At 74.9% G+C, this 55,145-nt stretch carries 52 protein-coding genes and 2 pseudogenes (1 of these 54 cut by a window edge); 31 read left to right on the top strand and 23 right to left on the bottom strand.

What is annotated here, in order from left to right:
- The 6 genes from AB0I21_RS41610 to AB0I21_RS41585 all read left to right on the top strand — a co-directional run.
- Positions 1-1,471: the 3' portion of an urease subunit alpha gene (locus AB0I21_RS41610; RefSeq protein ID WP_360569187.1), read on the top strand. Its footprint begins 233 nt before the window's first position; the window shows 1,471 of its 1,704 coding nt (coding positions 234-1,704); its start codon lies off the left edge, out of view; it ends in the stop codon at positions 1,469-1,471.
- A 5-nt stretch (positions 1,472-1,476) separates the two neighbouring features.
- Positions 1,477-2,157 carry an urease accessory UreF family protein gene (locus AB0I21_RS41605; protein WP_360569186.1) on the top strand — a complete coding sequence of 227 codons (681 nt, stop codon included), beginning with the start codon at positions 1,477-1,479 and terminating at the stop codon, positions 2,155-2,157.
- On the top strand, positions 2,147-2,914 hold the full coding sequence (gene ureG, locus AB0I21_RS41600; protein ID WP_360569185.1) for an urease accessory protein UreG: 768 nt from the start codon (positions 2,147-2,149) through the stop codon (positions 2,912-2,914). Before AB0I21_RS41605 ends, ureG begins: the two co-directional genes overlap by 11 nt.
- Positions 2,914-3,684 (top strand): urease accessory protein UreD, encoded by a 771-nt coding sequence (locus tag AB0I21_RS41595; RefSeq protein ID WP_360569184.1) that lies wholly within the window; start codon positions 2,914-2,916, stop codon positions 3,682-3,684. The genes ureG and AB0I21_RS41595 overlap by 1 nt, the downstream gene beginning before the upstream one ends.
- 91 nt (positions 3,685-3,775) lie before the next feature.
- Positions 3,776-4,312, top strand: coding sequence for an STAS domain-containing protein (locus tag AB0I21_RS41590; protein ID WP_360569183.1), 537 nt, complete (start codon positions 3,776-3,778; stop codon positions 4,310-4,312).
- 106 nt (positions 4,313-4,418) lie between these two features.
- Positions 4,419-5,678 (top strand): PP2C family protein-serine/threonine phosphatase, encoded by a 1,260-nt coding sequence (locus AB0I21_RS41585; RefSeq protein ID WP_360569182.1) that lies wholly within the window; start codon positions 4,419-4,421, stop codon positions 5,676-5,678.
- Positions 5,679-5,706: 28 nt separating this feature from the next.
- Here AB0I21_RS41585 and AB0I21_RS41580 read toward each other — a convergent pair whose 3' ends face one another.
- On the bottom strand, positions 5,707-7,260 hold the full coding sequence (locus tag AB0I21_RS41580) for a glycosyltransferase family 39 protein (RefSeq protein ID WP_360569181.1): 1,554 nt from the start codon (positions 7,258-7,260) through the stop codon (positions 5,707-5,709).
- Between the two features lie 301 nt (positions 7,261-7,561).
- Here AB0I21_RS41580 and AB0I21_RS41575 point away from each other — a divergent pair, with 301 nt between their 5' ends.
- A complete protein-coding gene (locus tag AB0I21_RS41575; RefSeq protein WP_360569180.1) occupies positions 7,562-8,503 on the top strand; it encodes a universal stress protein in 942 nt (313 codons plus the stop codon).
- A gap of 40 nt (positions 8,504-8,543) precedes the next feature.
- Positions 8,544-8,909 (top strand): annotated as a pseudogene (locus AB0I21_RS41570) (CoA-binding protein); the annotation flags it as partial.
- A 651-nt stretch (positions 8,910-9,560) separates the two neighbouring features.
- Here the strand turns inward: AB0I21_RS41570 and gap are convergent.
- Positions 9,561-10,610, bottom strand: a complete 1,050-nt coding sequence (gene gap / locus AB0I21_RS41565) for a type I glyceraldehyde-3-phosphate dehydrogenase (RefSeq protein WP_360569179.1) — start codon at positions 10,608-10,610, stop codon at positions 9,561-9,563.
- Between the two features lie 212 nt (positions 10,611-10,822).
- On the opposite strand from gap, the gene AB0I21_RS41560 reads away from it, so the two are divergent.
- On the top strand, positions 10,823-11,578 hold the full coding sequence (locus tag AB0I21_RS41560) for a hypothetical protein (protein WP_360569178.1): 756 nt from the start codon (positions 10,823-10,825) through the stop codon (positions 11,576-11,578).
- 107 nt (positions 11,579-11,685) lie between these two features.
- Here AB0I21_RS41560 and AB0I21_RS41555 read toward each other — a convergent pair whose 3' ends face one another.
- Positions 11,686-13,350, bottom strand: coding sequence for a GAF domain-containing protein (locus AB0I21_RS41555; RefSeq protein ID WP_360569197.1), 1,665 nt, complete (start codon positions 13,348-13,350; stop codon positions 11,686-11,688).
- A gap of 35 nt (positions 13,351-13,385) precedes the next feature.
- A complete protein-coding gene (locus tag AB0I21_RS41550) occupies positions 13,386-14,021 on the bottom strand; it encodes a response regulator transcription factor (RefSeq protein ID WP_360569177.1) in 636 nt (211 codons plus the stop codon).
- A 237-nt stretch (positions 14,022-14,258) separates the two neighbouring features.
- Here AB0I21_RS41550 and AB0I21_RS41545 point away from each other — a divergent pair, with 237 nt between their 5' ends.
- A complete protein-coding gene (locus AB0I21_RS41545) occupies positions 14,259-15,212 on the top strand; it encodes a nitroreductase family protein (RefSeq protein WP_360569176.1) in 954 nt (317 codons plus the stop codon).
- A 284-nt stretch (positions 15,213-15,496) separates the two neighbouring features.
- Here AB0I21_RS41545 and AB0I21_RS41540 read toward each other — a convergent pair whose 3' ends face one another.
- From AB0I21_RS41540 to AB0I21_RS41525, 4 genes are read right to left on the bottom strand one after another with little or no spacing between them, the layout of a single operon-like run.
- Complete coding sequence (locus tag AB0I21_RS41540) at positions 15,497-17,062, bottom strand: hypothetical protein (protein ID WP_360569175.1); 1,566 nt, start codon at positions 17,060-17,062, stop codon at positions 15,497-15,499.
- Positions 17,059-18,285 carry a glycosyltransferase family 2 protein gene (locus AB0I21_RS41535; RefSeq protein WP_360569174.1) on the bottom strand — a complete coding sequence of 409 codons (1,227 nt, stop codon included), beginning with the start codon at positions 18,283-18,285 and terminating at the stop codon, positions 17,059-17,061. Before AB0I21_RS41535 ends, AB0I21_RS41540 begins: the two co-directional genes overlap by 4 nt.
- Before the next feature lie 10 nt (positions 18,286-18,295).
- Positions 18,296-19,165, bottom strand: a complete 870-nt coding sequence (locus tag AB0I21_RS41530; RefSeq protein ID WP_360569173.1) for an NAD(P)-dependent oxidoreductase — start codon at positions 19,163-19,165, stop codon at positions 18,296-18,298.
- Positions 19,162-20,736, bottom strand: coding sequence for a GMC oxidoreductase (locus AB0I21_RS41525; protein WP_360569172.1), 1,575 nt, complete (start codon positions 20,734-20,736; stop codon positions 19,162-19,164). Before AB0I21_RS41525 ends, AB0I21_RS41530 begins: the two co-directional genes overlap by 4 nt.
- A 374-nt stretch (positions 20,737-21,110) precedes the next feature.
- On the opposite strand from AB0I21_RS41525, the gene AB0I21_RS41520 reads away from it, so the two are divergent.
- Complete coding sequence (locus AB0I21_RS41520; RefSeq protein WP_360569196.1) at positions 21,111-22,325, top strand: MFS transporter; 1,215 nt, start codon at positions 21,111-21,113, stop codon at positions 22,323-22,325.
- Between the two features lie 151 nt (positions 22,326-22,476).
- Complete coding sequence (locus tag AB0I21_RS41515; protein WP_360569171.1) at positions 22,477-23,679, top strand: molybdopterin molybdotransferase MoeA; 1,203 nt, start codon at positions 22,477-22,479, stop codon at positions 23,677-23,679.
- A gap of 36 nt (positions 23,680-23,715) precedes the next feature.
- On the opposite strand, the gene AB0I21_RS41510 is transcribed toward AB0I21_RS41515, so the two are convergent.
- Together AB0I21_RS41510 and AB0I21_RS41505 are read right to left on the bottom strand one after the other, a co-directional pair.
- Positions 23,716-23,850, bottom strand: coding sequence for a Rieske 2Fe-2S domain-containing protein (locus AB0I21_RS41510; RefSeq protein WP_360569195.1), 135 nt, complete (start codon positions 23,848-23,850; stop codon positions 23,716-23,718).
- Positions 23,851-23,864: 14 nt separating this feature from the next.
- Positions 23,865-24,269: pseudogene (locus AB0I21_RS41505) on the bottom strand (MBL fold metallo-hydrolase); the annotation flags it as partial.
- 262 nt (positions 24,270-24,531) lie between these two features.
- On the opposite strand from AB0I21_RS41505, the gene AB0I21_RS41500 reads away from it, so the two are divergent.
- A complete protein-coding gene (locus AB0I21_RS41500) occupies positions 24,532-25,296 on the top strand; it encodes a site-2 protease family protein (RefSeq protein WP_360569170.1) in 765 nt (254 codons plus the stop codon).
- Positions 25,297-25,328: 32 nt separating this feature from the next.
- Here the strand turns inward: AB0I21_RS41500 and AB0I21_RS41495 are convergent, their stop codons facing one another.
- Positions 25,329-25,964, bottom strand: coding sequence for a response regulator transcription factor (locus tag AB0I21_RS41495; protein WP_360569169.1), 636 nt, complete (start codon positions 25,962-25,964; stop codon positions 25,329-25,331).
- 268 nt (positions 25,965-26,232) lie between these two features.
- Between AB0I21_RS41495 and AB0I21_RS41490 the strand changes: the two genes are divergently transcribed.
- Positions 26,233-26,862: a hypothetical protein gene (locus tag AB0I21_RS41490; protein ID WP_354904243.1), complete on the top strand. Its 630-nt coding sequence runs from the start codon at positions 26,233-26,235 to the stop codon at positions 26,860-26,862.
- A gap of 123 nt (positions 26,863-26,985) precedes the next feature.
- Here the strand turns inward: AB0I21_RS41490 and AB0I21_RS41485 are convergent, their stop codons facing one another.
- From AB0I21_RS41485 to AB0I21_RS41460, 6 genes are all read right to left on the bottom strand, one after another.
- Positions 26,986-27,255 (bottom strand): DUF1876 domain-containing protein, encoded by a 270-nt coding sequence (locus tag AB0I21_RS41485; protein WP_360569168.1) that lies wholly within the window; start codon positions 27,253-27,255, stop codon positions 26,986-26,988.
- Between the two features lie 316 nt (positions 27,256-27,571).
- Positions 27,572-28,042, bottom strand: coding sequence for a cyclic nucleotide-binding domain-containing protein (locus AB0I21_RS41480; RefSeq protein ID WP_360569167.1), 471 nt, complete (start codon positions 28,040-28,042; stop codon positions 27,572-27,574).
- 572 nt (positions 28,043-28,614) lie between these two features.
- The gene (locus tag AB0I21_RS41475; RefSeq protein ID WP_360569166.1) at positions 28,615-29,469 is read right to left on the bottom strand and encodes a universal stress protein; all 855 of its coding nucleotides are present in this window, start codon (positions 29,467-29,469) and stop codon (positions 28,615-28,617) included.
- Positions 29,470-29,585: 116 nt separating this feature from the next.
- The gene (locus tag AB0I21_RS41470) at positions 29,586-30,419 is read right to left on the bottom strand and encodes a universal stress protein (RefSeq protein ID WP_360569165.1); all 834 of its coding nucleotides are present in this window, start codon (positions 30,417-30,419) and stop codon (positions 29,586-29,588) included.
- Positions 30,420-30,590: 171 nt separating this feature from the next.
- Positions 30,591-31,487, bottom strand: a complete 897-nt coding sequence (locus AB0I21_RS41465) for a universal stress protein (RefSeq protein ID WP_360569164.1) — start codon at positions 31,485-31,487, stop codon at positions 30,591-30,593.
- 35 nt (positions 31,488-31,522) lie between these two features.
- Positions 31,523-32,425, bottom strand: coding sequence for a universal stress protein (locus AB0I21_RS41460; RefSeq protein ID WP_360569163.1), 903 nt, complete (start codon positions 32,423-32,425; stop codon positions 31,523-31,525).
- Positions 32,426-32,590: 165 nt separating this feature from the next.
- Between AB0I21_RS41460 and AB0I21_RS41455 the strand changes: the two genes are divergently transcribed.
- Positions 32,591-33,595: a zinc-dependent alcohol dehydrogenase family protein gene (locus tag AB0I21_RS41455; protein WP_360569194.1), complete on the top strand. Its 1,005-nt coding sequence runs from the start codon at positions 32,591-32,593 to the stop codon at positions 33,593-33,595.
- A gap of 31 nt (positions 33,596-33,626) precedes the next feature.
- Here the strand turns inward: AB0I21_RS41455 and AB0I21_RS41450 are convergent, their stop codons facing one another.
- Complete coding sequence (locus AB0I21_RS41450) at positions 33,627-34,505, bottom strand: universal stress protein (protein WP_360569162.1); 879 nt, start codon at positions 34,503-34,505, stop codon at positions 33,627-33,629.
- Between the two features lie 154 nt (positions 34,506-34,659).
- Here AB0I21_RS41450 and AB0I21_RS41445 point away from each other — a divergent pair, with 154 nt between their 5' ends.
- Positions 34,660-35,253, top strand: coding sequence for a DUF1918 domain-containing protein (locus AB0I21_RS41445; RefSeq protein WP_360569161.1), 594 nt, complete (start codon positions 34,660-34,662; stop codon positions 35,251-35,253).
- A gap of 45 nt (positions 35,254-35,298) precedes the next feature.
- Here the strand turns inward: AB0I21_RS41445 and AB0I21_RS41440 are convergent, their stop codons facing one another.
- The gene (locus AB0I21_RS41440; protein WP_360569160.1) at positions 35,299-35,595 is read right to left on the bottom strand and encodes a PLDc N-terminal domain-containing protein; all 297 of its coding nucleotides are present in this window, start codon (positions 35,593-35,595) and stop codon (positions 35,299-35,301) included.
- 64 nt (positions 35,596-35,659) lie between these two features.
- Complete coding sequence (locus AB0I21_RS41435; protein ID WP_360569159.1) at positions 35,660-36,640, bottom strand: nitroreductase; 981 nt, start codon at positions 36,638-36,640, stop codon at positions 35,660-35,662.
- A gap of 567 nt (positions 36,641-37,207) precedes the next feature.
- On the opposite strand from AB0I21_RS41435, the gene AB0I21_RS41430 reads away from it, so the two are divergent.
- The 3 genes from AB0I21_RS41430 to AB0I21_RS41420 all read left to right on the top strand — a co-directional run bounded on the left by AB0I21_RS41430 (position 37,208) and on the right by AB0I21_RS41420 (position 39,824).
- Positions 37,208-38,137 (top strand): universal stress protein, encoded by a 930-nt coding sequence (locus tag AB0I21_RS41430; protein ID WP_360569158.1) that lies wholly within the window; start codon positions 37,208-37,210, stop codon positions 38,135-38,137.
- A gap of 127 nt (positions 38,138-38,264) precedes the next feature.
- On the top strand, positions 38,265-38,735 hold the full coding sequence (locus AB0I21_RS41425) for a CoA-binding protein (RefSeq protein ID WP_360569157.1): 471 nt from the start codon (positions 38,265-38,267) through the stop codon (positions 38,733-38,735).
- Between the two features lie 51 nt (positions 38,736-38,786).
- A complete protein-coding gene (locus AB0I21_RS41420) occupies positions 38,787-39,824 on the top strand; it encodes a nitroreductase family protein (RefSeq protein WP_360569156.1) in 1,038 nt (345 codons plus the stop codon).
- 40 nt (positions 39,825-39,864) lie between these two features.
- On the opposite strand, the gene AB0I21_RS41415 is transcribed toward AB0I21_RS41420, so the two are convergent.
- On the bottom strand, positions 39,865-40,440 hold the full coding sequence (locus tag AB0I21_RS41415; RefSeq protein ID WP_360569155.1) for a CBS domain-containing protein: 576 nt from the start codon (positions 40,438-40,440) through the stop codon (positions 39,865-39,867).
- Between the two features lie 66 nt (positions 40,441-40,506).
- Positions 40,507-41,508: a nitroreductase gene (locus AB0I21_RS41410; protein ID WP_360569154.1), complete on the bottom strand. Its 1,002-nt coding sequence runs from the start codon at positions 41,506-41,508 to the stop codon at positions 40,507-40,509.
- 295 nt (positions 41,509-41,803) lie between these two features.
- Between AB0I21_RS41410 and AB0I21_RS41405 the strand changes: the two genes are divergently transcribed.
- From AB0I21_RS41405 to AB0I21_RS41370, 8 genes are all read left to right on the top strand, one after another.
- Positions 41,804-42,121 (top strand): HPF/RaiA family ribosome-associated protein, encoded by a 318-nt coding sequence (locus tag AB0I21_RS41405; protein WP_360569153.1) that lies wholly within the window; start codon positions 41,804-41,806, stop codon positions 42,119-42,121.
- 97 nt (positions 42,122-42,218) lie between these two features.
- On the top strand, positions 42,219-42,995 hold the full coding sequence (locus tag AB0I21_RS41400; RefSeq protein WP_360569152.1) for a sigma 54 modulation/S30EA ribosomal C-terminal domain-containing protein: 777 nt from the start codon (positions 42,219-42,221) through the stop codon (positions 42,993-42,995).
- A gap of 165 nt (positions 42,996-43,160) precedes the next feature.
- A complete protein-coding gene (locus AB0I21_RS41395; protein WP_360569151.1) occupies positions 43,161-43,418 on the top strand; it encodes a hypothetical protein in 258 nt (85 codons plus the stop codon).
- A gap of 146 nt (positions 43,419-43,564) precedes the next feature.
- Positions 43,565-44,401: a rod shape-determining protein gene (locus tag AB0I21_RS41390; RefSeq protein ID WP_360569150.1), complete on the top strand. Its 837-nt coding sequence runs from the start codon at positions 43,565-43,567 to the stop codon at positions 44,399-44,401.
- Between the two features lie 53 nt (positions 44,402-44,454).
- Positions 44,455-44,760 carry a TraR/DksA family transcriptional regulator gene (locus AB0I21_RS41385; protein ID WP_360569149.1) on the top strand — a complete coding sequence of 102 codons (306 nt, stop codon included), beginning with the start codon at positions 44,455-44,457 and terminating at the stop codon, positions 44,758-44,760.
- 73 nt (positions 44,761-44,833) lie between these two features.
- Positions 44,834-45,241, top strand: a complete 408-nt coding sequence (locus AB0I21_RS41380; protein WP_360569148.1) for a hypothetical protein — start codon at positions 44,834-44,836, stop codon at positions 45,239-45,241.
- A gap of 8 nt (positions 45,242-45,249) precedes the next feature.
- A complete protein-coding gene (locus tag AB0I21_RS41375; protein WP_360569147.1) occupies positions 45,250-46,512 on the top strand; it encodes a helix-turn-helix domain-containing protein in 1,263 nt (420 codons plus the stop codon).
- Between the two features lie 88 nt (positions 46,513-46,600).
- Complete coding sequence (locus AB0I21_RS41370) at positions 46,601-47,995, top strand: cytochrome ubiquinol oxidase subunit I (RefSeq protein ID WP_360569146.1); 1,395 nt, start codon at positions 46,601-46,603, stop codon at positions 47,993-47,995.
- On the opposite strand, the gene AB0I21_RS41365 is transcribed toward AB0I21_RS41370, so the two are convergent.
- Complete coding sequence (locus AB0I21_RS41365) at positions 47,992-49,512, bottom strand: hypothetical protein (RefSeq protein ID WP_360569145.1); 1,521 nt, start codon at positions 49,510-49,512, stop codon at positions 47,992-47,994. The genes AB0I21_RS41370 and AB0I21_RS41365 overlap by 4 nt on opposite strands.
- A gap of 665 nt (positions 49,513-50,177) precedes the next feature.
- Between AB0I21_RS41365 and cydB the strand changes: the two genes are divergently transcribed.
- Genes cydB through cydC form a run of 4 tightly spaced genes read left to right on the top strand, consistent with a single transcriptional unit; the run spans position 50,178 to position 55,001 of the window.
- Positions 50,178-51,182: a cytochrome d ubiquinol oxidase subunit II gene (cydB, locus tag AB0I21_RS41360; RefSeq protein WP_360569144.1), complete on the top strand. Its 1,005-nt coding sequence runs from the start codon at positions 50,178-50,180 to the stop codon at positions 51,180-51,182.
- A complete protein-coding gene (gene cydD, locus AB0I21_RS41355) occupies positions 51,179-52,816 on the top strand; it encodes a thiol reductant ABC exporter subunit CydD (RefSeq protein WP_360569143.1) in 1,638 nt (545 codons plus the stop codon). Before cydB ends, cydD begins: the two co-directional genes overlap by 4 nt.
- Entirely contained in the window at positions 52,813-52,950 is a 138-nt protein-coding gene (locus AB0I21_RS41350) for a hypothetical protein (protein WP_360569142.1), read from the top strand. The genes cydD and AB0I21_RS41350 overlap by 4 nt, the downstream gene beginning before the upstream one ends.
- Entirely contained in the window at positions 52,947-55,001 is a 2,055-nt protein-coding gene (gene cydC, locus AB0I21_RS41345; RefSeq protein WP_360569141.1) for a thiol reductant ABC exporter subunit CydC, read from the top strand. Before AB0I21_RS41350 ends, cydC begins: the two co-directional genes overlap by 4 nt.
- Positions 55,002-55,145 lie beyond the last annotated feature (144 nt).

Here is a 55,145-nt window from a genome sequence, read left to right as displayed (position 1 = left end):
CCACTGGGGGATCGTCAAGGCCGACGTCGGCATCCGCGACGGCCGCATCGTGGCGATCGGCAAGGCCGGCAACCCCGACATCATGCCCGGCGTCCACCCGGACCTGGTGATCGGGCCGTCGACCGAGATCGTCGCCGGCAACGGCAGGATCCTCACCGCCGGCGCGGTCGACACCCACGTGCACTTCATCTGCCCGCAGCTCGTCACCGAGGCCCTCGCCGGCGGCGTCACCACCCTCGTCGGTGGCGGGGTCGGCCCGGCGGAGAGCAGCAAGGCCACCACCGTCACCTCCAACGCCTGGCACCTCGCCCGCATGCACGAGGCGCTCGACGTGTGGCCGGTCAACGTCCTGCTGCTGGGCAAGGGCAACACCGTCTCCGAGGAGGCGATGTGGGAGCAGCTGCGCGGCGGGGCGGGCGGGTTCAAGCTGCACGAGGACTGGGGCACCACCCCGGCGGCCATCGACGCGTGCCTGCGCGTCGCCGACGCCTCCGGCGTCCAGGTGTCCATCCACACCGACACGCTCAACGAGGCCGGGTTCGTCCAGGACACCCTCCGGGCGATCAACGGGCGGGCCATCCACTCGTACCACACGGAGGGCGCCGGCGGCGGCCACGCACCGGACATCATCACCGTCGCGAGCCTCCCCAACGTGCTGCCGTCCTCGACCAACCCGACCCGGCCGTACACCCGCAACACGCTCGCCGAGCACCTGGACATGCTCATGGTGTGCCATCACCTGTCGCCGGACATCCCGGAGGACCTGGCGTTCGCGGAGAGCCGGATCCGGCCCTCGACGATGGCCGCCGAGGACCTGCTGCACGACCTCGGCGCCATCTCGATCATCGGCTCGGACTCGCAGGCGATGGGGCGCATCGGCGAGGTGGTGATGCGGACCTGGCAGACCGCCCACGTGATGAAGGCCCGCGTCGGCGCGCTACCGGGCGACGGCGCCGCCGACAACCACCGCGCCCGCCGGTACGTCGCGAAGTACACCATCTGTGCGGCGATGGCCAACGGCCTGGAGACCGAGGTCGGCTCGGTGGAGGCCGGCAAGCTCGCCGACCTGGTGCTGTGGGATCCGGCGTTCTTCGGCGTCCGTCCGCACGTGGTCATCAAGGGCGGCATGATCGCGTGGGGGCAGATGGGCGACGCCAACGCCTCCATCCCCACCCCGCAGCCGGTCCTGCCGCGGCCGATGTTCGGTGCCTACGGCGTCGTGCCGGCGGCGACCAGCGTCGCGTTCGTCGCCCCGGCGGCCATCGAGGCGGGGCTGGAGCTGGACGTCCGGCGCCGGCTCGTCCCCGTCGCGGACGTCCGGTCCCGCGGCAAGGCCGACCTCCCGCACAACGGCGCCATGCCGCGCATCGAGGTCGAGCCCGACACGTTCACCGTCCGCATCGACGGGGAAGTGGTGGACCCGGACCCGGTGACCGAGCTGCCCATGGCCCAGCGGTACTTCCTGTTCTAGCCGCCATGGACACCACACTGCTGCTCCTCGCCGACGGCCGGTTCCCCTCCGGCGGCCACGCCCACTCCAGCGGCCTCGAGGCCGCGGTGGCCGCCGGGCGGGTCACCGGAATACCCGAGCTGGAGGCGTTCCTGCGCGGCCGGCTGGCCACCGCCGGCCCCGTGACGGCGGCCTTCGCCGCGGCCACCAGACAGGCGGCGGCCGAGACGGTAGCCCTCGGCGCCGTCCTGGCGGAGCTCGACGCGGAGCTCGACGCCCGCACCGCCTCGCCGGCGCTGCGGCTCGCCTCCCGCCGGCAGGGGCGGGCGCTGCTGCGGGCCGGCCGGACCACCTGGCCGTCCCCGCTGTTCGCCCAGGTTCCGCACCACGCCGACGGCTGCCACCAGCCGATCGCGCTCGGGCTCACGGCGGCCGCCGCCGGCCTCACCACCGAGCAGACCGCGCTGGTCGCCACGCACGGGATCGTCACCGGTCCGGCCAGCGCCGCCGTACGACTCCTGGGCCTGGACCCGTATCAGGCCCAGGCGCTGCTGGCCCGGCTGGCCGCCACCTGCGACCAGGTCGCCGCCCGCGCGGCCGCCGAGGCGGGCGCCGCGCCCGCCGACCTGCCGGCGAACACCGCACCACTGGCCGACATCCACGCCGAAACTCACGCCACCTGGGAGGTGCGTCTCTTTGCGTCCTGACAGCCACCACGACGAGACCGTTCCGCACAGCCACCCGCACCCCGACGTCGACCCGCACGCCCCGCTCGCCGGCGCCGCCGAGGGAGGGCGGGCGCTGCGGATCGGCATCGGCGGGCCCGTCGGATCGGGCAAGACCGCCCTGGTCGCCGCGCTGTGCCGGACCCTCGGCGGCGAGCTGCGCCTCGGCGTGGTCACCAACGACATCTACACCACCGAGGACGCTGACTTCCTCAAGCGCAACGCGGTCCTGCCGCCGGAACGCATCCGTGCCGTGGAGACCGGCTGCTGCCCGCACACCGCGATCCGCGACGACATCTCCGCCAACCTCGACGCCGTCGAGGAGCTGGAGTCCATGCTCGGGCCGCTGGACCTGGTGCTGGTGGAGAGCGGCGGCGACAACCTCACCGCCACCTTCAGCAAGGGCCTCATCGACCAGCAGATCTTCGTCGTCGACGTGGCCGGCGGCGACAAGGTCCCCCGCAAGGGCGGGCCCGGGGTCACCGCCGCCGACCTGCTGGTCATCAACAAGACCGACCTGGCGCCCATGGTCGGCGCCGACCTGGCGGTGATGGACCGGGACGCCCGGGCCCGCCGCGGCGAGCTGCCCACGATCTTCCTGTCGATCGCGACCGACCCGCACGCCACCGCGGTCGCCGACTGGGTGCGCCATCTCGTCGCTCACCACCAAGCCCACCAACGTGCCCACCACCAGGCCCACCAAGAGGGCCGGCCGCACGCCCACGCCGCGACCGGCTGATGCGGGCGCACGCCAGGGTCGTCGCCGAGGCCGACGGCCGCGGCGGCACCCGGCTCGCCCAGCTCCGCGGCGAGACCCCGCTGCTGCTGCGGCAGACCGGCGTCGCCGCGGGCCTCGACGCCGGCTGGGCCACCGTGCACCTCGTCGGTGGCGCGGCCGGCCCGCTCGGCGGCGACGACCTGCGACTGGACATCGACGTCGGGCCGGGGGCGAGGCTGAGCCTGCGCACCGTCGCCGCGTCGATCGCCCTGCCCTCACGTACGGGCGCACCCTCGCACCTCGACGTCCGGGTGACCGTCGCCGACGGCGGGACGCTGCACTGGCTGCCCGAGCAGACCGTCGCCGCCGCCGGCTGCCGCCACACCACCGCCGCGAGCGTCGACGCCGGCGAGGGCGCGACGCTGCTGTGGCGCGACGAACTCGTCTGCGGCCGGCACGACGAAGCACCGGGCGACCTCACCGTCAGCACGTCGGTGACCTACGCCGGTCGGCCGCTGCTGCGCCAGCGGCTCGACGTCGGTCCCGGCGCCGACGGCTGGGCCGGGCCGGCCGTCCTCGGCGCCGCCAGGGCGACCGGTTCGCTGCTGCACGTCCACCCCGGCGTGGCGCCGGGGGCGCCGCAGGTGCTCGGCCCCACCGCCGTCCGCGTGCCGCTCGCCGGACCGGCCTCGCTGACGACCGCCACCGCGCCCGACGCCCATGCCCTGCGCCAGTACCTCTGCCTCGCCGCGCCGGAACCGGTTCCGGTGCCGCTGCTCCGGCCGCCATGAGCGGGCCGCCCGGTGCGGGTGCGCCGCTGCGGCCCGGCGGTGTGGTACATCCAAGTGGTGCAGTACGTTTCCACGACGACGTGGTGAGCCGGTGTCAGACGATGCCGGCAAACGCCCCGGTGACGCGAGGACGTATCGGGACCGGTCCGAGTCGCCGGGGCCGATCCTGGTCTCCTACACCGGGGCCGAGCACGGCACCACCGCCACGGTGCACCGCCGGCTGTCAGGCCCGGCCCGCCTGCTCATGGCCGACCAGATCAGCCACGGTGCCGTCCTGGCCGCGCACCAGGCGGCGGACCTGATGCGCATCGTCGAGCAGCCGGACGCGCCCAGCAACCGCATCGCCGTCCATGGCCCGCTCGACGCCCACCACGCCACGCGCCTGCGCGCGGAGCTGGCCCGGCGCACGCTCGGCGGCACCCACCGGCTGACCGTCGGCCTCACCGGCGTCACCCACCTCGCCAGCGCCGCCGTCGCCGAGCTGTACCGCCACCGTCAGGACGGATCCGGTCCGCTGCGGCTGTACGCACCCGCCGGCAGCACCGCGCACCACGTCCTCACGCTGATCAACCTCCCGCACAGCACCAGCGACCCCGACCTGCCCGGCCCCGGAGGCGTCCACGGCTGAGCATCCGTCGGGGCCGCTCCGCGCGGCTGTTGTCCCGAGGTCCGGCCGCGCGGGTGCCCCGCCTTCTTACCGTGTCCGGATGCTGCCGCGATCGTATGATTCGGGAGTGGACCTTGGTGGGACATCGATGATGGCGGCGGTGCTCGGCGCGGTCGAGGACGCGGCGCCGGTCGACGCCGTCGAGGCGATCACCCGGGAGCTGGCCAGGGCCCTCGACGCGCGGTCGGCGTCGTTCCTGATCGCCGACCTGAGCGGCCGCGCGCTGGTCCGGCTGACGTACGTGCCACAGGAGCACCCCGCGGGCGCCGGCCACCGCCGCGGTGTTGAGATCGCCACCGTGCTGCCGTTCGACGGCGGGCCGACGGAGCAGGCCCTGCGGACACAGACACCGCAGGTGCTCGACGGCGACGACGGGTGGACGGTGTGGGCGCCGGTCACGGAGCGCGGCGAGGCGATCGGCCTGCTGGAGCTGGTGCTGCCCGAGGAGCCCGACCCCCGGGCGGTGCGGGAGATCGGCCGGATCGCGCACCTGCTCGGCTTCGTGGTGATCGCCAACCGGCGGCACACGGACCTGTTCGAATGGGGTCAGCGCACCACACCGTTCAACCTCTCCGCCGAGATCCAGCGCCGGCTGCTGCCCGGCGCGTTCACCTGCGAAGCCGGTACCTTCACCCTGTCGGGCTGGCTGGAGCCGGCGGCCGGCATCGGCGGCGACACGTTCGACTACTCCCTGGCGCGCGACCTGCTGCACTTCAGCGTCACCGACGCGATGGGGCACGGGGTCGCGAGCGCGCTGACCGCCACGCTGGGCGTGGGCAGCCTGCGCAACACCCGCCGCCTCGGGCGGGGCCTCGTCGAGCAGGCCGAGGTCGCGAACGCCGCGGTGGCCGAGCACGCTTCCGCCGCGAGCACGTTCATCACCGCCGTCCTCGGCCGGATCGATCTGGTCCACGGCGTGTGTACGTTGATCAACGCCGGGCATCTGCCGCCGCTGCTGGTCCGGGACGGGCAGGTCGAGCAGGTGGGGCTGCCCCGCAACATCCCGCTCGGCATGCTGCCCGGCACGACGTTCGACAGCGGTGAGCTGCGGCTGTCGGCCGGTGACCGGCTGGTGATCGTGACCGACGGGGTGCGGGAGCGTCGGGCCGCGAAGCTCGACCTGCCCGCCGAGCTGCTGCAGGTGGCCGGCCTGCACCCGCGCGAAGCGACCCGCGCCCTGGCCGACGCGGTCGTGCGGGTCGCCGGCCCCGTGCTCGCCGACGACGCCACGCTGCTGATCATCGACTGGTACGGCGAGCATGGACAGCGACGGCGCACCAGTGCCGGCGCCGACACGGCCCGCGCCAGCGGGCCGCTGGCCGACTGACGCTGCCGCCCGGCCGCCGGGAACTCCGTCAGCCGGCGCGCTGCACCAGCTCGATGGTCAGGCCGCCCGGATGCCAGACCCGCACGGACCGGTACCCCCGCAGCGCGGCCAACCCGGCGTCGTTCCCCGCCCCGGCGACGACATGGTCCTGTATGGACACCGCGACGACCCACACTCGTCCGGTCCCGGCGAGGCAGGCCTTCGGGTCGGCGCACTCCCGGGCCCAGAACCCGCCGATCTGCGCGGCCGACCTGTCCAGGTAGACGTCCTTGGGCCGGGTGGCGTCGGTGCGCAGGTAATAGTCCATCGTGCTGCGCAGCATGAACATCGAGCGGGCGCGGTCCGAGTCGCCGACGTAGACGATGCCGTCGCCCGGCTGCTGACCGGAGCGGACGATTCGCGCGGCGCCGAACCAGTTCGGAGGGGTGTACCACGGCTCGGCCGGGTAGCGGTCCGCCTCATGTCCGGCCGGGCCCCGGATCGCCAGCTGGTCCGGCAGGCCGAGCAGACCGACGAGGACGGCACCGGCGACGACCGCCGGTACGGCTGCCCGCGCGAGTGCCCGTGCGGCGAGGAGCGCGAGCGCCGGGAGCAGGAACAGCAGGTACCGCGGCCACCAGATCGGGGTGGACTGGGACACGACGAAACCCGCGATCGGCGGCGCCAGCACACCGCCGGCGCACACCAGCAGGCTTCGCGTGCGACCTCGCCGCGACCCGGCCGCGGCCATGCCGACCAGTGCGCCGGCCACCAGCGTGGACGCCGTGACCATGGTCAGCGTCGGCAGGAGGTCGGGTGCCGCCGGCACCGGCATCCAGCCGATCTGGGTGGTGCGCTGGTGCCGGGCCACGAGGATCAACGGCGACAGCGCGGCGACGGCGAGGCCGGCCGCCGCCGGCCAGCGCAGCAGCCGCCGGTCCCGGTCGACGGCCAGCAGCCAGGCGACGGCGACGGCGTGGCCGGACAAGAGCAGGAGCGCGACGAGATGCGCGTACCCGACCAGGACGAGGGCGGCCGAGTACCAGGCCCAGCGTCCCCAGCCCGGCCGGTCCAGGGCGCGCACGAACAGGTAGGTGGCCAGGGCGGTCGCCAGGGTGGCGAACGCGTACGAGCGGGCCTCCTGAGCGAACCGGGACGTCGCCGGGATCGCCGCGAACAGCAGTCCCGCGGCGAGGCCGCCGGCGCCCCCGTGCAGGTGGTTGCCGGTGAGCGCGACCAGCGCCGCCGCGGCGGCCATGGCGAGCAGCGACGGGGTCCGCAACGACGCGGCGGAGTCCCCGAAGACGGCGATCCAGTAGTGCATGAACAGGTAGTGGCCGCCGGCGACCGCATCCGTGTTGCCCAGGAGGTGGAGCAGCTCCGGGACACTGCGGACGGCGGCGCTCCACGTCGCGATCTCGTCACGCCAGAGCCGGGGCGTCAGGTACCGGTAGCGGCCCAGGCCCAGCATCACGAGCCCGGGCACGACCCAGAAGTAGTGGGCGGCCAGCAGCCGCCGCCATCGTGGGGTGACCGTCGGCACGCGCGGCTCGCCGGACCCGGCGGCACGCACGACCTCGCCGGCGATCGAGGCGTTGGTCAACGGATCTCCTCACTGCCGGCCCGGTGAGCCGGCAGTGACCCGGTCCCCGCCGGGCAAACGTCATCGCTTGCGTGAACCGGCGGGCTAGCGCCCGGAGGCTCACCCCCGAGGTTCCGGCGCCGCAGCACCTCGGGACGCGGCCGGGCACCCAGCGGCGCCGGCCGGGGGGAGGAGGTGATTTCGCCCTGGCCCGTGCGTGAACCAGGACCGGCCGGGCAGGGGGTACCGGACGCCGCACCGCCCCGCGTGGCCCGTCGATCCTCGGCACCCGGCCGTGGCGCGGCCTCGGGAAGGGCGTGAGATGGCGAGCGGTCAGGTCGTGGTCGGCGTCGACGGCACGGCGCCGTCGCTGGACGCCGTGCGTTGGGCCGCGGCCGCCGCCCAGCGGCGGGACGGGTCGCTGCACGTCGTGCTGGCCTATCACTGGCGGGTGCCGGCGGCGTTCGCGCCGCCCGCCGACCTGGCCGAGACCGCGCAACACCTGGCCGAGATGCTCGCCGCCGACGCCGCCCGCGAGGCCGGGGCCGTCGCGGCGGGCCTCGACGTCACCGCCGAGGCCGTGCTGGGGCAACCCGCCGAGGTCCTGATCCGGGCCGGCGCGGGCGCGGAGCTGCTCGTGGTCGGCACCCGCGGCCGTCACCGTGCCGTCGCCGCCGTGCTCGGCTCGGTCGCCCAGCAGGTGGCCACCCACGCCACCTGCCCGGTCGTGGTCGTGCGCGGCCGGCAGGACCCGTCCGGCGGCGTGCTCGTCGGTGTCGACGAGTCGCTGTCCGCCGACGCCGCGCTGGAGCTGGCCTTCGCCGAGGCCGCCCGGTGGCAGTGTGACGTCGTCGCGGTCCGGGCGATCGAGACCCCGATCGGGCCGCCGGCCGTCGGCCTGCCCCCGGTGCTGTACGACACGGTCGAGACCCGCCGGGTCCTGGAGGAAGCGGCGACCGCCCGCGTCGCGGCGGCGGGGCAGCGGCATCCGCGGGTTCAGTGGGAGTTCCACGGCGTCGCCGGCGACCCGGCCGACGTGCTGTGTGACCGGTCGCTGCAGGCTCGGCTCGTGGTGGTGGGCAGCCGCGGCCACGGCGGGTTCGCCGGGCTGCTGCTCGGCTCGGTCGGGCTACGGCTGCTGCACCGCGCCGACTGCCCGGTGCTCGTCGCCCACCATCCGCCGGCACCGGCGTCCGGCGGGGCCGGACGTCTGGGAAACGGGTCGTCCGCCCTGTGCGACGGCGAAGGCCCGGGCAATGCTTGACGGTGTGGGCGAGGTCCCGCACGCATTGGAGGTGAGGGCAGTGTGTACCCCGCGGCAACTCCTGGCCGGAGCGCGGACGATCGCGGTCGTCGGAGCCTCCCGCGACCCGCTCGCGCCCGCGAACTGGGTGCCACGCATGCTGCAGGAGCACGGCTGGCGGACCATCCCGGTCAACCTGGAGGACGTCCGGCTGTTCGGCGAGCGGGTCTACGGCCGGCTGGCCGACATCCCCTGCCATGTCGACATCGTGAGCGTCTTCCGGCCCGCCGCCGACGCCCCCGGCATCGTTCGTGAGGCGGTGGCGGCCGGTGCCGGCGCCGTGTGGCTGGAGCCGGGGACCGTCAGCCCGGAGGCGAGACACCTGGCCGAGGCGGCCGGCCTCGACTACGTCGAGGACCTGTGCATCGGCGCGGAGCGGGCGCTGAGCCAGATGGTCGTCGGCGGCGTCACACCGGTGAGTCCGGTGTACGAAGGCCCCGGTGTACCCCCGACGCCCGTGCCCCCGACGCCCGTGCCCCCGACGCCCGTGCCCCCGACGCCTGTGCCGCCCACGCCCGTCCCTCCGTCACCCGTGCCGCCGATGCCCGTGCCGCCGACGCCTGTGCCTCCGGCGCCCGAGCCGGTGGCGGGGGGCTCGTTGCCGCCCGCGCGGCCACTGCCCGTGCCCGCGCGTGCGGCGGTCGCCTGCCGATCGGCTCGGCAGGCGCGTCACCGGCCGCGCGGCCAGCGGCCCTCGGTCCGGCAGCGGTCGCTCCGGCGGGTCAAGGAGGTCCACGGCCGCATCGACGGCTACTACGACATCACCAGCGACCGCACCACCTGGCCAGACGGCCGGCGAGCGGGCGGCACCCGCGCCGGCCTGCTCCACGGCCGGCCGATGCGACGGATCTTCACCGCCTGGCTCGCCGACAGCGACCATGCGACGGCCCCCCGCCGAGCGGCGCCCCGGATCCGCCGCCAGACGGCGGCCGGCCTTTAGCCACCGGGCGGAGCGCTGTCGTCCCGGCCGCCGCCGGCGGCTCCTACCCGCCCCGCGGCCGGCGACCCGTCAGCGCTCCTACCCGGCGAAGGACCCGGCGGAGACCCCGGCGGAGACCCCGGCGAAGACCGCGGCGAGGTCGACGAGACGGTTCGTGTAACCCCACTCGTTGTCGTACCAGCCGAAGACCTTCACCAGGTGCCCGTCGGCGGCGGTGAGGCCGGCGTCGAAGACGCAGGACGACGGGTCGCCGATGATGTCCCGGGAGACCAGCGGCGCTTCGCTGTAGCGCAGGATCCCCGCGAGGGGGCCCGCGGCGGCCGCGGCGAACGCCGCGTTGATCTGCGCGGCCGTCGCGGGCCGCGTCAGCCGGCAGGTCAGGTCGGTCATCGAGCCGTTCTCCACCGGCACCCGGAGCGCGACACCCCCGAGCCTGCCGGCCAGGTCGGGCAGGACCAGCCCGATGGCCTTCGCGGCGCCGGTACTGGTGGGGATGATGTTGACGGCCGCGGTCCGGGCCCGCCGCGGGTCCTTGTGCGGCGCGTCGAGGACCATCTGGTCATTGGTGTAGGCGTGCACGGTCGTCAGGTACCCCTGCTCGATGCCGAACGCCTCGTGCAGCACCTTCGCCATCGGTGCCGCGCAGTTCGTGGTGCACGACGCCGCGGAGACCACGTCGTGCAGCGCCGGGTCGTAGCCGCCGCTGTTGACGCCGGGCACGATCGTCGCGTCGACCTCCTTGCCCGGTGCGGAGATGAGGACCTTCCTGGCGCCGGCCTTCAGGTGTCCCGCGGCGTCGTCGCGGGCGCGGAACCTGCCGGTCGACTCGATGACGAGGTCGACGTCGAGGTCCTCCCACGGCAGGGACAGCGGGTCCTTGTGGCGGAGCACCTCGATGTACTGCCCGCCGACGGTCATGCCGCCGCCGGACGGGTCGACGTCCACCGCGGCGCGCAGGCGGCCGAACGTCGAGTCGTGCTGGAGCAGGTGGGCGAGCGTCGCCGTGTCGTAGAGGTCGTTGACCGCGACGACGGTGAGGTCGCCGCCGAGCATCCCGCGGTCGAGGAGACAGCGGATGAAGTCCCGGCCGATCCGGCCGAACCCGTTGATGGCGATCCGGTATGTCATGGCGTCCTCCTGAGAACCCAGCCGTGGGGACCGCGGCGGCCCCACCGTCCCACCATCACCCCGCGCCGCACCGGCCGGCACGGGCCGAAGGTCATCACCCGGGAGGGCGCTCGGCCGGCCGTGGTGAACAGGACCTTTGCCCCTGCCGGTTCCGGCGGCTCCCCGGGACCGTGGTGGGTGGCAGGTGACGCCGGACGATCGAGGAGCGCGCCATGGTGGCGATCCACTACACCGCCCGTGGCGCGGCGCCGCTGACCGGTGCGGTCAGCCAGTCGCTGACGCGGGCCACGTTCGCCGCGCTCAACGCGCCGTCGGTGCAGGAGACGCAGCCGTGGCGCTGGCGGATCGACCGGGACAGGCTCGCCCTCTACGCGGACTGGAACCGGCGGCTGGCCGACGCCGACCCCGACGGCCGGCAGCTGCTGATCAGCTGCGGTGCGGCGCTGCACCACGCCCGCGTGGCCCTCGCCGCCGAGGGGGTGGGCGTCGACGTGTGGCGCTTCCCGGACCCCGCCGATCCGGCCCTGCTGACCGAGCTGCGCTGCACCGGGCCGGTCGAGCGGGCGCCGCGGGCCGCCGCGCTGCACCGCGCGATCGCGGTCCGGCGCAGCGACCGGCGCCCGTTCGCCGACTCGCCCGTGCCGCAGGAGCAGCTGGCGGTGCTCGAGGCGGCCGCGGGGGCCGGCTCGTACACGCTGAACGGACCCGACCCGCAGCGCCGTGCCGCGTACGTCGTGATCACCGCACCGGGCGCCGGACCGGGTGACTGGGTCGCCGCGGGTGAGGCGATGTCGGCGGTCCTGCTCGCGGCGACCGCGGCCGGGCTCGTCTCGTCGCCGGTCGACGACCTGACGGCGCTGGCCGGGCCGCCGGAGCCCACGGCAGGAGCCCCGGGCCCCGTCGCGGCCGTCCGGGTCGGCGTCGCGGGGAGAGTCGGTGCCGTGCCGGCGCGGGCCGTCCCCGGCTGACCACCCCGCCGCAGCGAGGGCCGTCTCCGCCTGACCGCACTCCGCCGCCGGGAGTGTCGGCGTCGCGCGGGCGGGGGACCGCACCCCGCCGCCCGTCGGCGGTGCCGTTACAGCGGCACGTGCCAGGCGACCCTGGTGCCGGGGGAGGCCGGCTCGACCGTGCAGTCGCCGCCCAGGTCGGCGGCCCGGGCCCGCATGTTCGGCAGCCCGTGCCCGGCCGGGTCGGCGGCCGCGGCGATGCCGAGCCCGTCGTCCTGCACGGTCAGCGCCAGCCGCCCGTGCGTGACCGCCACGGTGACCTGCACCGAGCGGGCGTCCGCGTGCTTGGCGACGTTGCTCAGCGACTCGCGCAGCACGGCGAGGAGGGCGGTGCGCTGCGTGTCCGGCACGGCCGTGTCGACCGGCCCGTCGATGCGCAGCGCGGGCCGGAAGCCGAGCGCCTCGCGGGCCTCGTCGGCCAGGTCGCGGATCTCGGTGCGGAAGCTGTGCGGGGCAGGGCCGCGCAGCTCGAAGATGGCGCCGCGGATGTCGCGGATGGTGGTGTCGAGGTCGGTGACGACCCGGTCGATGCGCTGCCGCACGTCGGGCTGCCCGGACAGCCGGGTGGCGCCCTGCAGCTGCATCCCGGCCGCGAACAGCCGCTGGATGACGACGTCGTGCAGGTCGCGGGCGATGCGTTCCCGGTCGCCGACGACGGCGAGCATCTCCCGCTCGTCCTGCGCGCGGGCCCGCTCCAGCGCCAGGGCGGCCTGCCCGGCGAACGTCTCCACCATCGCCAGCTCGAGCCCCTCGGCGATGGCGACGCTGTCCTTGCGGTACGCGACGACGAGCACACCGAGCGCGACACCGCCGACCGCGAGCGGCACGAGCAGCGCCGTGCCCGTCGACAGCAGCACCGGCCAGTTCGCCGCCGACCCGAGGTCGGTGACCACCGACAGCTGCTGCTGGTGCAGCACCTCGGTGAACTCGCTGCCCGCCACCGGGATCGACCAGCCGGCCGCGTCGTCCGGTCCGCCGACGGCGACCTCGACCGTGAGCCGCTCGGCGGTGTCGTCGACGAGCAGCACCATCGCCAGGTCCGCGTCCGCGACGTCCAGCGCCCGGCTCGCGACGAGCTCGAGGGCCTCGGTCCGGCGTACCTCACCCAGCAGCACCGACGTGATCTCCGCGGCCGCCATGAGCCAGCGCTGCCGCCGCTCCGCCTGCGCGTAGAGGCGGGCGTTGTCGATGGCGGCGCCGGCCGCGACGGACAGCGCGGCGACGAGGTTCTCGTCGTCCTGCGTGAACTGCTCCCCGCCGCGCTTCTCCGCCAGATACAGGTTGCCGAACACCTGGTCACGGATGCGGATCGGCACGCCCAGGAAGCTGTGCATCGGCGGATGGTTGGGCGGGAAGCCGTACGCGCGCGGATGCTGGGTGATGTCCTCGAGGCGGATCGGGCGCGGCTCCTCGATCAGCAGCCCCAGCACGCCGTGGCCGCGGGGCAGGTCGCCGATCTCGGCGCGCTCGTCGGCTGTGACGCCGTGGTTGATGAACTCGACCAGCATCCGGTCGGGCCCGATCACGCCGAGCGCGCCGTACCGCGCGTCGGCGAGCTGGCAGGCGGCCCGCACGATCCGGTCCAGGGTGCTGTGCAGGTCGAGGTCGGAGCCGATGCCCACGACCGCGTCCAGCAGCGAGCGGAGCCGCTCCCGGCTGGTCATGACCTCGCCGACCCGGGTGAGCAGCTCCTGCAGCAGCGAGTCGAGGTCGACCCGCGACAGTGACGGCAGCGGCAGCGACGGCTGCCACGCGCTCTGCTCGCCGGTCACGGCTGCTTCAGCAGGCGGGAGGCGAGGACGGCGGCCTGGGTGCGCCGCTCCAGCCCGAGCTTCGCCAGCAGGCTGGAGACGTAGTTCTTCACCGTCTTCTCCGCCAGGAACATCCGCTCGGCGATCTCCCGGTTGGTCAGACCCTCGGCGATGTGCTGGAGGATCTTGCGCTCCTGGTCGGTGAGGTTCTTGAGCTCGTCGGGCTGCTCCGGGCCCTTACGGATGCGCTCCAGCACCCGGGCGGTGACCGCGGGGTCCAGCAGCGACTGGCCGGCGGCGACCCGGCGGATGCCCTCGACGAGGTCGGTGCCGTGGATCTGCTTGAGGACGTACCCGGACGCGCCCGCCATGATCGCGGCGAAGAGCGCCTCGTCGTCGTCGTACGAGGTGAGGATCAGTGCCTTGATGGTCGGGTCGACGGAGCGAATGTCGCGGCAGACGTCGATGCCGCTGCCGTCGGGCAGGCGTCCGTCGAGGACCGCGACGTCGGGGCGCAGCGCGGGAATGCGGTGCGTGGCGTCGACGGCGGACCCGGACTCGCCGACGACCTCGATGTCGCCCTCGCGCTCCAGCATCTCCCGAAGCCCGAAGCGGACCACCTCGTGGTCGTCGAGCAGATACACCCGGATCATGCGGCTCTTCCTCCGTGACGTCTCGCCGGTACGGCACAGTCTGCGCCACCATCGTGTCACGCCCGGCCCGCCGTCCTGTGCGCCGGTGCCGCCGTCGGCCGTCCCCGGGGCCGCGGTCCGGCCCACGGGTGTGATCTGCCGGGTGATTCGGCGGACGAGGAGGTCCGCCCCGCACCGTTGCGCCGGGACGGTCGGCGACCGTGGAGAGGAGGGACCGGACCTGTTCGGGAGGGTGCGATGACCGACGTCGACATCTGGTCGGATGCCACCTTCATGGCGGCGGTCGGCGAGGCCGTGTGGGCGCCGTCGATCCACAACAGCCAGCCGTGGCGGTTCCGGCGCACCGCCGACGGCATCGAGCTCCTGGTCGACCGTGACCGCGCCCTGCCGGTGTGCGACCCGGACCTGCGCGCGGCACGCGTCTCGTGCGGCGCGGCCGCCTTCAACCTGCGCCTGGCGCTCGCCGTCGCCGGAGCGCCGGCGGCCTGCACGATCGGATCGGGCGACGTGGTCGTCCACCTCGTGCCCGACCGCGGCAGACCGGTCACCCCGGCGGAGTGCCGCCTGCACCGGCAGATCCGGCGCCGCCACACCAACCGGTCCGGGTTCGCGGAGGCCCGGGTCGCGCCGGGCGTCATGACGCAGCTGGTGGAGGAGGCCGCCGACGAGGGCGGCTGGCTGCACGTCGTCGACGACGAGTCGGCGCTGTGGACGGTCGCGCAGCTGACCCGGGAGGCCGACGCGCAGTTGAAGGCGGACCCCGCCTACGTCGCCGAGCTGCGCGCGTGGACCTCGGCGGACGACGACGTGCAGGGGGTGGGGAGGGGCGCCGCGGGCGCCGCGCCCCACCCGGCCGAGATGATGCCCCGCCGCGACTTCGGCGGACCTCCCAGGGAGGACACCCGGGACCTCACCGGGGCCCCTGTCGTCGCCGTCCTCGGCTACCAGGGCGAACACCGCATGCACGAGATCCAGGCGGGCATGGTGCTGCAACGGGTGCTGCTGCGCGCCGCCGACCTCGGTCTCGCGACGGCGATGTACTCCCAGCCGATCGAGGTGCCGGCGGTCCGCGAGCGGCTGCGGCTCGCCCTGCGGCGCCCGTACGCCCCGCAGCTCGTGCTGCGGTTCGGGTACGCGCCCACGACGTGTTACACGAACCGCCGCCCGGTCAGCGAGGTCATCGACCGCTGACCGGCGGCGCCGCGGCGCCGGCGCCCTGGTCAGCGGTGTCTCGGGCCGGGCGGCAGCCACGCTTCACCCGACCGGGGTCGACCGCTCCGACGGCGGGGAAGTGTCCGATCATCGCCCGACAGTGAGCGGCCAGGCCGACGACCGCGCCATCGCGGAGTGGTTGATTGGAGTCGGGTCGGCCCTACCGCAGATGGCATCCGCCGGAGTCATCGCCCCCCGCAGCACGGCAGCGTCGGGTCGGCCCGCACGGCGTGCCGGGTCGGCCGGCAGCGTCCTGTGGGCCCTCACCTGCGGGGCGTCCGGGACCGGGGGATGCCGGTGGCCTCGCGGCGTGAGGTCTCGACGCCGGCGGTGTGCACCCGGCGGGTCGAGGCCGTCGTCTCCTCCGAGGACGGTGCCGGCTCCGGCGAGCCGGTCCGCGCCGGGGCGGTGTCCGGCGCGGTGGGACGGGACGCGACCCGGTGGGCCGCCAGCACGGCCGCCAGCGGCGCCGTCACCAGCAGCGGCACGAGGAAGCGCAGGTCGATGACCGACAGCGTGACGCCCAGCATCAGCAGGGACAGGCTCATGACCGCCAGCAGCACGCTGTCCGCGGCCTCCCGGTCGCGGAGCCGCCGGCCGCCGCCGCGCCGGCGCCGCACGGTCGCGGCGAGCGCGAACAGGGCGAGCAGCACCAGGGCCGACGGTGGCATCACGACGGTCTGCCCGTAGGCCCACAGCGCACTGTTCAGCGGCGTGACCGTGGGTGCGGCGCCGCCGGAGCCCGCCGGCCGGAAGCCGCGCGCCATGAGCGTCGCCGTGCAGTTGCTCACCTGGTTGCCGGACCGCCCGCCGGACGGCATGGTCCACAGGTCCGTGGTGCAGGCGATCCGGGCCGGTGCCGGCCAGCCCGGCTGCACGAGGTGCCAGGCGTCGGTGGCGACCGCGGCGGCGAAGTCCCCGGGCTGCTCGCGGATCGCCTTCAGCGCGAAGTGCCGGAAGAGCCAGTCGTGCTCCGGACCCGGATAGCGCGCGCCGATGCGGTCGCGGTCCAGCTCCCACAGGTACACGTCGCTGACCTCACGGTGGCCGAGCGGCTCCGGCGGGCAGATCTGCCGTTCCTGCGGGGTGAAGTCGGTGCGGGTGCAGTCGACGAACGTCGTGGTGCGCTGCCACAGGTACCGGCCGGTGTAGCTGTTCAGCGCGTAGGCGTCGTAGTGCCGGTCGTACCACACCATGTAGGCGACGACCGGGACGACCAGCGACACGGTGAACAGCGCGATGCGCCGCCAGCCGACCCGCCGCACGATCAGGTACAGCACCACCAGCGCGGCGATGGGCTGGCCGACGGTGCGGGTGAGCGTGACCAGCGCGAAGACCAGACCGCTGAGGCCCATGAGCCACAGCGGGGGCCGCCGCGACCACATCAGCAGCGCGACGCCGGCGAGGAGGAGGAACGAGAACAGCGTCTCGGACAGCACGTAGTGCTCGAGCTGGATCTGGCGCGCGTCCAGGAGCACCGGCGCCGCCGCGAGGGCGGACCAGCTGCGCCGCACCCCTCGCCTGGTGCACAGCGCGTAGATGCCGACCCCCATGACCAGGCCCATCAGGTGCTGGACGGCGGAGACCGAGGCGATGTGGCCGGTCGTGCCGAGCACCTTGAGCATGGCCGGGTATCCGAAGGGCCAGATCGGGCTCGGCGTGCCGGAGCTCGCCGCGTCCATGTACCCCCGCGTGTCGTAGAAGTAGCCGAACGCCGGGTAGTAGGCGGCCATCATGCCGACCCGCAGCAGCGCGCCGGCCGCGACGAGCCCGGCGAGCGCCCGGTGCTCCCGGAGCCACGCGCCGGTCATCCGCCACACGCCGGTCATCGGAGGGTCGTCTGCGAATTGACCGGGCGCTGCGCCGGGATCTCCGGCTCGGCGTCGGCCGCGGGCGGGCCGGTGCGGCGGCCGGCCGCACGCAACGACAGCAGGCTCGCGAACAGGCCCGAGAAGATCAGGATGATGCCCAGCGCGATGGCCGTCGCCGACGGCAGCACCAGGCGCAGGGTCTCCCGCGGGTCCAGCCGTCCGAAGCCGCCGGCGCCCCAGTCGGTGACCGCGACCAGCGTGCTGACCAGGCCGGCGAGCCCGACCAGCAGGCCACCGGCGACGCACCGTTCGAAGCTCAGCCACCGTACCCATCGGACGTGTTTGTCCTCGCGGGTGATGCCTTCCTGGATGCCGTACAGCCGGGCGAACCCGCCGAAGATCAGCAGCTGCGCCCCGACGAGCGTGGCGAGGGACGAGTAGACCAGCGCGCTGACGTCGAAGGAGACGCCGAACACGTGCCGCTCCCCGGGCAGCAGGAGGGCCGTGCCGGTCAGCCCGGCCAGCGCGAGGACCAGGCCGGGGACGAGCAGCGTGCGCTTCGGCGCGAAGATGAGCAGGAAGCGCAGGTGCCGCCAGCCGTCCCGCCAGGTCCGCAGGTGCGGCGGGCGGCTGCGGCCGTCGCGCCTCAGCGGGGTGGCGACCTCGCTGATCGAGTACTTCGCCAGCGCGGCGCGGATGACCAGCTCGCTGGCGAACTCCATGCCCGCCATGCAGAGCCCGAGGGCGCGGATCCGGTCGCGGTGGAAGCCGCGCAGGCCGCAGTGGAAGTCGCCGACGCCCGGCAGCGCGAAGAGCACCCGGCCGAGCCAGGACAGCACGGGATTGCCGAGGTACCGGTGCAGTGCGGGCATGGCGCCGCGGGTGATGCCGCCCTTGAAGCGGTTGCCCATGACGACGTCCTTGCCGGCGCGCAGCTCGGTGATGAACGGGCCGAGGTTGCCGAGGTCGTACGAGTCGTCGGCGTCGCCCATGATCACGTAGCGGCCGCGGGCGGCCTCGATGCCCGCGAGGAGCGCGCCGCCGTAGCCGCGGACCGGGGCGTGGACGAGCGTCGCGCCGGCGGCCGTGGCGAGGGCCTGCGAACCGTCGGTCGACCCGTTGTCGGAGACGACCACCTCGCCGATGACACCGAGCTCGGCCAGCCCCTTCAACGCCTTCCGGACACAGGTCTCGATGGTCTCCGCCTCGTTGAGGCAGGGCAGGACCACGCTCACTTCCACGGGGGCGGCGCTACCGGACATGAAAGGATTCCCCCGAGGTCGTCGAACGGGCAAAGTCGCGGAACGGGACGCCGACGGAGCGGGTCGGCGCGAAGTCGGGGGACGGGTCCTGGTTGAGCACGCTCACGACGCTGTCGCTGCGGAACGGCACGCGCAGGCCGACCATCTCGGCGGCCTTGAGCGGCAGCCAGACCGACCGCCACGGCACCGGCACCACGGCGATCGAGCGGCGTTGCCTGGCCGCGAGCTCCAGGAGGACCTGCCGCAGCGTCCAGCCGCGCTCGTGCGCGGCGATGACCGGCTCGCCGGGCGCGGCCAGCGCGGGCCGGACGACGAGACGGCGGATCAGGGCGGCGACGTCGTCCTCGTGCGCCGGGTAGAGCACCTGCCGGCCGTTGCCGATCAGCGGAACGACCGGCAGCCTGCGCACCATGGTGTTCAGGGCGCCGACCACGCCGCCGGGCTGGTCGCCGAAGACGAGGCCGGGCCGCACGACGAGGGCGCCCAGCCGGTGCGCCGCGTCCTCCACGGCGAGCTTGGCCCGGCCGTAGTCGCTGCGGCAGCCGGGGAAGGCGCTGATGGTCGAGATGAACACGATCGTCTGCGCACCCTCGGCGCGGGCCTGCTCCATCAGCCGGATCGAGCCCTGCACGTTGCGTGCCACCAGGTCCGCGCGGGTGTGCAGGGAGAAGTCCCAGGCGCAGTGGACCAGCGCGGTGACGCTGTTGTCGCGGAAGATGCCGGCTTCCGCCCCGCCGGCGAGGGTGAACCGTTCGGCGGGCGCGCTGCGGCCCAAGCGGACGACCCGGCCGACGCCGGCCAGCCGCTTGCAGATGCGGGAGCCGAGGTAGCCCGAGGCGCCGGTGACCGCGACCCTCACCGGTGCGCCCCCGGATGGGCGCCGATGCGGTAGGCGTTCGCCATGACGGTCAGCGTGATCGTGCTCGCGGTGATGGTGGGGAACACGCTGGAGTCGACGAGGTGCACGCGCTCGAACCCGGCCGGACGCCCCAGCGGGTCCGTCTCGAGCTCGCCCGGCTGCCGCCGCATCGGCAGCGTGCCACCGCAGTGGAAGCCGCGCCCCGGCTCGCCGAGCTTCATCGCCGCGCCCAGCGGCACCGCCCGGATCAGGGAACGGTGCCGGCGCAGCTTCGCGACGAGCCTCCGGAGCACGCCGCGGGTCCGCGGGCTGCGCCGTCCCTGCAGGTCGAGCACCCCGTCGCGGCGCAGGGTGAGGCCGATCTCGCCGGACAGGTCCGAGTGCAGGTAGCCCTGGATCAGCAGCATCCGGCGCAGGAACGCCGCCGAGATCGGCCGGAACGCCGGCCGCGCCGCGCGCAGGGCCGTGGCGATCGCCTGCCGGTAGAGCTCGTTGTAGGTGTAGACCTGCATGTGGACGCTGTTGGCGGACAGTTCGGGGTCGAACACCTCCAGGAACGCCTGAGCGAGCGTGTGCAACGGCTCGTCGAAGACGCCCCGGACGCCCGCGTAGCGCAGCATCGGCAGCAGGAAGTACTGGCTGTCGCGGACGACGACCTCGCGGTCGTAGGCGCCGATCGACGCCAGCACGAGCTTGGTGGTGCACAGCACGCCGGCGCCGACGTAGAGCCGGGAGGCGACGTGCCGGACCGCCTCGCCGGTACGCCGGTCGCGGCCCTCGATGTGCACCTCGCCGCCGCGCTCGGTGAACCCGGTGACGACCACGCCCGGCACGTAGGTGACCTTCCGCTGCGCGACGAGTTCCTGCAGCGTGCGCGCCGGGTTGTAGATCAGCCCGTACGGGCAGCCGAACATGCACAGGCCGCACCGCTCGCACGGCTGCCCGCCGGCGTTGCGGCTGGCGACCGCGAGACGGGCCCGGCCGAACAGGAACCCGTTGCTGCGCAGGGCCTCGCGGTTGGACCGCAGGTCACGCAGCAACGCCTCGGCCTGCCGGCTCACCGGCAGCGACTCCAGCCGCGGCGCGTAGGTGGGGAACCGCTCCGCCAGGTCGTCGTCGGCGCCCGACAGCCCGACGAACGACAGCACCTGCTCGAAGCACGGGCCCAGCTCGCCGGGCCCGGTCGGCCAGGACTCCAGCTCCGCCGGCAGGTAGGGCAGCACCGCCGCCCCCCAGACGTTGCCGAACCCGCCCTTGCCGAACGACGGCACCACGCCGACGCCGGTCGCTCGGGAGGGCAGGTGCCGGTCGGCGTCGCGGTACGGGAAGTCGGAGCCGAAGCTGACCTTCAGCGGGACGCCGCCGGGTCCCGCGCCCATGTTGGCCTTGACCGCCGACACGTCGCCGGGGCTCCACTGCGCCGGCCGCTCGGCGGCCATCCGTGCGACGGTCGACGCGCGGGCGGGTTCGAGCGTCAGACCCGCGTCCAGCACCGTGACGTGCAGACCCTGCCGGGTCAGGGCGACCGCGGCGGCGGTGCCGGCCGGGCCGGACCCGATGACATAGATCATGCCTGGATGTCGCCCGGAGTCCGGCACGGCACGGCTTCACGGGGCGGGCGCGCCGCCGTGACAGTCCACAGTGGACCTCGGTCGGCTTGATGGTGGTGGTGCTGCGCACGCGGGCTCATGGCTCACCTCTGCCGGCAGTCCACCACCACCGAAGCATGGCGGACGCCGGCATCGGTCGTTTCTCACCCGGGCCTCACCCGAAATTCACACATGAACCGCGGGACCGGACCGGCGGCCGTGCGGTCCCGGCGATTCGGGTCCTAGGTCCCTGGGCCCGCGCGCTGTGCGCTCCGATCCTGGAGATCAGCAGCTCACCCGCGGTCGACGGCCGCCGTACGCCGGAGCCGCCACCCGAACCTACGGAAGTGACGATGATGAGTGGACACACTGCACCCGCGGTGACCGGGGCGCGCCGGGGGATGATGCTGGCGATCGCCACGGCCGGCTTCGCGGTCAACTTCTGGGCCTGGGCGCTGCTGAGCCCGCTCGCGCCGAAGCTGAAGGACGCCCTGCACCTGAGCCCGCTGCAGCAGGCGCTCCTGGTCGCGGTCCCCGTCGTCGTCGGCTCGCTCGGCCGGATCCCGGTCGGCGCGCTGACCGACCGGTTCGGCGGGCGGGTGATGTTCCCGCTGGTGTCGCTCGCGACGATCGTCCCGGTGCTGTACCTGGGGCTCGCCGGGCAGCAGTCGCTCACCGGCCTGCTCGTCGGCGGCTTCTTCCTCGGCATCGGCGGGACCGCTTTCGCCGTCGGCGTCCCGTTCGTCACCGCCTGGTTCCCGCCCGCGAAGCGCGGCCTCGCCGTCGGCGTCTTCGGCATGGGCATGGGCGGCACCGCGATCAGCGCGCTCACCACCGTCAAGCTCGTCGGCGCCTACGGCAGCGCGATGCCGTTCGTGCTCACCGCGATCGTCCTCGCCGCCTACGCGCTGCTGGCCGGGCTGCTGCTGCGCGACGCGCCGGACCGGACCGTGCCCGCCGAGCCGCTCGGCCGCCGCCTCGCCGCCACGCTCAAGCTCCGCGTCACCTGGCACGCCTCCGCCCTCTACGCGGTCGCGTTCGGCGGCTACGTCGCGTTCTCCGTCTACCTGCCCGCGTACCTGAAGACCGCGTACGGCCTCGCGCAGGCCGACGCCGCCAACCGCATGGCCGGGTTCGTGCTGCTCGCCGTGGTGATGCGACCGATCGGCGGCTGGTTGTCCGACCGGATCGAACCGGCCCGGGTCCTGACCGGCACCCTGCTGGTCGTCGGGGTCGCGGCGCTCGTGCAGACGTTCACGCCGGCCCTCGCGCCGCTGGGCACCGTGGCCTTCCTGTCCCTGGCGGCCGCGCTCGGCGCCGGCAGCGGAGCGACGTTCGCGCTCGTCGCGCAGCTCGCCCCGGCGAACAAGGTCGGTTCCGTGACCGGTGTGGTGGGCGCCGCGGGCGGCCTCGGCGGGTTCGTGCCGCCGCTGCTGATGGGCAGCATCTACGGCCGGTACGGCTCCTACGCGGTCGGCCTCGCGCTGCTCGCGGTCGTCGCGGCGGGCGCGGTGCTGCTGACCGCCACCGTCGTGCGCAGGTCGGCGCGTGCGGTCCCCAGCCGTGCCTGACCCGTTCATGGCCCCGCCGCCCGGTGTGCGCCGGGCGGCGGGGCCGCCCCGTGCGGGGCTCCGCCCGGCGGGGGCCGTGGCGGCGGACAATCGGTACTGGAAGCGACCTTTCGGCGAGGGACGGGCGACATGTCCGGATACGGTGGATGACATGACCGCGGCGATCACCCGCCCGCACCACCCGCGGCGCCACGCCGGCGGGACCCCGTGGGCGGCCGCCCGCGCGCTGGCGCACCGCGTGGCGGAGCCGCTGGGCCTCGTCGAGGTGCCGCTGACGGGCGCGGCCGGCCGCACCCTGGCCCGGCCGCTCGTCGCCGCCGTGGACCTGCCGGGCTTCGACAACGCGGCCATGGACGGCTTCGCGGTCCGTGGCGACGGTCCGTGGCGGGTCGTCGGCGGTGTCCTGGCCGGCGGCCCGGGCGCGGCGCCGCTCGCGCCCGGCGAGGCGGTCGAGATCGCCACCGGCGCGCCGGTCCCGGCGGGTGCCGACCGGGTCGTGCCCTACGAGGTGGTCGCCCGCCACGGCGCGGTCGTGTCCGCGCCCGACGGTGGTGCCGGCAAGCGCCACATCCGGCGGGCGGGGGAGTACGTCACCGCCGGGCGGACCGTCCTGCCCGCGGGGTCGGTGCTGACCGCCGCCGCGCTGGGGCTCGCGGCGAGCGTCGGCGTGGACGTCGTCACTGTCCGGCGCGCACCGACCGTCCGCCTGCTGCTCACCGGCGACGAGATCGTCACGGCCGGCACCCCGGCCCACGGCCAGGTGCGCGACGCGATCGGGCCCACCCTGACGGCGCTGCTGCGGGCCTGGTCCGCCGACCTGGTCGACGTGCGGTGGACACCGGACCACCCGGCGGCCGTCACGGCCGCCGCCGTCGAACGGTCGCTGAGCGACGTCGACGTCACCGTGGTCGGCGGCGCGTCGTCGGTCGGCCCGGCCGACGCCCTCCACGATGTGCTCACCACCGCCGGCGCGACGATCCACGTCGACGGCGTCGACTGCCGGCCCGGCCACCCGCAGGTGCTCGCCTCGCGCGCCGGGCACTGGCTCGTCGGGCTCCCCGGCAACCCGTACGCGGCCATGGTCGCCGCGTTCACGCTGCTGCAGCCGCTGCTCGCCGGCCTCGCGGGCCGGACGCTGCCGGCCCTGCCCCGGGTGTGCCTGGACGGCCCTGCCCGGGTGCACGCCACCGCGACCAGCATCGTGCCGGTCCGCTGGGACGGCGCCGCGCCGAGCGTGGTCGACGGCGCCCGGCCCGGCCACCTCGGCGCCGCGGCCCTCGCCGACGCGCTCGCCGTCGTGCCACCCACGTGGCGTCCCGGCGAACCGGTCGAGCTGCTGATCCTGCCGCAGTGACCTGCCCTGGCGCCGGCTGAGCGCCAGGGCCGGCCATCACGCGCGGTCGAGCCGCCGGGCGCGGATGGGGTGGCCCGCGCTCGTCACACACCGGCCGGTGGGCAGGTCGAACTTCCAGCCGTGCATCTGGCACGTCAGCACGGTGCCGTCGAGCTTGCCGAAGCGTTCCAGGTTGGCCTTCAGGTCGACGAGTCGCCGATCGGGCCGTCCGTCGGCGACACGAGCGCCTGGATCATGACGTTGAGCCCGCCGTCCAGGGCCACCGGCTCGCCGCTGCGGGTCCGCAGGAACGACCGGAACCCGAGCGCCCGCAGCTCGTCCTCCAGGTCGCTGGTCGGGTACTCGGGCAGCAGTACCGTGGCCGACTTCGACACGTGCCGGCGCAGGTGCTCCGCGTCGAAGTGGTCCCGGTGCAGGTGCGACACGTAGAGGTAGTCGCAGCGGCCGAGCCGGTCCCAGTCGAGACCGGAGTTGTCGGGGAACGGGAACCAGGAGGCGAGGAACGCCGGGTTCACCCACGGGTCGCACAGGATGGTGCCGGCCGGTGTCTCGATCAGCATGCCGGCGTGGCCGGTCCCGGTAACCCGCATGGGCGCACGTTCCTCTCCGCCGCCGCGGACGTAGCGGCACGGTGCCGAGCCTGCCGCCTGCCGGCCGGGCCGGGCAGTGCTGAAGGGCCCGACCGGCACCATGCCGAAAGTCCCGGACCCGGGTGGCACGAGGACCGGTGGCACCGGGACTTCCGCCGCCGTGCTCCGGCGCCGCGGCGCGCGAGACTTGAGGTGCCGGGGAACGGCGGAACCGCCCCGTCCCGCTCGCTCCGCGGCACCGTCCACCGGGGGCAGGTGTGACATGAAACAGACGCTGCGGCTCGGACGCGTCGCGGGAATCCCGATCGGCGTCCACTGGTCGGTGCTGGTCATCATGGTGCTGCTGGCGCGGAGCCTCGCCACCGCGGTCCTGCCGGCCGATGCGCCGGGCACCCCCAGGCCGGTCGCCTGGCTGTTCGGCGCCGCCGGTGCCCTGCTGATGCTGCTGTCGCTGCTCGCCCACGAGCTCGCGCACGCCCTGGTGGGCCGGCACTTCGGCATCCGGGTCGAGCGGCTGACGCTCTGGCTGCTCGGTGGCGTGGCCGAGTTCCGCGACGAGCCGCCCAGTGCGCGGGCCGACCTCCTGGTGGCCGGCGCCGGCCCGCTGACGAGCGTCGCGGCGGCGGCGGGGTTCGGGTCCGTCGCGGTGCTGCTGTCTGCCGCCGGCGGGCCGGTCGCCGTCGTCGTCGTGCTGCTCTGGCTGACGACGATCAACCTGCTGCTCGCCGTCTTCAACCTGCTGCCCGGTGCCCCGCTCGACGGCGGCCGGGTGCTGCGGGCCGCGCTGTGGTGGTGGCACGGCGACCGTGCGCGGGCCGCGCTGACCGCCGTCCGGGTCGGTCACGCGCTGGGCGTGACGCTGATTCTCGCCGGGCTGGTCGAAGTGGTGATCTTCGGCTTGGTCGACGGTCTCTGGACGGCGCTGGTGGGCTGGTTCCTGCTGATGGCGGCCGGCGCGGAGGGCGAGTCGGTCCGGACAGGGGGCGGCGCCCAGCGGCAGCAGCCGAAAACCGGTGCGTTCCGGTAGCGCCGCACCCGCCCCGGGTCAGTTGCTTGCCGTCAGTGCTTGCCGAGCAGGCGGGAGGCGAGCACCGCCGCCTGGGTGCGCCGCTCCAGCCCGAGCTTCGCCAGCAGGCTGGAGACGTAGTTCTTCACCGTCTTCTCCGCCAGGAACATCCGCTCCGCGATCTCGCGGTTGGTCAGGCCTTCCGCCACGTGCAGCAGGATCTTGCGCTCCTGGTCGGTGAGGTTCTTGAGCTCGTCGGGCTGCTCCGGGCCTTTACGGATGCGCTCCAGCACCCGTGCGGTGACGGCCGGGTCCAGCAGCGACTGGCCGGCGGCGACCCGGCGGATGCCGTCGATGAGGTCGGTGCCGTGGATCTGCTTCAGCACGTAGCCCGAAGCGCCGGCCATGATCGCGGCGAACAGGGCCTCGTCGTCGTCGTACGACGTCAGGATCAGTGCCTTGATGGTCGGGTCGACGGAGCGGACGTCGCGGCAGACGTCGATGCCGCTGCCGTCGGGCAGGCGCCCGTCGAGCACGGCGACGTCGGGCCGCAGCGCGGGAATGCGGTGCGTCGCGTCGACGGCGGACCCGGACTCTCCGACGACCTCGATGTCACCCTCCCGCTCGAGCATCTCGCGCAGGCCGAACCGGACGACTTCGTGGTCGTCGAGCAGATACACCCGAATCATGGCTTCATTGTCACCCGGTGGCCGCCCGCGCGGGCGGGCCGAAAGTCCCGGGCTGCCCCAGCCCTTCGGCACTGCCCCGGCCTTCGGCACCGAACCGGTCCCTCGGCACTGAACCGGCCCTCCGGCATCGACCGGCCGGAGGTCCCGCGGTGCGCCGGGACGTTGGTCCCGTCGATGCGGGTGGTTGTGCTCTGTGGCGGGCCGGTGCCAGTGCCACAGGCTGATGCCATCACATCGACGCACTTTCCAAGGCCCCGGAGGGCACGCCATGAAGCGCAAGACGCTCGACATCCTCGTCGGTCTCGGCCTCGTCGTCCTGGCAGGGCTGCTGCTGGTGGCCGGCCTGGTGCTGACCAGCAACGCGAACTTCGCCAACGACTACGTCAAGGACCAGCTCGGCCAGCAACAGATCTCCTTCAAGCCGGCGGCGACCCTGACGGCGGAGGAGAAGGAGTCGGCCTGCCTGGTCAAGTACGCCGGTCAGCAGCTGACCACCGGCAAGCAGGCGGAGTGCTACGCCAACGAGTTCATCGGGCTGCACCTCAAGTCGATCGCGGGCGGCAAGACCTACGCCCAGATGGGTGACGTCCAGGCCGACCTGAAGGCGAAGATCGCCGCGCTGCCGAAGGACGACCCGGCCGCCGCCGACCTGCAGAAGCAGCTGACCGACGCCAACACGGCCCGCGAGACCGTGTTCAAGGGCGAGACCCTGCGCGGCCTGCTGCTCACCTCGTACGGCTTCAGCGAGTTCGGCGCCAAGGCCGGCCAGGCCGCGCTCGTCGCGTACTTCGCCGCCGGCCTGCTGCTCCTGCTCGGCGCCGCCGGTCTCGTCCACGCCGCCGCGACCCCCGGGACCAAGGGCTTCGCGGTCCCCGACCAGGCACTCGTCAGCGCCTGACCGCCGGCCGTAACCCCCGAACCCCCGACCCGGGCCTCCCAGTGAGCGCCCGGGTCGGGCGCATGTCGGCATCGGGCTGCCGGACCGGCGGCCTGCCGGTCCGGCAGGTGTGGACGGGCGCGGTCAGGCCAGCAGCCGCACGCGCTCGTCGGTGATGGCCTGGATGTCGGCCGCCGCCGAGAGCAGCAGCTGGTGGCCGAGGTCGTTGAGCGCGCGGGCGACGGCGAGCTCGTCACCGATCTCCGGCACGTTCTCGTCGGCGGGGTTGAGGCGGGCCCGGCCGACGCCGAGTTGGTGGCTGTCGTCGTTGGCGTGCAGCCGAGCCTCGGCGTGGGTCTCTCCCTCGGTCTCACCGATGAGCAGGTCCACCGTCCAGTGCTTGGTCGTGGTCATGATCTCCTCCAGTCCGGTCGTTCGTCGCGTCGCGGGGCGACGCGTCACCTCCGGCGGTCCCGCGACCGGGCCGCGGTCCGGGCGCTCGCGTCGATCTCGGACGGAAGGCGGGCGCCTGGGCCGTGGCGACCCTGCCCGCGAACGTGCCACCAACAGCGGTGCCGCGACGCCGGCGATCCTCGGTGACCGCCGGGTCGACCGGGGAAGCTGAGCGGGCCGTCGTGCTGGGTGAAGGCGTGACCGTTCCAACGGTACTCGCGGGCCTGCCGCGAACCGGCGTGATTCGGCACCGCGGCGCAGCGGCCCCGGGCCGGGGTCACCGCGTCGGCTCGGGCTCCCGGTACAGGTCGAGCATCCGCAGCCGGGTCGCCTGCATCCGCTCGACGACCACCCCGATCAGGCGCCGGGTCAGCTCGTAGCCGAGCTCCGGCTCCTCGGCGCACATCGCGCGGACACCCGCGGCGTCGAAGCAGATCGCCAGGACGGGCGTGTCGGCCGTGGCGCCGAAGTGCCAGCGGTACGGCGGGAACAACCACGACCAGCCGAGCACCTGTCCGGCGCCGATGGTCTCCACGACGACGTCGCCGCGGCCGGGCAGGCGCGTGTCGAGACTCACCAGCCCGTCACGGATGAGCCAGAACCGGTCCGCCCTGCCGCCTTCGCTGAAGAGCCGGGTGCCCGCGCGGACCGTCACGCGGTGCGAGTAGTGCGCCATGCGCTCCAGGAACCGGTCCGGCACACCGGCCATGAACGGATGCTCGACGAGCAGATCGTGTGCGGTGATCATCGATCTCACCTCAACCGTCGTGTGGTGGTCTCCGCCTCCAGACAACGTGTCCCCGGCCGGTCGCAGGTAGAGCCGCGAGCCCTCCGATGGCAGGACCTACGGCCCTGTCGCCGGCCGGGGTCGTCCGGGGACGCACGGCCGCAAGTCTTCAGGCCCGGGGTCCGGCGGCCGATGGTGCGGTTGACGACTGACTCCTGGAGGATGGCAGTGACCCTGCGGCGCAAGCTGGTCGGTGGGTACCTGCTGGTCGCGGTCCTGGTGGCGCTCGTCGGGGTGGTGGCCTGGCGGGTCGACGTCGGGTCCGCGCGCCGCGCGGCGATCACCGAGGCTGAGGTCGCCTCCACCGGCCGGGCGCAGCTGACGATCGCCGTCGTCTGCGGCTCCGGTGTGCTCCTCGTGCTCCTGGTCGGCGGGCTGCTCGCGTCGTCGGTGACCCGGCGGGTCGCGACGCTGACCGCGGCGGTGCGCGCAGGGGTATCACCTGGCCCGCCCGGCACCGGTCGGGCAGCTGCGCGCCGCCGCCGACCTCGTCCGCGGCTGACCCCGGGCCGGGCCTCACGCCGCCGGTGCAGTCAGGGGGCCGCCGGCGCGTGGACGATCAGCACCGGGCACGCGGCGTGGTGCATCAGGTGCTGGCCGACGGAGCCGAGGAGCAGGCCGGCGAACCCGCCGTGCCCGCGGCTGCCGACGGCGACCAGCTGGGCGGTGCCGGAGGCGTCCAGCAGCGCCTGGGCCGTCCGGCCGTTGACGAGCCGGGTTTCCAGCGCGACGGCCGGGTACTTCTCCCGCCAGCCTGCCACCGCCGCCTCCAGCAGCTGCTGTTCCGTCGCCTCGATCATGGCGTACGGCAGGGAGGTGACCATGGGTGGCAGGTAGGCACGGACGGCGAGCACACCGGTGCCGCGCAGCCGCGCCGCCTCGAACGCGACGCCCAGCGCGGCGTCGGAGCTGGGGGAGCCGTCGACGCCGGCCACCACCGGGCCGCCGGCCGCGGCCCGGCCGCGCACCACGACGACCGGGGTGCGCGCGTGCGTGGCGACCTGCTGGCTGACCGACCCGAGCAGCAGGTGGGTGAGCCCACCGCCGCCACGGTTGCCGACCACGATCAGGCGGGCGCCCGCGTCACCGAGCTCGAGCAGGGTCGGTGACGGCGCGGCGTGGACCGCCGTGCCGTCGATGCTGACGCCGGTGCGGCGCCGGCGGAGATGCTCCACGATCTCGGCGATCAACGCGTCGCCGCGCTCCTGCGCCTCGGCGGCCATCTCCCCGGCCGGGCCCGCGTACTCCCCGCCGGGCCAGGCGAGCTGGTAGGCGTACACGATGTGCAGGCGCGACCCGGTCCGCTCGGCCTCGTCCACGGCCCAGTCGACGGCGGCCCGGGACTCGCCCGACCCGTCGAATCCGACGACGATCCGCTGTGCGTCCATCGCAGTCCTCCTTCGTGACGGTCCGGCCTCAGCCTGCGGCGGTCCGCACCGGCCGGACAGGGCCAGGGTCTCCTCGCCGGCGGGACCTCCGGCCCGCCCGGCGGCGCGGGGCGCCGTCAGTGCCGGGCGATGAGGACCGGCGAGTCCGCGTGCTCGAGCACGTGCTGGGCGACCGCACCGAGATGCAGACCGGTGAAACCGCCGTGCCCCCGTGCCCCGAGCACGATCATCAGCGCGTCCCGCGCCTCGTCCAGCAGCACCGGGACTGGCACGCCCTGCCGCACCCGCGCCTCTGCCTCGACGGCGGGGTCCTTCGCCCGCAGCCGCTCCAGGTCGGCGTCGAGCTCGGCGGCCAGCTTGTCCGGGTCGGGGCGGCGGGCCAGGCGGCTCGCCGGCGGCTGCCACACGCGCACCGCGACCAGCGGCACCCGGCGGGCCGACGCCTCGCCGAACGCCGCCTCCAGCGCCAGCAGGCCGCCGGCGGACCCGTCGGTGCCGACGACGACCGGCCCGTGGGACGGCAGCTGCGCCTCCGGCCCGGACCAGCGCTCGGCGTGGTGCACCACGAGGACCGGGCAGTACGCGTAACCGGCGAGCTGCACGCCGACGGAGCCGACCAGCAGCGAGTGGAAGCCGCCGTGCCCGCGGCTGCCGACGACGACCAGCTCGGCGTGCCGGGACTGCTCGCGCAGCGCGTGCGCGGGCTGCCCGAACCACGTCGACGTCGTCACGTGCAGGCCCGGATACCACCGGCGGGCCTCGACCGCGGCGTTCAGGACCAGGCCCTGCTCGTCGGTGATCTCCTCCGGAGGGCCGGGGACGCCGAGGGCGTGCGTGATGCGCAGCGGCAGGCGGAGCCGGACCGCCTCGTCGGCGGCCCAGCGGACCGCGCCGAACGCGGCCGGCGAGCCGTCGACGCCGACGATCACCGGCCGTTGGATGGTGGTCATGACGGCCTCCTCACGATGTGCGGCGGTGTCTTCAACGGTCGTCCACCGCCGGGCCGGCCGGAAGGGCCGATGGTCCCGTCCACCGCCGGCGGCGACACCGGCGCATGCGCCGACCGGCCCTGACCGTGTACCCGATCCTGGCCGCGCCACCCGGCGGATGGGCGCGGTGCCTCAGGCGGCGCCTCGCCCCGCCGGTGTACGGGCGGGCGCGCCGTGGGGCCGCGGGACGACCAGCACCGGCCGGTGGGCGTGGTGCAGGGTGGCCATCGCCACGCTGCCGAGCATGATCTCCTGCGCCGCCGAGCGCCCCCGCGAGCCGACGACGACCAGCGCCGCCGACCGGTCCGCCGCGTACCCGCCGAGGGCGTCGGCGATGGCGTGGCCCGGTGCCCCGTTCCCCGGCCGGACCTGGACCGGGTTGACGGACCGGCTCCCGTCCGGAGGCGGGGTCGACGGCCACTCCTCGGCCCTGTCGTGCACCGACACGAGCACCACCTCCCGCTCCGGCAGCAGCCGGTCGGCGGCCACGACCGCGGCCGAGGCACCCGGGGAGCCGTCCCAGCCGACGACGACCGGTCCGCCCGGGACCGCCGCGGCGTCCCGCATGAGCATGGGATGCGGCACGACCAGCACCGGCTTCGGGCTGTAGTGCACGAGGACGTCGGAGACGCTGCCGAGGACCGCGCGGAAGCCGTCGAGGCCACGGGAGCCGACGAGGACCACGTCGGGCTCCAGGGCGGCGGTGGTCCTGGCCAGCTCGAACCCCTCGCCGCCCTCGGTGGGCCGGGTGAGGGCCTCGGCGCGCCAGCCCGCGGTCCGGGCGATCGTGACCCCGGTGACGACGACCTGTTCGGCCCGCCACGCCCCCTCCCCGCGCAGCGCCTCGACGAACTCCTCGATGTGGTCCCGGCCGGCCCACAACCGCCGGCGGAGGCCCTCCTCGGCGAACGGCGGCGTCCACAGGTACGCGATCCAGGCGTGCGCGTCCGGCAGCAGTTGCGTGCCGGCCCGCAGCGCGGCGTTCGCGGCGGCGGAACCGTCGTAACAGACCAGGGCGCGCTTCGTCATCGCGGACCCCTCCTGACTGTCGGGTGGCCGCCGGGTCACCTCGGCGGGCGGACGACGACGACCGGGCAGTGTGCGTGGTGGACGGCAGCCTGGCCGGCCGAGCCGAGCAGCAGCCCGGTGAAGCCGCCGTGCCCGCGGGCACCGACGACCAGCAGCTCGGCGGCGGCCGAGGCGTCGACGAGCACGCCGCCGGCGCGACCGGCGACGACCTCGAGCCGGACGTCGACCTGCGGGTACTTCTCCTGCCATCCGGCGACCGTCTCGGCGAGCACCCGGCGCGCGCTGAGCAGCTCGGCCTGCTCGCCGTGCACCGGCGGGGCGACCCCGTCGGCCTGGCCGCTGACGTGCCACTGGACCGCGGTGACCGCGGTCAGCCCGGCCCGCCGGAACGCGGCCTGCTCGAACGCGAGGCCGAGCGCGAGGTCCGCGCCGTGCGAGCCGTCGACACCGACGACGACCCGGCCGGCGTGCGGCCCGTCGGGACGGTCCACCTCCCGAACGACCACCACCGGGCAGGCGGCGTGCCCGGCGAGCTGGACCCCCGTCGAGCCGACCAGCAGGGCGGCGAAGCCCCCGAGGCCGCGGCTGCCGACGACGACGAGCGACGCCAGCCGCGACGCGGCCAGCATCGCCGGCACGCACAGCCGCGTCGAGAACTCGGTGGTGATCCGCAGGTCGGCGCCGACGTCACGGGCCACCACGACGGCGTCGGCGAGCACGCGGGCCGCCGTCGCCCGCACGTCGGTCTCGTAGGCGACCGGCAGCGCGAACCCCACGGGCGGGAACAGCAGGTCGGGCCAGTCGTGCGCGTGCAGCAGGTGCAGCGGCCGGTGCCGCCGTGCGGCGTCGGCGGCGGCCCACCGCACGGCCCGCATGCTGCCGGAGGAGCCGTCGACGCCGGCGACGACAGCGGTGGCCGGGACGGATGACGTGGACATGGCAGCCCTTCGAGTCGCTCCTGTGCCGTCATCGGGACGGCGGGTCCCCCACCACCAACCATCCGCGCCGGGTGCGTGGCCGGCCAGGGCCGGCGGCAACGGGTGACCGGCCCTGGCCGCGTGCATGGTGGGCGTCGGGGCGGGCAGGAGGGCCGGGTGCGACGGATGACCGCGTGGCGGGTCGAGCGGCCGGGCCCCATCCAGCAGCGTCCCCTGCGGATGGATTCGGCGCCGGTACCGGAGCCGGGGCCGGGCGAGGTCCTCGTGCGGGTCCGCGCGTGCGCGGTCTGCCGCACCGATCTGCACCTGGCCGAAGGCGACCTCCCGCCGCTGCGGCCCGGTGTGGTGCCCGGCCACGAGGTCGTCGGCGACGTCGAGCGGTTGGGGCCGGACGCCGGCGACCTGCGGGTGGGTGAGCGGGTGGGGGTGGCGTGGCTGCGCCACACCTGCGGCGCCTGCGCCTACTGCCGCGCGGGGGCGGAGAACCTGTGCCCGTTCTCGCGGTACACCGGCTGGCACGCCGACGGGGGCTTCGCCGAGCACTGCGTGGCGCCGGCGGCATTCGTCTACCGGCTGCCGCCGCGCTACGACGACGTCCACGCCGCCCCGCTGCTGTGCGCCGGGATCATCGGCTTCCGCGCGCTGCGCCGGGCGGAGCTTCCCCCGGGAGGCCGCCTGGGGCTGTACGGGTTCGGCGCGTCGGCGCACCTGGCGGCGCAGGTCGCGATCGCGCAGGGCGCGAGGGTCCACGTGCTGACCCGATCGGCGCAGGCGCAAGAGCTGGCCCTGCACCTCGGCGCCGCGTCCGCGGGCGACGCCGCCGGCCGGCCGCCGGAGCCGCTGGACGCCGCGATCCTGTTCGCGCCCGTGGGCGACCTGGTGCCGGTCGCGCTGTCGGCGCTGGACCGCGGTGGCACGCTCGCGGTCGCCGGCATCCACCTCACCGACATCCCGGTCCTGCGGTACGCCGACCACCTGTTCCAGGAGCGGACGCTGCGCAGCGTCACCGCCAACACCCGCCAGGACGGCCACGACTTCCTGGCGTTCGCGCAGGAGCATCCGCTGCGGGTGAGCATCACGGAGTTCCCCCTGGGGGCGGCGGACGATGCCCTCGCCGACCTCGCCGCCGACCGGGTCCACGGCGCCGCCGTCCTGGTCCCGCCCACCTGACCGCCCTACCTGACTGCGCGGCCCGGCCGGGCTACCGCACCACCGCGACCGGGCAGGCGGCGTGGTGGATCAACGCCTGGCTGACCGAGCCCAGCAGCAGCCCGGTGAAGCCGCCGCGACCGCGTGAGCCGACGACCATCAGCTCCGCGCCGTGGGACAGCCGCCTGAGGACCGGCGCGGCACCTCCGCGCACCGTGCGGCGGCGCACGTCGACGTCCGGGTACTTGTCGGCCCAGCCGCAGACCGACTCCGCCAGGGCCCGCCGCTCGTCGTCGAGCAGTGCCTCGGTGTCGTAGACGAGCGGCAGCATGTCGCCGGGGCCGGTGGACTCGGGCCAGCGGTACGTGTGCACCGCGGTCAGCCCGACCCCGCGGAACGAGGCCTGCTCGAACGCGAACCGCATCGCGTGCTCGGCGTCGTGGGACCCGTCGACGCCGACGACGACCCGGCCCGCCTCGACGTCGTCGGCGGGCTCGCCCTGGCGGACCACGACGACCGGGCCGGCGGCGTGCGCGGCCACCTGCGCGCCGACGGATCCGAGCAGCAGGCCGCCGAATCCGCCCAGGCCGCGGCTGCCGACGACGACGGTGCCGGCCCACCCGGAGGCGTGGACCAGCGCGGCAGCGGCCGGCTTGATCGGTGTCTCGGTCGTGATCGGCAACTGGGACGAGACGGTGCGCGCGCGGGCCACGGCGGTGTCGACGACGGTGTCGGCGGCGTGCCGGGCGAGCTCGTCCAGCGCGGATGTCTGGCGGGCGCCCAGCGACGGGTAGGCGACGGGCCGCACGTACGCGTGGATGATGTGCAGCCGGCGGCCCCGGCGCGCGGCGTCCCAGGCGGCCCAGTCCACGGCCGCCAGGCTCTCCGGTGAGCCGTCGACACCGACGACGACGTCATGCTTGTGCTCCATCACGCGTCTCCTTCCACGGATCCCCGGGGCCGTTTCGGTGTTCCGTCGTCTCCCCGGGGCCGTTTCGGTGTTCCGCCGTCCTGCGCCGGGGCTTCGTGTCGGACGTCCGGGTGGCCGACGAGAAACGACACCCACTGTTGGGGAGCCCGGCGCGGTGACCATCTTGGTGATGGCGAACCTGGCGGCCCTCGTCGCCGTCCTTGGCATTCCGCTCGTCGTGACCTGTGCCCGGCAGCGGGTGTCGTACCTCAATCCTTACCGCGGCGGACGGCCGGCGGCACCGGAGAAGGTCCCGCCCGCCGTGGGCCGCGCGGCCCGGGCCGCCACGCGCTCGGGGCTCTGTCCGTCGCGCCGCACGTGGCAGATGGCCGGCGTCCCGCCGTCTCCTCGACCGCCCACGGCAACGCGGCGACCGGAAGAGCATGAAGACCCTGGCAACGGCGTGGCGCGCGGCGCACGGTTGATCGAGAGGGAGACCCCCGACCCCGCGGGACCGCTCGCGGGGCGAGCGGAGGAGGAACGGATCATGCAGGCGAACATCGGAGACCGGCTGATCGTCGAGGGCACCCACCTGGGCGACACCCGGCGGATCGGTGTCATCACCGAGGTCGGCCACGCCGATCACACGCCGCCGTACAGGGTGCGCTGGCTCGACACGGGCCATGAGGCGCTGGTCTTCCCGGGCCCTGACGCCCGGGTGCGCCCTCCTGCCGACGACGACGAGCCGGTCGGCGGCCCGGCGTCCTGACACCTGGGCGGTTGTCCGGCGGGGCCCGGTGTCAGGGTCGCCGTGTCAGGGCCGCCGGGCCCGGCCGCGGCGCGTCTCGGGCTCGTCCGGCCGCCGCCCGGCGAGGAGGTACAGCAGCGGGCCCGCCGGCTGGATCGCGAGCGCGGGCCACCACAGCGCCTTCAGCCCCTGGACCTGCGACGCGGGGCGCCGGTACAGGTCGGCGGCGGCGATCGCGGTGAGCGTGATCTCCGCGGCCGTCCCCACCACGAGCGCCGTCCGGTCGCGGGTGGACAGGTCGCTCCATCGGGAATGGTGCACGGATTCGCGGCCGATCGCCCGGGCCACGGTCGCCAGTGTCATCGCATGCCTCCACGGTGCTGTAGGCCGGCAAGGCCACCGTAGGCAGGCGCCGGCGACGGCGGCGTCACACCGCGGTGGTGGGCGCGCCCGCCACCGCGACGACCTCGGACCAGTCCCGGCGGGGGCTCGCGGGCGCCGGCATGCCGTAGCCGATGCGCAGGATCATCTGCGGGGCCCAGGGGTCGGCTGGGTCCGCGATCGCGCGGCGCATCCGGGGGATCTCCAGCGCCTGGGTCATCGGCTGGGCGGCGACGCCGCGCACCGTGGCGCTGAGCAGGACCCGCTGCATGGCCTGGCCGGCCCGCACGCGTGCGGTGCGGCCGTCGGCGCGGCTGCTGAGCACGACGAGCTGCGGGTGGGGCTCGAACACGGCGGCCGGGCGGCCCGGGTCCGCCGACAGCAGCCCGAAGTCGCGTGCCGGCAGCCAGCCGTGCACGTCGCGCGGTCCGGCGAGCTCCGCCGGTATGCCGTCGCGGCGGCCGGCACCGCCGGCCGTCCAGGCGGCCAGCTCCCGGCGGTACGCAGGGTCGCGGCGCTGGACGGCGTCGGCCGCGGCGGTGAGCGTCAGCAGCGCCTCGCGCCGCACCCGGTCCAGCACGGTCAGCTCGGCACCCTCCGCGGCGGCCGCCGCCCGCAGCTCGTCGATGACGCGTGCCGGGACGACGGCCCGGGCATACGGTCCGCGGTTCGTGTGCCGCCGGAAGAGCGCCGTGCCGAGCGCGCGCAGGCCGGGCCCGGGGGCGCCGGGCCTGCCCGGCTCGATCCGGGCCACGGTCAGGCCGTCGGCGGGAAACGGCCGCAGCACCGGCAGCCACCCGTCCAGCGCCATGGCCAGGCGCAGGTTGAACACGGCGGCGCCGACGCTGAGCAGCATCGCGCGATGGTCGCGGTCGACGACCCGCAGCCGGCGCGCCGGGTCGGTGCGCACGTCGATCACGCCGTCGTGGATGTGGAACCGCCACGGCTGGGTGTTGTGGACGGAGGGCGCGGCGACGGCGGTGCGCAGCAGGGTCTCCGTCGTCCCGGCATCGAGTCGCCAGCGCATCGCCGGTCATCTCCGATCGTCGCCGCACCGGCCGCTGCCCGGCCGCCGCGCTGTCGTGCCCCCGCCGCGCTGTCGTGCCCCCGCCGCGCTGTCGTGCCCCCCGCGTCGCTGTCGTGGCCCCCCGCGTCGCTGTCGTGGTTCCGGCGTCCAGCCTCGTCGTCGTGGCCGCGGGCCGCACGAGGCGTTGGTCCCGTCGCGCCGGGCAGGTCGGCCCGTCGGCGGGAGCAGCCGCGGCCCCTGGCCTTCCGGATCGACGGTGATCACGGCGTTGATCACCTGATGCGGATGATTCGTGGCCGGCGTGGTGGCACAGACCGTCGCGGTGAGATCATGCTGGACCCGAGCGCCGCACGTGGTGCGGGTGCCGGCAGCCGCGACTGCGGCATCGGCGCGCCCCGGCAGGGCCGGTCCATGCGGCGCGGCAGGTCACCGACGACGTGGTGGCGGCACCGCATCGCCGCCCGTCGTCGTGGGGGCCGGGCACGGCCGGTGGTCCGCCCGGCTCCGGACGCACGTGTTCCGCACGTGTTCGGGGGACTGTTCGGGGGACGTGGAGGGAGGCCGACATTGGGCTACCGGTACGGACCCGTGGTGGCCGGCGTCGACGGTTCGGCCGACAGCCTCGGTGCGCTGCGATGGGCGGCGGACGAGGCCTGCCGGCACAACCGGGAGCTGCTCGTCGTCCATGCGATCGACCCGGCCCTGCACGCCGGTGAGGCGCCGCCGGGCAGCGCCGACATCGCCGCCCGGGCGGCGGACGAGGCGGTGCGATGGCGGCCCGGCGTCTGCGCGGCCGGGGTGACGGCGGTCGGCGCCCCGGTCGAGGTGCTGCGCAGCCATACGCGGCAGGCCCGGCTGCTCGTCGTGGCGAGCCACGGCGGCGGCAACAACATGGCCGACCCGCTCGGCTCGGTGTGTGACCAGCTCTGCCTGGGGGCGGAGTGCCCGGTGCTCGCGGTCCACGCGGCACGACGCTGGGCCGATCCGTTCACGGTCCTGCCGCAGACGGGCCCGGTGGTGGCCGGCTTCGACGGGTCGGACCCGGCGCGCCGGGCGCTCCGCCTCGCGTTCGAGGAGGCCGCCGACCGCGGCCAGCGACTCGTCGTCATCCAGGTCTGGCAGCATCCCGAGCTGTGGCTGCACGGCCGGCACCACGGGGAAGGCCGGCACCACGGGCCGTGCCTGAGCAGCGACGAGTCGGCCGTCCACGAGGCGCTCGTGGCGGCGGCCGAGCCGTGGCGCGCGCGGCACCCCCTCGTCGAGATGGAGCTGCGCAGCGAGCCCGGCGACCCGGTCGAGGCGCTGACCCTCGCGTCACAGTGGGCGATGCTCATGGTGTTCGGCACCCATGGCCCCACGGACTCCGCCGGGCCGTCGAGCCCTTCGGTGATGCACCGGGTGCTGCGCACCATGGCCTGTCCCGCGCTTATCGCGCACGGCACCGTCCAGGAGCACGCCGCACCCGTGCCGGGCGCCGTGCATTCGGCGTCAGCGTGACAGCCGCCCGCACCCCGGCCGGGCCGACGGTCACAGGGAAGCAGGTCGTTCGGCACCGAACAGTGTCCCGAGCCGGTGGCACAGTGGAGGTGTCGCCGGTCATCTTCACAGCGAGGAGCTGATCACGATGCGTACACCACGGCAGATACTCGCCGGCGCGCACACGATCGCGGTGGTGGGAGCGTCCCGCGACCCGCAGAAGCCCGGGCACTGGGTGCCGAAGATGCTGCAGGAGCAGGGCTGGCACATCGTCCCGGTCAATCCGCACGCCACGGTTCTGTTCGGCGAGCACGCGTACGCACGGATCGCCGACGTCCCGGAGCACATCGACGTGGTGCAGGTGTTCCGGCCGGCGGAGGAGGCCGAGGGTCTGGTCCGGGAGGCGGCCGCGGCCGGTGCCGGGGCGATCTGGCTGCAGGAGGGCATCGCCAGCCCGAAGGCGCGGCAGCTCGCCGGTGAGGTCGCGCTGGACTACGTCGACGACACGTGCATGGGGGCGGAGCGCGCGCTGGCCGACATGGTGCACGGCGGATGCGAGCCGGAGTGCCCCGTCTACCACGGCATCGTGCCCGTGCCGGAGTCGGCCGACGCGCGGTGAACGGCGCGGGCGGCACAACATCTGGACGAGGAGGCCGGGAAGGAGTTCGTCATGGTAACGGTACGGCACACCGAGCCCGACGCGGCGATCCGCGTGGAGGCGGTCAGCCGGATCCTGGCGCGTGCGGCCGTGAACGCGCTGCGCGCGCCGTCCATCTGGAACACCCAGCCCTGGCGCTGGCGCATCGAACACGACGTCGCCGTGCTCCGCGCGGACCGGCGCCGGCAGCTGGACCCCATCGATCCGGAGGGCCGGCTGCTGACGGTCAGCTGCGGGGCCGCGCTGCACCACGCGTGCGTCGCGCTGGCGGCCGAGGGCGCGGCCGTGGTCGTCGACCGGCTGCCCCGCGACGACGACCCGGACCTGCTGGCGACGCTGCGGTACGCCGGCCGCCTGCAACCGTCGTCGCCCGCACAACGGCTCCGGCATGCGATCCAGGCCCGGCGGACCGACCGGCGGCCGTTCGACGTCCGTCCCGTGCCGGAGCACATCGCCGACCGGCTGTGCGCCGCGGCCCGCCACGCCGGCGCCGACATGCATCTCGTCCGGCCGCAGGATCTCACCGCGGTGGCCGTCGCCGCCGGTCACGCCGCCGCCGCCGAGCGGGCCGACCCGGCGTACCGGGCCGAGCTCGACAGGTGGACCGGGGCGCGTCTCGCCGCCGGCGAGGGGGTGCCGCACGACACCACCGCGGCATTGGGCGCGCGGCCGGTGCCGATCCGCGACTTCACCGGTGTCGACGAGGGCCCGAGCATCTACAGCGGTGCCGAACCGGTGGACCGCGCCGCCTCGTACGGCGTGATCGTCACCGACGTGGACGAGCCTGCGGCCTGGCTCGTCGCGGGTGAGGCGCTGTCCGCCGTGCTGCTCACCGCGACCGCCGAACGGCTGGCCACCTCCGCGATGAGCGACCTCGTGGAGGTCCGCAGCGCCCGGGACCTGCTGCGCCGCATGCTCGGCGACGTCGCCCATCCCGTCATCTGCGTCCGGATCGGCGTCCCCGGCCCGGGAGCCCCTCCGCCGCACTCGCCGAGGAGGCCCGCCGCCGAGACCGTCGAGGTCGTCGGAGAACTCATGGTGGACGGCTGACGTCCCGTCCGCAGGGCTTGAGGGCCCGGTGCCCTGCGGATCACGTCTCCTCGTCGGCCGTGCTGACCGTGTCGATGCCGGGCGTGGTGCGCACGAGCGCCATCGTGATGTCGCGTTCGGTGCCGCTGTCGAAGCGGCCGCTGACCACCGCCGTGCCACCGGTGACGGCGACCGTCCAGCGCCGCTGACCGCCGGCGTACTCCGTCAGCCGTCGTTGCGCCTCGCGCATCGCCGTGTCGTCGGTGGGCATGATCGTGCGGAGCACGTCGCACCGGCTGACGATGCCGATGACGTGCTCGTCGATCACGATCGGCACGCTGTGGACGCCCTGGTCGACCATGACCTTGGCGATGTCGGCGACGTCGGTGTCGGGCCAGCCGGCCACCGGCAGCCCGGACATGACGTCCTCCACCCGGGTGCCCGGCGTGTCCGCCGCCGGCCCGGCGGACCGGCGGAGCAGGTCCCGTTCGCTGATCGAGCCGACCAGCCTGCCGTGCGCGTCGACCACCGGCGCGGCCGTGATCTGCTCGCGTTCGAGCAGCGCCACCGCGCCGGCGACGGGTTCGTCCGCCCGTACCGTGTGGACGGGCCGGCTCATGATGTCCTTGGCGTGCATGGCGTGCCTCCTGTCGCCTTCCTGGGTGTGCTCCCTGGCTTCCCGGCCGTGCCCCGCGGCGGGGAGTCACGGTCCGGTCTCGTCGCCGATGACGTCACCGGTCGGCCGGCGGGGGCTCGCCGGTGGCGGCGACCCGGGATCGGCGCCGACGCGCAGCACGAGCTGCGGATTGCCGCCGTGCGGCAGCAGGCTCCGCAGCAGGGCGCGGGCGCCGGGCACCTCGACGGCGTCGCTCATCGGCGAGACCGCCAGCCCGAGACTGATCGCGGTGAGCCAGACCGCGCTGACCGCCTCACCCGCCCGCAGCCAGGCGGCGGGCTCGTCGGTGCGCGTGGCGAGCAGCAGGTATCCGGCGGACCGGTCGTCGCCGGTGCCCGGGGTCAGGGCGGCCCGGTCGCCGAGCCCGAAGCCGCGCAGCGGCACCGGCCGGGGCGTCGGTCCCGCGACGGTCTCCGGCGGCACACCGTCGCCCTCCTCCGCCGGCCGCCCCGTCCACTCCCGCAGCTCCTCCCGGCGCCGCTCGTCCTTGGCCTCGATGATCTGCGCGCCGTGCTCGGCCGCCCGCAGGTACGCGATCTGGTCGCCGTCGATGCGGTGCAGCGTCGCGTCCTCGGCCGTCGCCGCCGCGTGCAGCGCGTCCAGCGTGTCGCCGGTCGCCGGCCCGGACGCCAGGAACGGCCGCCGGTCCGTCTTCCGCTGCCGCATGGCGTCCGCGGCGGCGGCGTCCTCCGCCCGCACCGGTTGGATCCCGCCGGACCGCACCCTGGCGAGCAGGTCCGGGTCGGCCGCGTCGGGATAACGCCGCACCGACGGGTTGATCCCGGACGCCGCCAGCGCGACCCGGGCGTGGTGCAGCGCCGCGCCGCAGCTCAGGATCAGCAGCCGGCCGGCCGGGTCGATGGCGTGCAGCTGGCGGGTCCGGTCGGCGTGCAGGTCGAGCCCGTCCTCGCCGACGTGCCACCGCCACGGCTGCGTGTTCAGCACGGACGGTGCCCGCGTGGCCTCCTCGGCGGCGTAGCGCAGCAGCTCCTGCACCGTCCGCCCGTTGTTGCGTGTGCTGATGTCCATCCGTCGGCCTCGCTTCCCGCGAAGTGCCTCAGTGCCTGCCGCCTCCACGGTGCTTCGAGCCCGCAGGCGGTGCCGGACCGTCCGTGGCGGCGGCAGGGGCGGCGTGGTCGCAGCGCACCTGCCCGCCGTGCCGCCCGATACACCTGGCCACGGGCGGCATCGGGGAATGATCCCGGCCGGCCCGCACCGCCGCGGTGTGACGGGACCAAAGACCCTGGATGCGTCCCGTACCGGGGAGATCAAATGATCTCAGGCGGTCGGAACCCCGCCCCTTGGACGAGGGAAGGACGAGACGATGTCCCGCACGCACGACGAGGTCGAGGTCCAGGTCCAGGTGCAGGCCGGAATGGAGCCTCGGCTGCAGGGGTACGCCCGGGAGAAGGTCACCGCGGTGCTCGGGCACACGGGACGCCCGATCCTCTACGCCAAGGTGCGGCTCGACCGGATCGCGAACCCGGCCGCCAACCGGCCCGTCACCGCCCGCGCCGAGATCGACCTGAACGGCCGCGTCCTGCACGCCGAGGCGGCCGCGGACGGCCCGTACGAGGCCGTGGACCTCCTCCAGGACCGGCTGCTGGCCCGGCTCGAGCACGAGAAGGCCGGCCACCGGTAGGCACTCGGCGCGACGGCGAGGACGGGACCTTCGGCACTGTCGGCCCCCTGCGACGGGCGGCGACACTGACGCCGTTGCCGATCCAGGAGGTGTACCGGTGCCGGAGCTCGACGTGTCAGTGATCGGCCCCGCGGGTGACGTCGACGTGCGCAGCCGCGGGCCGGTCGACCCGGACGACCGGGAGAGCGCGCGGGCGGCCGTCGCGGGTGTGGTCGCGCGGCACCGCTCGGCCGGCGCGGCGCGGCTGCGCCTGGCCTGCGGACCCCACGCGGGCTGCCCGGCCGTGATCCAGGTGAACCTGCGCGTCGGCGGGGCACCCGCCCGGATCCAGGTCGACGGCCCGACCCTGCCGGCCGCCGTCGCGGCCGCCACGGACCGGCTGGAGCGCCAGATCACCCGGCTGGGGACCGGGTGGGAGCCGTGGCCGTGGCCCGACCCGCAGCGGCGCACGCTCGCGGTGCCCGGCGCGGCCCGGATCACCCGCCGCAAGACGGTGCCGCTACGGCCGCGCCGGGCCTGCCAGGCCGGGTCGACGCTGGCCGCGATGGACTACGACGTGTGCCTGTTCACGGAGCTGGACACGGGCGAGGACGCCGTCGTGTACCGCGCCGGCCCCACCGGCCTGCGCGTCGCCCGGCAGCACAGCATGCGTCCGGTCACCGCGCACGGCACGCCGACGCCGACGGTCAACTCGCGCCGGACGCCGGTCCTCACCCCGGACGCGGCCGCCACCCACCTCGCCGAGGGCTGGCTGCCGTTCCTGTTCTTCACCGACGCCGCCAACGGCCGCGGCGCCCTGGTCTACCGCCGCTACGACGGCGGCGTCGGCCTGCTGACGCCGGGCGCCGCCACGCGTCCGGCGAGCCCGAGCTGATCGGCACCACTCCCACCCGCGCGGGTGAGGCGGCGTGCGCCACGATCTCGTGGCGCACGTGGACGACATGCGGGCCGTGGCCGGGCGCCACGCGGTGACGCGGCGCCCGCCGCCGGCCAGCTTGCCGATGATCGGCAAGCAGGGCGCCGTCAAGGTTGCCGACCGATGCTGGTGTATGCCGTGCGCGGATCGCCGATGCTGGAGATTCCTTCGGTACGGCTCGCAGGGGTGGTGATCGTGGTGACTGGCGTGTTGTGCTCTGAGCGGCCCCCCGTCCTGGTCGCCGCCTGCCCCGCGCCGACCGGCTCGCCCGGTGCGACCCCAGCCTGGCCACGTGTGGCACGGGGACGCATCGGGCTCGAGCGCTTCCGCCGGCAGTCGCCGCCCGGCCGCTGCTACGGCGCGCCGGCCGTCATTCGCTGACCGCAGTCCCGGCCACAGCGTCCGCAGCGATCGACGCCGGACGCGCCTGACCCCTCGCGCGGCACCGCCACGGCCCGTCCGGCGGCCGCATCTGGCACAACCCCGCCACCGTCACGGACCGCGTTCAGGTGTCCGAGAGGAGAGCCATGTTCACCCAACCGACCGGCAGCGCCGCCCTGGAGCGCGCAGAACGACCCGGCGACCCCCGGCTCCGCGCCGGCGCGGCGAGCCCCGTGCACGAGCCCGCCGCCGTGGGGCTCGACCTCGGCGGCGCCGGCGCCAGGATCTGGGCGTCGGGCCGCGGGGTGCTGCAGCTCAGCTACCCGGAGACGGTGACCGCGCCGTGGACCGGTCCGGTCGCCCGGGGCCGGATCACCGACCCGGACGCGATGCGGACCCTGCTGTCCGGCCTCTCGTGGGAGCGGCGCCGCCCGCTGCCCGCCGGTGCCGTGGTCGTGGCGTGCCGGCCCGTGGGCACCGACCCGCGGGCGGAGCCGGCCGTGCGTGAGCTGGTGACGAAGGTGTTCGAACCGGCACGGCTGCTGTTCATCGACTCCGTGCGCGCGGCGGCGATCGGTGCCGGCGCGGCGCCCGGCCCGTTGCTGGTCGCCGACGTCGGCGCGCACCTGACCGAGGTCGCCGTGCTCGAGGGCGGCGTGATCGTCGCGGCCCACCGGCGCGACATCGGGCTGCACGACGGCGTCGACGGGCCGGACCTCGACGCGGCGGTCGTCGCCGCCATCGCCGACCTCGTCGGCCGGGTGCGCCGGCAGACCGGCAACCGCCGCCAGGTCGTCGCCGCTGCGGTCCGTGGGGGTCTGCTCCTCGTCGGGGGCGGCGCGGCCCGGCCCCGGCTGGCGGCGCGCATCGCGGGCGCCGCGGGCACCCCGGTGCGCCGCCCGGCCGCCCCGCATCTGGCCGCGGTGCGCGGCGCCGGCCTGGCCGCGCTCGCCGCGCTGCGCCGCGGCGCCGTGCGGCCCTGACCGGCACACGCGTGCTCCACCGCAATGTTCTGACAGGTTGATGGGAGACCAGCATGAGCGTCGACACCGGCCCGCTGCGGCACACGCTGCAGACGCAGCTGCGACAGCACACCGAGGAGCTCGCGGTCCTCGCCGCGGCCGGGACCGAGCCGGGCAGCGCCGGTGAGGACCCGGACACCATCGGTGCGCGCACGGCCGCCGCCCGCCAGGCGATCGAGGAGATCTCCGCCGCGCTGTCCCGGCTCACCGCGGGCAGCTACGGCAGCTGCGAACGCTGCTCCGGCCCGATTCCCGCCGCCCGGCTGGAGATCCTGCCGCACGCGCGGTTCTGCGTGCCCTGCCAGGCCCGCGGGCGCTGACCGTCCCCGACTGCCCGGAGGCGCCGGACCGCACGGCCGGCGCCTCCGGCGGCCACGAACCAGGAGCTGCACGATGGACACACGCGGCAGGCAGCGGGATCTCGACATGCTGCGGGTGCTGCTGCACGAGCACCGCGACCGGTACCGCACCCAGCTGCGCCTGCTCAACCAGCCGCGGCAGGGCGGCGCCGGCAGCACCGAGCAGCCGGCGCTGGCCGAGCTCACCTGGCGCCGGCTCGACGACGTCGAACACGCGCTGCACGCGCTCGACCGTGGCCGCTACGGCAGGTGTACCGGATGCGGCGCGGACATCCGTATCGACCAGCTGATCCGGCAACCGGCGGACAGCCGCTGCCCCGGCTGCTCGCGGCGGGAACCGGAGCCGGGCCTGCGGAGCCGGGTCTACACTGCCGGTGACCGGCCACGGCGGGAACGCACCGCCGCGCCGGAGACCCGGCGGCCGGACGCCGGCGGGAGGTGAGCACTGCGATGGCCGACCGCAGCCGGCGGGCCTCGACCGGCGCGTCTGCGGACGCGTCCAAGGCCGCGCGGCCGCAGCAGGCGCAGCAGGCATGGCTGGCCGAGGTCGCCACCGCCGCCGCCCGCGACGCCGGCGACGTGCCGGTGCTGCTGCTCGGCGACTACCTGCCGATGCTCGCCGACGCCGCGGTCAGCGGCCGCCGGCCCAGACGCGCCGAGCTCGACGCGGTGGCGCTGCTCGGCCGGCAGGCCGCCGAGCAGGGCATCTCCGCCGGGCGGGTGGTGCAGCTGTACCTGTCGGCGGCCCGGCGGCTGTGGCAGGACCTGCCGATGGTGGTGCGTTCCCGCGACAGCGAGGTCGTCCGCGCCGCCGCGGCCGCGGTGCTGCACGTCATCGACGACGCCGTCGCGACCCTCGCCGAGGGGTACGCGGTCGCGCGCCGGGACCTCGTCCGCCGGGAGGAGGCGCTGCGCCGGGAGCTCGTCGACGACCTGCTGCGCGGCGACTCCGACCTCGGCAGCGTGGTCGAGCGGGCCGAGCCGTTCGGGCTCGACCTCGCCCGGGTGCACCAGGTGGCGCTCGCGGCCCCGGGACGGCGGCTGCCCGACACCGACACGGCGATCAGCGCCCTCGAGGCGGTCATCTTCGACCGGCTCGGCGACCGTGACGTCCTCGTCGCCACCAAGGACAACCTCCTCGTCGTCCTCGCCCCCGCGGAGCCCGCCGCGGCCGGCGCGACCGCACCCGCCGGCCACGACGGCGACCTGGGTGAGCTGATGCACGGCGAGCTCAACCGGCTCCGGCACGGACGGCCGTGGCGGGTCGCGGTCGGCCGCCCGCACCCCGGCCTGTACGGCATCGCCCGCTCCTACGAGGAGGCCCGCGAGGCACTGACCATGGCGGGGCGCCTGCACGCGGACAAGTCCGTCATCACCGCGCACGACCTGCTCGTCTACCGGGTCCTGCTGCGCGACCAGCCCGCCATCGTCGACCTCGTCTCCGCCGTGCTCAGCCCGCTGCTGCAGGCCCGCGGCGGCGCCCGGCCGCTGCTGGACACCCTGGACGTCTACTTCGCCACCGGCGGGGTGGCCACCGAGTCGGCGAAGCGGCTGCGGGTGTCGGTGCGCACCGTGACGTACCGGCTGGAGCGCATCAAGGCCCTCACCGGCTACGACGCGGCCGACCCGACCCACCGGTTCACCCTGCAGGCCGCGGTCCTCGGCGCCAAGGTCCTCAACTGGCCGGCCGAGGCGCGCCCGGGCACCGCGTGACCGCCCTCACACAGGAGGGCCCGACAGTCCCGGACGGACGTGCCGTTCGGCCCTGATGCCGCCCGCGCCGGCTCCCGAGAATCGGGCCATGGACGCGCTGGACCTTGCGCGGTGGCAGTTCGCGATCACCACCGTCTACCACTTCATCTTCGTGCCGATCACCATCGGCCTGTCGGCGCTCGTCGCCGGGCTGCAGACCGCCTGGTTCCGGACCGGGCGCCAGGAGTACCTGCGAGCGACGAAGTTCTGGGGGAAGCTGTTCCTCATCAACTTCGCGATGGGGGTCGTCACCGGCATCGTGCAGGAGTTCCAGTTCGGCATGAACTGGAGCGCGTACTCACGCTTCGTCGGTGACATCTTCGGCGCGCCCCTGGCCATCGAGGGGCTCCTCGCGTTCTTCCTCGAGTCGACGTTCCTCGGGCTGTGGATCTTCGGCTGGGACCGGCTGCCGAAGCGCGTCCACCTGGCGGCGATCTGGCTCGCGTCGATCGGCACCATGCTGTCGGCGTACTTCATCCTCGCCGCCAACTCCTGGATGCAGCACCCCGTCGGGTACACCGTGAACGCCGAACGCGGCCGGGCGGAGCTCACCGACATCGTCGCGGTCCTGACGAACTCGACGACCCTCGTGACCTTCCCGCACACCGTCACGGCGTGCTTCCTCACCGGCGGCGCGTTCATGCTCGCCGTGAGCGCCTGGCACCTGCGCCGCGGCAACCAGGTCGACGTGTTCCGGCCGGCGCTGCGCCTCGGCGCCTGGGTCGTGCTCGTCGCCGGCGTCGGCGTGCTCGTCACCGGGGACCTGCAGGCGCGGGTGATGACCGAGCAGCAGCCGATGAAGATGGCCGCCGCGGAGGCGCTGTACCAGACGTCCGAACCCGCCTCGTTCTCCATCTTCACCATCGGCTCGCTCGACGGGCGCGAGGAGGTCGCCAGCGTGCGCATCCCGTCGCTGCTGTCCTTCATGGCGACCGGCAGCCCCAGCGGCTCCGTCGAGGGCATCAACGACCTCCAGCAGCTGTATTCGCAGCGGTACGGCGAAGGCGACTACGTGCCCTACGTGCCGGTCACCTACTGGTCGTTCCGCCTCATGATCGGCTTCGGCGTCCTCGCCATGGCCGTCGCCGCGGTCGCGCTGTGGCGCACCCGGAAGGGCCGGCTGCCCGCGGGTCGCTGGCTGTGGACGGCCGCCGTGGCCACGGTCGCCATGCCGCTGCTGGCCAACTCGTTCGGCTGGATCTTCACCGAGGTCGGCCGCCAGCCGTGGACCGTCTTCGGCATCTTCAAGACCTCGCAGAGCGTCTCGCCGTCGGTTTCCGCGAGCACCGTCGCGACCTCGCTCGTCGTCTTCACGCTCCTGTACGGCGCGCTCGCCGTCGTCGAACTGATGCTGATGCTGCGCTACGCCCGGGCCGGAGCGCCCGAAATCGTCATACCCCACGAGGAAGATGACGAAGACCGTCCGCTGGCGTTCGCGTACTAAGGTCTGATTGATTTGTCCGGTTTGGTGTCGGTTTTGTCAAGCAGTCCGGGGTGTGCGGCTCGTCGTTCCGGCGTGGTCCGGTCCGCTGGTGCGGGGTTGGTCTCATCCGGGGTTGTCGAGGGCACCGGCCACTGGTTGGTGCTGTGGCTCGTACCGGTAGTTCGCCGAGCGCGCCGGCATCCTTCCGCCTGGCCGGTGCGGCCGGACGGGTGGGTGCTGCGCTGCGGCCGCCGGGTCCGGGCACTGGTGTGGTGCCGGTCGGGGCGGGGGGTTCCGGTTGACTCGGTCAGGGCTCCTTGCAGCCCTTGGTTGATCGCCTCGACGCCGTACTGGTCGAGGGTGTATCGGGTGGCGGTCCAGTCGATGTGGGCTGTGCCAGGCTGGTTCGGGTCGGTGAGGGCGGTGTGTGCGCCGACGAGCGCGGCGACGAGGTCCCGGTCACCGTGCAGCCCGCAGGTGGGGCAGGTGTGGCGGCGGTCGCGGAGCTGTTTCGGGACGCGATTGCCGCACAGGCAGTGCTGCGTCCAGGCGGTGTGCCGGGTGCCCGCCCGCAGCAGTCCCACGGTGCCTGCCATCGTCTCGGTGTCGTGGCTGCGCAGGGCAGCGACGGCGGTGACCTCACGGTCCAGTGCATGCAAGAGCATGCCGGGGGTGAACGCGTGAATACCGCGTCCCCACCGGCGGGCCCAGTGCCGGATGTCGCCGTCTTCGACGGTAAGGCGGGCGCCGTGCACAGCGACGAGGTCCGCGGCCATGATCCGGGCTCGGGTGCGTCCGGCCGCGGTGCGGGCGGCGCCGTCGACCACGGCCTGGGCTCGCAGCCGCAGGTAGGAGTTGGACAGGTCGTCGCGGCGGTGGGCGCGGACCGGCACGCCGGCAGCGTTCGCGACACGGGCGCCGCCGGGCACGCTGACATGCACCGCGGCGAGGCCGGCGGCGGCGCGCCGCTCGGCCCGCCGCTGCTGCCGTTCCGACAACTGGTACTGGGCCGGGTTCGCGGCACGGCGGGAGCGTTGCAACGCCCGGTTCCGGCGCCGCTGCCGCAGCCGATCCACGGCCAGCGCCGCCTCGTGGCCCGCGGCCCGCGTCAACCGCGACGCCACCAACCCACCACCGGCAGCATCCAGAAACGCAGACCCGGCCAGGCCAGCCGAGTCGGTCAGGTCTGTCAGGCCGGTGGGGACGGACACGACGGCGAGGTTCGACACATTGACATCGACACCACCACGACGGTCCAACCCTGCCGCTGCCGCGCGACGCGCAACCACGCCCGGTGCGGTGTAGCCGGGGCCGAGGACCAGCAGATGCGCCTCGTACCGCCACCCACCCGGCGCCGCCGGGTCACGGTGCCGGACCAGGTCCACCTTGTGCCAGCAGGCCGGATCACGCAGGTAGTGCTCCAGCACCGAGCGGCGGCCCGGACCCTGCGGCAAACGGACCGGCAACACGACACCGTCACCACCGACCCCGGCGAGCACGACCGCGAACGGCCCGACATGATCCCACCACGACCGCACCGCACGACCATCAACACCAGTGGCCCGCACCGCCGGCATCCGCCGAGGCTGCCACAACCGCCGACCACCCGGACCGTCCCGCTCGAACGCAGCCATGTGTCCGGCCAGGGTGCCGACCAGGCGGAACGTCTCCCACTTCCGCGGCCGCGTATGCGACCGAGCCCGACCCACCACCGTCCGGAAATCCCACCAACCACCCGGCCGCGGCCGACCATGCCGCCGCCCGGACGCGTCGGGAACAGGTGCCGGTCAACGGCCTGCCACACCCCGTCCGCCGCGTGCATGGCCAGAGCCTTCGTCAGATACCGCCGCAGATGCGGCGCCCCGTCCAGATGCCCGTACGCCGCCTGCTCCAACCCCGTCAGCGACAACCCCAACCGGTCCCGCACCGCACCCGCACCAACCGAAGCCCGCTCCCGATGCGCCGCCCAGAACGCGTCCACCCGCGCCCGCGCATCCCGCTGCACCGCCCGACGCACCGCAAACGCCGCCGAAAACACCTGCTCCACCCGACGCCGCACCCGCGGATCATGCACATCCACCGGCAGACGAAACACCGACACCGGACCGTCCCACCGCCACGACACACATCGAACCTACCCACCACCCCCAACCACACCAAACTCACCGAACCGACTACCAAACACGCCGTAGAGGGAAACGACATGGAACTCACCACCGTCTGGTTCGCGCTCATCGCCGTGCTCTGGGCCGGCTACTTCCTCCTGGAAGGCTTCGACTTCGGTGTCGGCATGCTGCTGCCGGTCCTCGCCCGCGACGAGCGGGAGCGGCGCCTGCTCATCAACACCATCGGCCCGGTCTGGGACGGCAACGAGGTCTGGCTCCTCGTCGCCGGCGGCGCGACGTTCGCCGCCTTCCCGGAGTGGTATGCCACGCTCTTCTCCGGCTTCTACCTGCCGCTGCTGATCATCCTCGTGGCGCTCATCCTGCGTGGGCTGGCTTTCGAGTACCGTGGCAAGGTCGACAGTCCACAGTGGAGGCGCCGCTGGGACCTGTGCATCATCGCCGGGAGCTTCGTGCCGGCGCTGCTGTGGGGTGTCGCGTTCGGCAACATCGTCCGCGGCGTGCCGATCACCGCCGAGCACGAGTACGCCGGCACGTTCTTCACCCTCCTCAACCCCTACGCGCTGCTCGGCGGGCTCACGACGCTGTCGCTGTTCGCGCTGCACGGCGCGGTGTTCCTGGCGCTGAAGACCGACGGCGACGTCCGGGTCAGGGCGGGGCGCCTCGCGTTCCGGCTCAGCCTGCCCGCCGTGCTCCTCGCCGCGGCGTTCCTGCTGTGGACCCAGCTGACCCACGACGACGCCTGGGGCTGGGCGCTGTCGGGCGCGGCCGCCGCGGCCCTGATCGGCGCGGTGCTGGCCGCGCGGGCCCGCCGCGAAGGCTGGGCGTTCCTCGCCACCGGGGCGACCCTGGTCCTCGCCGTCGCCGCCCTGTTCGTCACGCTCTTCCCCGACGTCATGCCGACCACCCTCGCCGGCGGCGACAGCCTCACCGTGACCAACGCGTCGTCCACGCCGTACACGCTGAAAGTCATGACCTGGGTCGCGGTCTGCTTCACCCCGATCGTGCTGGGCTACCAGTCGTGGACCTACTGGGTGTTCCGCCGGCGGCTTCGGGTCGAGCACATCCCGGCGGCCCACCCGTGAAGCCCCTGGACCCGCGCCTGCTGCGCCACGCCCGGGCGACCCGCGGCTACCTGGTGCTGTCCGTCGCCCTCGGCGTCGCCCTCGCCGCGCTCGTCGTGGCCCAGGCCACGCTGCTCGCCGACGGCATCACCGCCGTGTACCTGCACGGCGCCGACGTGGCCCGGATCGCGCCGGCCCTCGGCTGGCTGGCCGCCGTCGTCGCGCTGCGGGCGGCGGTAGCCTGGGCGCAGGAGGTCGCCGCGGCCCGCTCGTCCGCGGCCGTGAAGCGGCAGCTGCGGTCGCGTCTGCTCGCCCACGTCGCGGCGCTCGGCCCGAGCGCCGCCGGCGACAGCGGCAAGGTCGCCGTCCTCGCCACCCGCGGGCTGGACGCCCTGGACGCCTACTTCGCGCGGTACCTGCCGCAGCTGGTCCTCGCCGCGCTGGTGCCGGTCATCGTGCTCGCCCGCATCGCGCCCGCAGACCTCGTCGCCGCGGGCACGATCGCCCTCACCCTGCCGCTCATCCCGGTGTTCATGGCCCTCGTCGGGCTGCACACCGAGTCGGCGAACCGGCGCCAGTTCCGGCTCCTCGCCCGGCTGTCGCACCACTTCCTCGACGTCGTCGCCGGCCTGCCGACCCTGCGGGTCTTCGGCCGCGCGGAACGGCAGGCCGGCGTCATCGCCCGGATCAGCGCCGAGCAGCGCACCACCACCATGCGCACGCTGCGGGTCGCGTTCCTGTCCTCGCTCGTGCTGGAGCTGCTCGCGACGCTGTCGGTGGCGCTCGTCGCGGTCGGCATCGGCCTGCGCCTCGTCGACGGCAGCCTCGGCCTGGCCACCGCGCTGCTCGTGCTGATCCTCGCCCCGGAGGCCTACCTGCCGCTGCGCCAGGTCGGCGCCAACTACCACGCCAGCGCCGAAGGACTCACCGCCGCCACGTCCGTGTTCGAGATCCTCGACCGGCCGCCGCCACCGCACGGCACGGCACCGGCACCCGCCGGCACCGTGCGCTTCGAGGACGTCGTCGTCCGTCACGACGGGCGGTCCGAGGCGTCGCTGCCGCCGTTCACCGCCGAGATCCACCCGGGCGAGCTGGTGGCCCTGACCGGCCCCAGCGGCTGCGGCAAGTCCACGGCCCTGGCCGTGCTGCTCGGCTTCGCCGCACCGGCGGCCGGCACCGTCACCGTCGACGGCCAGGACCTGACGGCCGTCGACCCCGACGCGTGGCGGCGGCTGGTCGCGTGGCTGCCGCAGCGACCCTGGCTCAGCGCCGGCACCATCGCCGACAACATCCGCCTGGGCGCGCCCGCCGCCACCGAGGAGTCGCTGCGCCGCGCCGCGGACCTGGCCGGCGCGCTGGAGTTCATCGACGCCCTGCCGGACGGCATGTCGACCAGGCTCGGCGACGACGGCGCGGGCCTGTCCGCCGGCCAGCGGCAGCGCATCGCCCTGGCCCGCGTGTTCCTGCGCGACGCCCCGCTGGTCCTGCTCGACGAGCCGACCGCCAACCTCGACGCCGCGACGGAGGCGGGCATCCTCGCCGCGATCCGCGCCCACGCCACTGGCCGGACGGTCATCATGACCGCCCACCGTCCCGCGCTCATCGCCCTCGCCGACCGCGCGATCCCGGTCGGCCGGACGGCGGTGCCGGCGTGAGCATCACCGACCTCGCGGCCCGCTCTGGTGCCCCCGCCGCCGGCTGGGCGGTCGTCCTGGGGGTCCGTCGTCCCGCGCTCGTGGCCCTCGCTGACGGCGTGATTCTGGTCGGCCGGGAGGCGGTGCCGGTATGAGCGTCACCGACCACGCGGCCCACCTCAACAGCTCCTCCACCCCGCCCGCGAAGAACGGCGACACGAGCCCCGGCCACGGCGCACCGGCCGAGTCCACCCGAACGCACGACCGCCCCGGCCACGCCGCCACTCCACCGCGCGACGACCTCGCTCGGGCGGCCGGTCAGCCGGCCCTGGAGCGGGGCGTGGATGGCGTGCCCGGTTCGGCGTCCCGCGGCGGTGGAGTGTCTGGTGCGGCGTCCCGTGGCCGTGGCGTGTCTGGTGCGGCGTCCCGTGGCCGTGGCGTGTCTGGTGCGGTGGACCGGGAGCGGGGCGTGGGCGGGCGTGGCGTCGGCGTTGTCCGTGGTGTGCTGCGGTTGTGCCGTCCGGCGGCGGGTCAGCTCGCACTGGCTCTGGTCGCCGGGGTCGGCGCGGCCGGGGCCGGGGTCGGGCTGATGGCGACGTCGGCGTGGCTCATCTCGCGCGCCGCTCAGCACCCGCCGGTGCTGCACCTGATGGTGGCGATCGTCGCCGTGCGGGCGTTCGGCATCGGGCGGGGCGTGCTGCGGTATGTCGAGCGGGTCACCGGCCACGACGCCGCGTTCCGGGTGCTGGGTGGGTTGAGGGTGCAGGCGTACCGGAGGCTGGAGCGTCTCGCGCCCGCCGGCATCGCCGCGTTCCGCCGGGGTGACCTCGTCGCGCGCCTCGTCGACGACGTCGAGTCCGTGCTCGACGTGATCGCGCGCGTGCTGCTGCCCATCGCGGTCGCCGCCGTCACCGGTGCGGCCACCGTGCTGCTCGTCGGCGGCCTGCTGCCGGTCGCCGGCGCGGTCCTCGCGGCCGGGCTGCTCTTCGTCGCGGTCGGGGTGCCGGTGCTGCAGTCGGCGGCCGTCCGTCGCGCCGACGCCAGGCTCGCGCCCCTGCGCGGCGCGCTGGCCGCGGGCACCGTCGACCTGATGGAAGGGCTGCCCGAGCTCGTCGCGCACGGCGCCGCCGGTGACGCGCTCGCCGCGCTGGACCGCACCGACCGGCAGCTGCTCACCGCCGCCCGCCGCTCCAGCGCCGCCGCGGGCTTGTCGGCCGCCGTCACCGCGCTGTGCACGGGCCTGAGCGTCCTCGCCGGCCTGGCCGCCGGCGCCGTCGCGGTCCGGGCCGGCACCCTCCCGGGGGAGCTGCTCGCCGTCGTCGTGCTCACCCCGCTCGCCGTGTTCGAGACCGTCGGCACGATCCCTGCCGCCGCGCAGCGCCTCGCCGCGGCCCGCGCCGCCCTCGGCCGGCTCGCCGAGATCGCCGCCGCCCCCGACCCGGCACCGGACCCGACCGAGCCCGCGCCGTTGCCGGCCGGCCCGCCGACCGTCCGCCTCGAGGGCGTGTCCGCCGGCTGGACGCCGGGCCAGGTGGTGGTCCGCGACGTGTCGCTCACGCTGCGCCCGGGCCGTCGGGTCGCGCTCGTCGGCCCGAGCGGCGCCGGCAAGAGCACGGTCGCGGCGCTGCTGCTGCGATGGCTCGACCCGGTCGCCGGCCGGGTGACGCTCAACGATGTCGACGTGCGCGACCTGCGCGGCGACGACCTGCGCCGGGTCGTCGGATACCTGGGCGACGACGCGTACCTGTTCGACACCACCATCGAGGCGAACCTCCGCATCGGCCGCCCCGGAGCGACCCAGGCCGAGCTCGAGACGGCCCTGACGGCCGCGCGGCTGCTTGACTGGGTCAGGACCCTGCCCGCCGGCCTCGACACCCCCGTCGGCGAGCACGGCGTCACCCTGTCCGGCGGCCAGCGCCGCCGGCTCGCGCTCGCCCGCGCGCTGCTGGCCGACTTCCCCGTCCTGATCCTCGACGAGCCCACCGAACACCTCGACGAGCCCACCGCCGCCGCTCTGACCCGCGACCTGCTGACCGCCACGGGCGACCGGTCGGTCCTGCTCATCACCCACCGCACGGACTTCCTCACCGACGTCGACGAGATCGTCACCCTGCCCCCACCTCGCCGCGCCGACGCCCAACCGCCGGACAGGAAGGGAGTTCGAGGTCCACGCCCCGCGTCCTGTCCGGGCAGGAACGGAGGCTGAGCACACCGCCCCGCGTCCTGTCCGGGTGGGAGGGAAGGCTGAGCATGCTGGCTCGCGTCCTGTCCGGGCAGGGGGAAGGCTGAGCATGCCGGCTCGCGTCCTGTCCGGGCAGGGGGAAGGCTGAGCATGCCGGCTCGCGTCCTG

This window comes from Dactylosporangium sp. NPDC050588, from assembly GCF_040654975.1.
Lineage (GTDB): Bacteria > Actinomycetota > Actinomycetes > Mycobacteriales > Micromonosporaceae > Dactylosporangium > Dactylosporangium maewongense.
Note: the sequence above shows the minus strand (reverse complement) of the source record. Positions and strands in the feature narration are given on the sequence as shown.

What these genes read in the sequence shown, in the direction of transcription:
- gap (WP_360569179.1), bottom strand. Translation starts at nt 10,610, where the DNA reads ATGACATACCGGATCGCCATCAACGGGTTCGGCCGGATCGGCCGGGAC.
- AB0I21_RS41465 (WP_360569164.1), bottom strand. Translation starts at nt 31,487, where the DNA reads ATGACGAAGCGCGCCCTGGTCTGTTACGACGGTTCCGCCGCCGCGAAC.
- AB0I21_RS41460 (WP_360569163.1), bottom strand. Translation starts at nt 32,425, where the DNA reads ATGTCCACGTCATCCGTCCCGGCCACCGCTGTCGTCGCCGGCGTCGAC.
- AB0I21_RS41550 (WP_360569177.1), bottom strand. Translation starts at nt 14,021, where the DNA reads ATGATCCGGGTGTATCTGCTCGACGACCACGAGGTGGTCCGCTTCGGG.
- AB0I21_RS41385 (WP_360569149.1), top strand. Translation starts at nt 44,455, where the DNA reads ATGAGCGTCGACACCGGCCCGCTGCGGCACACGCTGCAGACGCAGCTG.
- AB0I21_RS41595 (WP_360569184.1), top strand. Translation starts at nt 2,914, where the DNA reads ATGCGGGCGCACGCCAGGGTCGTCGCCGAGGCCGACGGCCGCGGCGGC.
- AB0I21_RS41560 (WP_360569178.1), top strand. Translation starts at nt 10,823, where the DNA reads ATGGTGGCGATCCACTACACCGCCCGTGGCGCGGCGCCGCTGACCGGT.
- AB0I21_RS41455 (WP_360569194.1), top strand. Translation starts at nt 32,591, where the DNA reads ATGACCGCGTGGCGGGTCGAGCGGCCGGGCCCCATCCAGCAGCGTCCC.
- AB0I21_RS41440 (WP_360569160.1), bottom strand. Translation starts at nt 35,595, where the DNA reads ATGACACTGGCGACCGTGGCCCGGGCGATCGGCCGCGAATCCGTGCAC.
- cydB (WP_360569144.1), top strand. Translation starts at nt 50,178, where the DNA reads ATGGAACTCACCACCGTCTGGTTCGCGCTCATCGCCGTGCTCTGGGCC.
- AB0I21_RS41525 (WP_360569172.1), bottom strand. Translation starts at nt 20,736, where the DNA reads ATGATCTATGTCATCGGGTCCGGCCCGGCCGGCACCGCCGCCGCGGTC.
- AB0I21_RS41500 (WP_360569170.1), top strand. Translation starts at nt 24,532, where the DNA reads ATGAAACAGACGCTGCGGCTCGGACGCGTCGCGGGAATCCCGATCGGC.
- AB0I21_RS41395 (WP_360569151.1), top strand. Translation starts at nt 43,161, where the DNA reads ATGCTGGTGTATGCCGTGCGCGGATCGCCGATGCTGGAGATTCCTTCG.
- AB0I21_RS41520 (WP_360569196.1), top strand. Translation starts at nt 21,111, where the DNA reads ATGAGTGGACACACTGCACCCGCGGTGACCGGGGCGCGCCGGGGGATG.
- AB0I21_RS41495 (WP_360569169.1), bottom strand. Translation starts at nt 25,964, where the DNA reads ATGATTCGGGTGTATCTGCTCGACGACCACGAAGTCGTCCGGTTCGGC.
- AB0I21_RS41485 (WP_360569168.1), bottom strand. Translation starts at nt 27,255, where the DNA reads ATGACCACGACCAAGCACTGGACGGTGGACCTGCTCATCGGTGAGACC.
- AB0I21_RS41490 (WP_354904243.1), top strand. Translation starts at nt 26,233, where the DNA reads ATGAAGCGCAAGACGCTCGACATCCTCGTCGGTCTCGGCCTCGTCGTC.
- AB0I21_RS41370 (WP_360569146.1), top strand. Translation starts at nt 46,601, where the DNA reads ATGGACGCGCTGGACCTTGCGCGGTGGCAGTTCGCGATCACCACCGTC.
- AB0I21_RS41450 (WP_360569162.1), bottom strand. Translation starts at nt 34,505, where the DNA reads ATGGAGCACAAGCATGACGTCGTCGTCGGTGTCGACGGCTCACCGGAG.
- AB0I21_RS41515 (WP_360569171.1), top strand. Translation starts at nt 22,477, where the DNA reads ATGACCGCGGCGATCACCCGCCCGCACCACCCGCGGCGCCACGCCGGC.
- AB0I21_RS41480 (WP_360569167.1), bottom strand. Translation starts at nt 28,042, where the DNA reads ATGATCACCGCACACGATCTGCTCGTCGAGCATCCGTTCATGGCCGGT.
- AB0I21_RS41380 (WP_360569148.1), top strand. Translation starts at nt 44,834, where the DNA reads ATGGACACACGCGGCAGGCAGCGGGATCTCGACATGCTGCGGGTGCTG.
- AB0I21_RS41390 (WP_360569150.1), top strand. Translation starts at nt 43,565, where the DNA reads ATGTTCACCCAACCGACCGGCAGCGCCGCCCTGGAGCGCGCAGAACGA.
- AB0I21_RS41575 (WP_360569180.1), top strand. Translation starts at nt 7,562, where the DNA reads ATGGCGAGCGGTCAGGTCGTGGTCGGCGTCGACGGCACGGCGCCGTCG.
- AB0I21_RS41545 (WP_360569176.1), top strand. Translation starts at nt 14,259, where the DNA reads ATGACCGACGTCGACATCTGGTCGGATGCCACCTTCATGGCGGCGGTC.
- cydC (WP_360569141.1), top strand. Translation starts at nt 52,947, where the DNA reads ATGAGCGTCACCGACCACGCGGCCCACCTCAACAGCTCCTCCACCCCG.
- AB0I21_RS41435 (WP_360569159.1), bottom strand. Translation starts at nt 36,640, where the DNA reads ATGCGCTGGCGACTCGATGCCGGGACGACGGAGACCCTGCTGCGCACC.
- AB0I21_RS41410 (WP_360569154.1), bottom strand. Translation starts at nt 41,508, where the DNA reads ATGGACATCAGCACACGCAACAACGGGCGGACGGTGCAGGAGCTGCTG.
- AB0I21_RS41420 (WP_360569156.1), top strand. Translation starts at nt 38,787, where the DNA reads ATGGTAACGGTACGGCACACCGAGCCCGACGCGGCGATCCGCGTGGAG.
- AB0I21_RS41425 (WP_360569157.1), top strand. Translation starts at nt 38,265, where the DNA reads ATGCGTACACCACGGCAGATACTCGCCGGCGCGCACACGATCGCGGTG.
- AB0I21_RS41415 (WP_360569155.1), bottom strand. Translation starts at nt 40,440, where the DNA reads ATGCACGCCAAGGACATCATGAGCCGGCCCGTCCACACGGTACGGGCG.
- AB0I21_RS41605 (WP_360569186.1), top strand. Translation starts at nt 1,477, where the DNA reads ATGGACACCACACTGCTGCTCCTCGCCGACGGCCGGTTCCCCTCCGGC.
- AB0I21_RS41540 (WP_360569175.1), bottom strand. Translation starts at nt 17,062, where the DNA reads ATGACCGGCGTGTGGCGGATGACCGGCGCGTGGCTCCGGGAGCACCGG.
- AB0I21_RS41375 (WP_360569147.1), top strand. Translation starts at nt 45,250, where the DNA reads ATGGCCGACCGCAGCCGGCGGGCCTCGACCGGCGCGTCTGCGGACGCG.
- AB0I21_RS41405 (WP_360569153.1), top strand. Translation starts at nt 41,804, where the DNA reads ATGTCCCGCACGCACGACGAGGTCGAGGTCCAGGTCCAGGTGCAGGCC.
- AB0I21_RS41470 (WP_360569165.1), bottom strand. Translation starts at nt 30,419, where the DNA reads ATGACCACCATCCAACGGCCGGTGATCGTCGGCGTCGACGGCTCGCCG.
- AB0I21_RS41475 (WP_360569166.1), bottom strand. Translation starts at nt 29,469, where the DNA reads ATGGACGCACAGCGGATCGTCGTCGGATTCGACGGGTCGGGCGAGTCC.